The organism is Nostoc sp. PA-18-2419 (assembly GCF_005869855.1).
Classification (GTDB): Bacteria; Cyanobacteriota; Cyanobacteriia; order Cyanobacteriales; family Nostocaceae; genus Nostoc.
In genome coordinates this window covers 173,015-230,685 of sequence record NZ_SZNH01000005.1, presented here as the reverse complement: position 1 = coordinate 230,685, position 57,671 = coordinate 173,015, and the positions used below count along the sequence as shown (strand labels likewise).

Annotated in this window: 42 protein-coding genes, 1 pseudogene and 1 riboswitch (2 of these 44 running past the window's edge); of the genes and pseudogenes, 19 read left to right on the top strand and 24 right to left on the bottom strand. The window is 39.4% G+C overall.

The genetic code is table 11. The features are described from left to right. Positions 1-206: the 5' portion of a CHASE2 domain-containing protein gene (locus FCR06_RS07925; protein WP_138498323.1), read on the bottom strand. The gene continues 1,999 nt to the left of window position 1, outside the view; 206 of the gene's 2,205 nt are visible here — the first part of the coding sequence; its start codon is at positions 204-206; the stop codon falls past the left edge of the window. A 229-nt stretch (positions 207-435) separates the two neighbouring features. Then, positions 436-568: riboswitch (cobalamin riboswitch) on the top strand. A gap of 47 nt (positions 569-615) precedes the next feature. On the opposite strand from FCR06_RS07925, the gene cobG reads away from it, so the two are divergent. The 3 genes from cobG to FCR06_RS07915 all read left to right on the top strand — a co-directional run bounded on the left by cobG (position 616) and on the right by FCR06_RS07915 (position 3,386). Further along, positions 616-1,977 (top strand): precorrin-3B synthase, encoded by a 1,362-nt coding sequence (gene cobG, locus FCR06_RS07920; protein ID WP_223280073.1) that lies wholly within the window; start codon positions 616-618, stop codon positions 1,975-1,977. 78 nt (positions 1,978-2,055) lie between these two features. Beyond that, positions 2,056-2,682, top strand: a complete 627-nt coding sequence (locus FCR06_RS33430) for a precorrin-8X methylmutase (RefSeq protein WP_223280072.1) — start codon at positions 2,056-2,058, stop codon at positions 2,680-2,682. Then, positions 2,682-3,386 carry a precorrin-2 C(20)-methyltransferase gene (locus tag FCR06_RS07915; protein WP_138498321.1) on the top strand — a complete coding sequence of 235 codons (705 nt, stop codon included), beginning with the start codon at positions 2,682-2,684 and terminating at the stop codon, positions 3,384-3,386. Before FCR06_RS33430 ends, FCR06_RS07915 begins: the two co-directional genes overlap by 1 nt. A gap of 568 nt (positions 3,387-3,954) precedes the next feature. On the opposite strand, the gene FCR06_RS07905 is transcribed toward FCR06_RS07915, so the two are convergent. The 5 genes from FCR06_RS07905 to FCR06_RS07885 all read right to left on the bottom strand — a co-directional run bounded on the left by FCR06_RS07905 (position 3,955) and on the right by FCR06_RS07885 (position 7,877). Next, on the bottom strand, positions 3,955-4,641 hold the full coding sequence (locus FCR06_RS07905; RefSeq protein ID WP_138498319.1) for a PHP domain-containing protein: 687 nt from the start codon (positions 4,639-4,641) through the stop codon (positions 3,955-3,957). 449 nt (positions 4,642-5,090) lie between these two features. Further along, on the bottom strand, positions 5,091-6,122 hold the full coding sequence (gene purM / locus FCR06_RS07900) for a phosphoribosylformylglycinamidine cyclo-ligase (protein ID WP_138498317.1): 1,032 nt from the start codon (positions 6,120-6,122) through the stop codon (positions 5,091-5,093). Positions 6,123-6,211: 89 nt separating this feature from the next. Further along, positions 6,212-6,418, bottom strand: a complete 207-nt coding sequence (locus FCR06_RS07895; RefSeq protein WP_138498315.1) for a hypothetical protein — start codon at positions 6,416-6,418, stop codon at positions 6,212-6,214. A 72-nt stretch (positions 6,419-6,490) separates the two neighbouring features. Then, positions 6,491-7,000: a GNAT family N-acetyltransferase gene (locus FCR06_RS07890; RefSeq protein WP_262984657.1), complete on the bottom strand. Its 510-nt coding sequence runs from the start codon at positions 6,998-7,000 to the stop codon at positions 6,491-6,493. Between the two features lie 274 nt (positions 7,001-7,274). After that, positions 7,275-7,877 (bottom strand): superoxide dismutase, encoded by a 603-nt coding sequence (locus FCR06_RS07885; protein ID WP_138498311.1) that lies wholly within the window; start codon positions 7,875-7,877, stop codon positions 7,275-7,277. 1,081 nt (positions 7,878-8,958) lie between these two features. Here FCR06_RS07885 and FCR06_RS34205 point away from each other — a divergent pair. Next, on the top strand, positions 8,959-9,093 hold the full coding sequence (locus tag FCR06_RS34205) for a hypothetical protein (protein WP_262984656.1): 135 nt from the start codon (positions 8,959-8,961) through the stop codon (positions 9,091-9,093). A 126-nt stretch (positions 9,094-9,219) separates the two neighbouring features. Here the strand turns inward: FCR06_RS34205 and FCR06_RS07880 are convergent, their stop codons facing one another. Beyond that, positions 9,220-10,827 carry a bifunctional pantoate--beta-alanine ligase/(d)CMP kinase gene (locus FCR06_RS07880; RefSeq protein ID WP_138498310.1) on the bottom strand — a complete coding sequence of 536 codons (1,608 nt, stop codon included), beginning with the start codon at positions 10,825-10,827 and terminating at the stop codon, positions 9,220-9,222. A 256-nt stretch (positions 10,828-11,083) separates the two neighbouring features. Then, complete coding sequence (locus tag FCR06_RS07875) at positions 11,084-12,193, bottom strand: septal ring lytic transglycosylase RlpA family protein (protein WP_138498308.1); 1,110 nt, start codon at positions 12,191-12,193, stop codon at positions 11,084-11,086. A 926-nt stretch (positions 12,194-13,119) separates the two neighbouring features. Here FCR06_RS07875 and glsA point away from each other — a divergent pair. Further along, on the top strand, positions 13,120-14,109 hold the full coding sequence (gene glsA, locus FCR06_RS07870) for a glutaminase A (RefSeq protein ID WP_138498306.1): 990 nt from the start codon (positions 13,120-13,122) through the stop codon (positions 14,107-14,109). 61 nt (positions 14,110-14,170) lie between these two features. On the opposite strand, the gene FCR06_RS07865 is transcribed toward glsA, so the two are convergent. Further along, a complete protein-coding gene (locus FCR06_RS07865) occupies positions 14,171-14,854 on the bottom strand; it encodes a tetratricopeptide repeat protein (protein WP_138498304.1) in 684 nt (227 codons plus the stop codon). A 694-nt stretch (positions 14,855-15,548) separates the two neighbouring features. Beyond that, positions 15,549-17,252 carry a serine/threonine-protein kinase gene (locus tag FCR06_RS07860; RefSeq protein ID WP_138498302.1) on the bottom strand — a complete coding sequence of 568 codons (1,704 nt, stop codon included), beginning with the start codon at positions 17,250-17,252 and terminating at the stop codon, positions 15,549-15,551. A 40-nt stretch (positions 17,253-17,292) separates the two neighbouring features. On the opposite strand from FCR06_RS07860, the gene FCR06_RS32455 reads away from it, so the two are divergent. Further along, positions 17,293-17,433, top strand: coding sequence for a hypothetical protein (locus tag FCR06_RS32455; RefSeq protein ID WP_189523349.1), 141 nt, complete (start codon positions 17,293-17,295; stop codon positions 17,431-17,433). 194 nt (positions 17,434-17,627) lie between these two features. Here FCR06_RS32455 and FCR06_RS07855 read toward each other — a convergent pair whose 3' ends face one another. Then, on the bottom strand, positions 17,628-18,479 hold the full coding sequence (locus FCR06_RS07855) for an alpha/beta fold hydrolase (RefSeq protein ID WP_189523348.1): 852 nt from the start codon (positions 18,477-18,479) through the stop codon (positions 17,628-17,630). Between the two features lie 408 nt (positions 18,480-18,887). On the opposite strand from FCR06_RS07855, the gene FCR06_RS07850 reads away from it, so the two are divergent. The 3 genes from FCR06_RS07850 to FCR06_RS07840 all read left to right on the top strand — a co-directional run bounded on the left by FCR06_RS07850 (position 18,888) and on the right by FCR06_RS07840 (position 25,275). After that, positions 18,888-20,420: a SagB/ThcOx family dehydrogenase gene (locus FCR06_RS07850; RefSeq protein ID WP_138498431.1), complete on the top strand. Its 1,533-nt coding sequence runs from the start codon at positions 18,888-18,890 to the stop codon at positions 20,418-20,420. Positions 20,421-20,969: 549 nt separating this feature from the next. Further along, complete coding sequence (locus tag FCR06_RS07845) at positions 20,970-23,765, top strand: PAS domain S-box protein (protein ID WP_138498300.1); 2,796 nt, start codon at positions 20,970-20,972, stop codon at positions 23,763-23,765. A gap of 10 nt (positions 23,766-23,775) precedes the next feature. After that, on the top strand, positions 23,776-25,275 hold the full coding sequence (locus FCR06_RS07840; RefSeq protein ID WP_138498298.1) for an ATP-binding protein: 1,500 nt from the start codon (positions 23,776-23,778) through the stop codon (positions 25,273-25,275). 117 nt (positions 25,276-25,392) lie between these two features. On the opposite strand, the gene FCR06_RS07835 is transcribed toward FCR06_RS07840, so the two are convergent. From FCR06_RS07835 to FCR06_RS34200, 4 genes are all read right to left on the bottom strand, one after another. Continuing rightward, positions 25,393-28,095: a DUF3769 domain-containing protein gene (locus FCR06_RS07835; RefSeq protein ID WP_138498296.1), complete on the bottom strand. Its 2,703-nt coding sequence runs from the start codon at positions 28,093-28,095 to the stop codon at positions 25,393-25,395. Between the two features lie 181 nt (positions 28,096-28,276). Then, positions 28,277-28,393, bottom strand: coding sequence for a photosystem II reaction center protein I (locus FCR06_RS07830; RefSeq protein WP_138498429.1), 117 nt, complete (start codon positions 28,391-28,393; stop codon positions 28,277-28,279). A gap of 497 nt (positions 28,394-28,890) precedes the next feature. After that, complete coding sequence (locus FCR06_RS07825) at positions 28,891-29,601, bottom strand: acyltransferase (RefSeq protein ID WP_138498294.1); 711 nt, start codon at positions 29,599-29,601, stop codon at positions 28,891-28,893. Positions 29,602-30,244: 643 nt separating this feature from the next. Next, a complete protein-coding gene (locus FCR06_RS34200; RefSeq protein WP_262984655.1) occupies positions 30,245-30,373 on the bottom strand; it encodes a hypothetical protein in 129 nt (42 codons plus the stop codon). A 596-nt stretch (positions 30,374-30,969) separates the two neighbouring features. On the opposite strand from FCR06_RS34200, the gene FCR06_RS07820 reads away from it, so the two are divergent. Further along, positions 30,970-31,293 carry a hypothetical protein gene (locus FCR06_RS07820; protein WP_138498292.1) on the top strand — a complete coding sequence of 108 codons (324 nt, stop codon included), beginning with the start codon at positions 30,970-30,972 and terminating at the stop codon, positions 31,291-31,293. A 249-nt stretch (positions 31,294-31,542) separates the two neighbouring features. On the opposite strand, the gene FCR06_RS33425 is transcribed toward FCR06_RS07820, so the two are convergent. Then, positions 31,543-31,890 (bottom strand): hypothetical protein, encoded by a 348-nt coding sequence (locus FCR06_RS33425; protein WP_223280071.1) that lies wholly within the window; start codon positions 31,888-31,890, stop codon positions 31,543-31,545. Between FCR06_RS33425 and glgP the strand changes: the two genes are divergently transcribed. Next, positions 31,868-34,432 (top strand): alpha-glucan family phosphorylase, encoded by a 2,565-nt coding sequence (gene glgP / locus FCR06_RS07810; RefSeq protein ID WP_138498289.1) that lies wholly within the window; start codon positions 31,868-31,870, stop codon positions 34,430-34,432. The two genes, FCR06_RS33425 and glgP, sit on opposite strands and share 23 nt — an antisense overlap. 257 nt (positions 34,433-34,689) lie before the next feature. Here glgP and FCR06_RS07805 read toward each other — a convergent pair. Together FCR06_RS07805 and FCR06_RS07800 are read right to left on the bottom strand one after the other, a co-directional pair. Then, a pseudogene (locus FCR06_RS07805) lies at positions 34,690-35,109 on the bottom strand (DUF29 domain-containing protein). A 125-nt stretch (positions 35,110-35,234) separates the two neighbouring features. Further along, positions 35,235-35,966 carry a DUF429 domain-containing protein gene (locus tag FCR06_RS07800; protein ID WP_138498287.1) on the bottom strand — a complete coding sequence of 244 codons (732 nt, stop codon included), beginning with the start codon at positions 35,964-35,966 and terminating at the stop codon, positions 35,235-35,237. Positions 35,967-36,450: 484 nt separating this feature from the next. On the opposite strand from FCR06_RS07800, the gene FCR06_RS07795 reads away from it, so the two are divergent. The 8 genes from FCR06_RS07795 to FCR06_RS32450 all read left to right on the top strand — a co-directional run bounded on the left by FCR06_RS07795 (position 36,451) and on the right by FCR06_RS32450 (position 47,592). After that, on the top strand, positions 36,451-37,719 hold the full coding sequence (locus tag FCR06_RS07795) for a glycosyltransferase family 4 protein (RefSeq protein ID WP_138498285.1): 1,269 nt from the start codon (positions 36,451-36,453) through the stop codon (positions 37,717-37,719). Between the two features lie 2,516 nt (positions 37,720-40,235). Next, positions 40,236-41,114 (top strand): transketolase, encoded by an 879-nt coding sequence (locus FCR06_RS07785; protein ID WP_223280070.1) that lies wholly within the window; start codon positions 40,236-40,238, stop codon positions 41,112-41,114. Then, on the top strand, positions 41,111-42,016 hold the full coding sequence (locus FCR06_RS07780; RefSeq protein WP_138498283.1) for a transketolase family protein: 906 nt from the start codon (positions 41,111-41,113) through the stop codon (positions 42,014-42,016). The genes FCR06_RS07785 and FCR06_RS07780 overlap by 4 nt, the downstream gene beginning before the upstream one ends. A 3-nt stretch (positions 42,017-42,019) precedes the next feature. Next, on the top strand, positions 42,020-43,981 hold the full coding sequence (locus tag FCR06_RS07775) for an NAD-dependent epimerase/dehydratase family protein (RefSeq protein WP_138498281.1): 1,962 nt from the start codon (positions 42,020-42,022) through the stop codon (positions 43,979-43,981). Between the two features lie 19 nt (positions 43,982-44,000). After that, positions 44,001-44,771, top strand: coding sequence for a class I SAM-dependent methyltransferase (locus tag FCR06_RS07770; RefSeq protein WP_138498279.1), 771 nt, complete (start codon positions 44,001-44,003; stop codon positions 44,769-44,771). A gap of 33 nt (positions 44,772-44,804) precedes the next feature. Then, positions 44,805-46,970, top strand: coding sequence for a hypothetical protein (locus FCR06_RS07765; protein ID WP_138498277.1), 2,166 nt, complete (start codon positions 44,805-44,807; stop codon positions 46,968-46,970). A 32-nt stretch (positions 46,971-47,002) separates the two neighbouring features. Then, positions 47,003-47,377, top strand: coding sequence for a GtrA family protein (locus FCR06_RS07760; RefSeq protein ID WP_138498275.1), 375 nt, complete (start codon positions 47,003-47,005; stop codon positions 47,375-47,377). Between the two features lie 50 nt (positions 47,378-47,427). After that, positions 47,428-47,592 (top strand): hypothetical protein, encoded by a 165-nt coding sequence (locus tag FCR06_RS32450; RefSeq protein ID WP_189523347.1) that lies wholly within the window; start codon positions 47,428-47,430, stop codon positions 47,590-47,592. 201 nt (positions 47,593-47,793) lie between these two features. Here the strand turns inward: FCR06_RS32450 and FCR06_RS07755 are convergent, their stop codons facing one another. The 6 genes from FCR06_RS07755 to FCR06_RS07730 form a co-directional block, all read right to left on the bottom strand. Continuing rightward, positions 47,794-48,696, bottom strand: coding sequence for an XDD3 family exosortase-dependent surface protein (locus FCR06_RS07755; RefSeq protein ID WP_138498273.1), 903 nt, complete (start codon positions 48,694-48,696; stop codon positions 47,794-47,796). Positions 48,697-49,160: 464 nt separating this feature from the next. Further along, the gene (locus FCR06_RS07750) at positions 49,161-50,306 is read right to left on the bottom strand and encodes a PepSY-associated TM helix domain-containing protein (protein WP_138498271.1); all 1,146 of its coding nucleotides are present in this window, start codon (positions 50,304-50,306) and stop codon (positions 49,161-49,163) included. 54 nt (positions 50,307-50,360) lie between these two features. Continuing rightward, complete coding sequence (locus tag FCR06_RS07745; RefSeq protein ID WP_138498269.1) at positions 50,361-53,042, bottom strand: TonB-dependent siderophore receptor; 2,682 nt, start codon at positions 53,040-53,042, stop codon at positions 50,361-50,363. Between the two features lie 77 nt (positions 53,043-53,119). Then, positions 53,120-55,699 (bottom strand): TonB-dependent siderophore receptor, encoded by a 2,580-nt coding sequence (locus tag FCR06_RS07740; protein ID WP_317616805.1) that lies wholly within the window; start codon positions 55,697-55,699, stop codon positions 53,120-53,122. A 298-nt stretch (positions 55,700-55,997) separates the two neighbouring features. Continuing rightward, positions 55,998-57,116, bottom strand: a complete 1,119-nt coding sequence (locus FCR06_RS07735) for a PepSY-associated TM helix domain-containing protein (RefSeq protein WP_138498267.1) — start codon at positions 57,114-57,116, stop codon at positions 55,998-56,000. A gap of 49 nt (positions 57,117-57,165) precedes the next feature. Then, positions 57,166-57,671 carry the end of a TonB-dependent siderophore receptor gene (locus FCR06_RS07730; protein ID WP_138498265.1) on the bottom strand. The gene runs 2,071 nt beyond the window's last position, so the window shows 506 of its 2,577 coding nt (coding positions 2,072-2,577); its start codon lies beyond the right edge, outside the window; its stop codon occupies positions 57,166-57,168.

Sequence of the window (57,671 nt, the reverse complement as noted above, 5' to 3'; positions counted from 1 at the left end):
CTCGGACGCGATCGCAACATCTGGTCATAAGCTCTTAACTCCCAAGCCTGCAACCATTTGAGTTCGCGAATTCCCCAGATCAGGGCGGTAACTCCCACACTGCTAACCAAAATAATTTGCAGCCAACTATTGCCCAAAGATGTTTGACGCAAATCCCGATCATTAACAAACGAGACACGCAGTTTTTTTAAAAGTCCACTAATCACGACGTTGCGGCGGTAGCCTGAATAGAGTAAATCGCTCTAAATTTAATGTAGCAATTTACTTGCTGATTCGAGCTGTTGATATAGCCCCACCTTGAAAGCCTTGCCTTGTGCTTACCCTGGCAGGGGGCAGGGAGAGAAAGAGTTTGAGCTTTATTTACTTTTATTCACACAGTTTAGTTTTATTGCACTGATTTATTTAAAAGACACCTTATACAATTAACAGACTCTTGTTTATTGACCGCCTTATCGTGCTAAATTACTAAAGCTTGGGGTTGGGAAACTCCGGTGAAATTCCGGGACTGTGCCGCAACTGTGATGGAATCGCCTAAGTCAGAATGCCAACTCTCAGGATGTCCTCAGGACAGACCACCGTCTACTTTCTGCGTTGCACAAGGAAGGAGTTTTCAGTTTGGTTTCTGGATTTGCTACTTGTCCTGGCTTGTTTTATGCCACACCCGCTGAAGACGGTATCCTATCTCGCATGAGAATTCCAGGTGGGATGATTAATAGCGAACAGTGCCGCGCGATTGCAGAGATAGCAGAACTGCACGGCGGCGGCTATGTAGATGTGACCAATCGAGCTAACTTGCAAATCCGCGAAATCCGCACTCTTATCGATTCTAAAGTTCTCAACCGTCTACAGAATATCGGACTCGGTTGTTGTAATACCGATGTAGACCAGATCCGGAATATTATGACCAGCCCAACTGCTGGTATCGACTCCCAAGAATTAATCGACACTCGTCCTTTTGTCCAAGCTTGGGATAATTATCTGGCGACACATCCAGCCTTATCAGCACTGTCAGCAAAATTTAGCGTTTGCTTTGATGGTGGTGGCATAGTTCAAGTATGCGATCGCCTAAATGATATCCTATTTGCTGCTGTTTTAGTTGACGGTGATGTTTACTTCCGTCTCCATTTGAGTGTAGGCGCGAAGGGACAACCGCCCAGCGATACGAAAATTTTGTTACTACCAAATGATTGTTTACCCATCTTAGCAGCTTTGGCAGATGTCTATCTCAATCATAGTGATATTAATAATCAGCGGCGGCTACGTTTGAGAGACTTATTAAATACTTTGGGTTGCGAAAATTATCTTCAGCAAGTTCAGCAACGTCTAACTTTTCCTCTTAACCGCAGTGAAACATGCCCAACTGCACAGAGAATAGATACTAAATATCAGCATATTGGCATCCATCCCCAACGCCAGAAAGGATTATTTTACATTGGTGTCGTCTTACCTCTGGGACGAATCGAGAGTAGACAGATGCAGGGTTTAGCAGATTTAGCAGCAAAATACGGCAGTGAAATCAGGCTAACCCCCTGGCAGAATTTGCTCCTAACGGATATTCCTCAGCAAAAGCTTATCGATGTTCAAAATGAAATTACTATCTTAGGATTAAATACCTCAGCAACAAACATCAAGAGTGGATTAGTTGCCTGTTCTGGTAATAAAGGTTGTGCCGCTTCTGCCACCGATACCAAAAGTCATGCATTGGCATTGGCAAAATATCTTGAAAGCCTCACTCTCGAACACCCAATTAATATCCACTTTACTGGCTGCCAAAAATCCTGCGCCCAACATAGCCAAAGTGATATCACCCTACTCGGTGTCAACTTTGAGGTAGACAATCAAACAGTCGAAGCCTATCACGTTTATCTTAGTGACAGCAACAGCAGCTATAAATTCGGTCGTCAACTATACCAATATGTCACCTTCCCCGAACTACCCGCATTAATAGAGAAAATCATAAAAATGTATAAAATATAACAACTTTAACCAGCCCAACCCCATCTAAAATCTCTATTTCTCTCTGCGCCTCTGCGTGCAAATTCATTACTCTCCACTATGACCGACTACATCCGAGACGCCAATGAAATTTACCGTAACTCCTTTGCCATTATCCGGTCAGAAGCCAACCTAGATGTAGTGCCGCCAGATGTAGCAAAAATAGCAGTGCGTCTGATTCACGCCTGTGGAATGACGGATATCGTTAATGACTTGGGATATTCACTAACAGCAGTGCAGTCTGCAAGGGCAGCACTAGCAGCAGGAGCGCCAATTCTCTGCGATTGCCGAATGGTTGCTGAAGGCGTTACCAGGCGGCGGTTGTCTGCAAACAATCAAGTTATCTGTACCCTCAACAATCCTGAAGTGCCAGAGATGGCCAAAAGTCTTGATACCACAAGGTCGGCAGCAGCTTTAGAATTATGGCGATCGCACCTCGAAGGAGCAGTAGTAGCAATTGGCAATGCCCCCACCGCCCTATTTAGGCTATTAGAAATGCTCGATGATGGAGCGCCGAAGCCTGCTATAATATTAGGCTTTCCAGTGGGTTTCGTTGGTGCAGCCGAATCGAAAGCGGCATTGGCAGCAGATAGCAGAAATGTACCATTTTTGACATTACACGGTCGGCGCGGTGGCAGTGCGATCGCCGCCGCCGCAGTTAACGCCTTGGCAACGGAGGAAGAATAATGAATACCAAAGGTCGTCTTTATGGAATTGGTGTAGGGCCAGGCGATCCAGAATTATTGACTCTCAAAGCACTGCGGTTATTGCGTGCGGCTCCTGTGGTAGCCTATCAATCAGCCACAGATCGGGAGAGTATTGCCAGAGCGATCGTGGCGCAGTATTTAACTGGGGAGCAAATCGAGGTCTTATTTCACCTCCCCCGTGCTTTGGAACCAGAAAAAGCCAAATCTATTTACGACAAAGAAGTTGAACCAATCGCCGCTCATTTAGCAGCAGGTCGAGATGTCGTAGTGTTATGTGAAGGTGACCCCTTTTTCTACGGCTCCTTCATGTACCTGTTCACCCGATTATGTGACGAGTACCAAACAGAAGTTGTCCCTGGAGTTTCCTCACTGATGGCTTGTCCAGTCGCCTTGGGTATACCTTTTACCTACTACAATGATATTCTCACAGTCCTGCCTGCCCCACTGCCAGCAGAAGAACTGACTACACAATTACTAATGACCGATGCAGCAGCGATTATGAAACTAGGTCGTCACTTTACTAAAGTGCGAGACATTCTGCATAAATTAGGACTAGCATCGCGGGCAAGATATATTGAGCGGGCAACAATGACACAGCAGCGTATTATACCCTTGGATGAAGTTGACCCCGCAGAAGTACCTTATTTTGCAATGATTGTAATTCCGACTAAAAATCGACTATAGAACTCTTATTTCAAAGAAACTCAAAAAAGTTTGGCGCAACCTCACATGAACCTATCCCACTAATCTAAAAATCCCTACTTCTTTTTGGAAAATATGCTTGAAAACCTGAATTTTTAGTTTTCATTTTTGAATAAGCTTAGCTTTGTAGCACAAATATTATTAGTGGGATAGGTTCATATTTCGGACGCTGGGAGCGTAAAGGGGTATGGCAAAAAATTCATTCAGTAAAGACTACGAATATCATCTCCAAACATGTGAAACAATGATATACGCCGCTATAATGCATCTTATGTTACGTCGATTAGCCCGTAATCATAGTCGCTCAACCGCTTAAGAATTATTTTATAAACACCCTCTAAGACCAATCAAGAGATACGAGTCCAAGATACGGCATTTTTGAGTGAAGTTGGAAGCCCATGGTTTAGTGTTAAGTCAGTGTGGGTAATTCACCCCAAAAAACAAGGGCTTTGAAGCCCCGCCTTTAAAGACGAGCGTTTTAGGCAAGTATTTAAACCTTGCCCAAAACCTACTCTGTTCCCTGTTCCTCGTTAAAAGCATAAATTCATCTTCACAAGCGTTGTAGCAAATTCAAACCGTGGGTATCAGTACCACAGGTATTGAAAAGAAGATATTCATTAGCTAATTTTTGCACTTGTTCTGATTCCAAGGCGCTGGGTTTCCAGGGATTGGGATTATTGTAGGCGTAGAAAGCTTCTACACCATCGATACCCTTTTTGGCCGCAGCTGGAATTAAGTCAAAATGCGATCGCTTGTAACGCGCAGGATGAGCCAAAACTGCCAATCCTCCAGCTTCATGAATCGCAGCAATCACATTACTTGCTTGATATTCTTTGCCTGTAGTCGCCCTTCTTTGCAGATAGGGTTTGATGCTAGGGTGTTCTAGCTCGAAAGCATAACCCAAAATGTGAACTTCTATGTCTAAAAGGTTGGCATTGATTTCCACACCACTCCACAATAGAGGAGTACTTGCACCGGGATTATTCCACCTCCAATCCTCTAACCAAGCTTGTGCCGCTTGATAGCCGCTAATACAATGATGATCGGTAATCGCTAACCCTTTTAACCCAATTGCGATCGCCTGCTCCATCAATGCACTTGGCTGCAACCTCCCATCTGAATGGACAGTGTGCATGTGAAAGTTGAATAACCTGGGACAACTGTGTGCATCAATGTTCTGGAATACTTGCTTCAACTGTTCTTTTGAAGCACTAGTGCGGGCCAAATTTACAACCATAACCCTCTCTAAACAAAAATATATATTCCTAACACACTAAAACGCCACACCTACAGATGAGAAATACTCAGGACTGTAAATTAGTGTTGACAGCTAATTTCTCAGCTTTATTAGCAAATTTTTCGATATGTTAAGACTACGTTAGCAAATCTCAACGTTAGTAGTCATCAATAGTTTAAATTACCTGGAAATTTTAAGTAGTAATAAATATTGCATATCAAATTTAGGGAACTCCAAGAAATAAAAAGAATCTTTGAAGTTGCTGAGTGTTGATTGATGGCTATTGACTGATGACTGTTGAGTGTCCGGCAGCAGGATATTTTTTAGAAAGGAAGTCCCTTAATCATCTGCCTATACTAGCTGTGTAAATAATTTAGAGAGTAAATCTTTAGTAGAGAAAATTACTCTGCTAAATTAAAAAGAAAATTTACATTACATATAAAAAATATTTATTTAAATGGTAATCCTACTAATTCTCCCGAACCTGTAATGACTTCCCCGATCGCCAATGCTGGAATTTCATGCGATTGAAAATGGTTAATTGTCTGCTCTACTTCATCGGGTGACACCAGCAATACAAATCCAATTCCCATATTGAATGTATTGTACATGGCTTGGGAGTTGACTTCTCCTACTTCAGCTAACCACTGAAATATAGGGGGAATATTCCAACTGTTGGGGTCAATTTTAATCGCTTGAGCTTTTGCTAAACATCTAGGCAAATTTTCTGGCAAACCACCACCTGTGATGTGAGCCATACCATGAATTGACAAACCTGCTTGCAGTGCTGCTAAAACCGATTTGACATAAATCCGCGTGGGTTTAAGGAAAGTTTCGCCGATAGTTTCGCCACCTAACAATTGTGGAGTATCGCTCCAAGCAAAGTTGCGATCGCTAACAATCTTTCGGACTAAACTCAAACCATTACTGTGTACACCTGTACTAGCGAGAGCGATCGCTACATCTCCTACTTGTACTTGCGAACCGTCCAACATCTGACTTTTTTCGACAATTCCCACACAAAATCCAGCCAAATCATACTCACCCACCTGGTAAAAACCTGGCATTTCTGCCGTTTCTCCCCCCAATAAAGCGCAACCAGCTTGCTTACATCCAGAACTTATACCTGCAACTACATCAATTAATTGCTCTTTGTCCAACTTCCCAGTTGCCAGATAATCTAAAAAAAACAGCGGTTGGGCACCAGATGTCAGCACATCATTCACACACATCGCCACTAAATCAATCCCCACAGTATCATGGCGGTTGAGCATGTGAGCGATTTTCAGCTTAGTACCTACACCATCTGTTCCAGAGACCAAAACAGGTTCCTTAAAACCTCTTGGTAGTTGAAAGCAGCCGCCAAAACCACCTAGTCCACCAATTACTTCTGGTCTGAAAGTACTGTGAACCAAGTTGCGAATTTGATTTACAAAGTCTCGACCAGCCTCGACATCAACTCCTGCATCCCGATAATCCATTCGTGACTACACCTTTATTAATTTCAGTTAGAAATCAGAAATTACCAAAATTCCTAACTCTTGGAAAGACTTGAGTTAATCGCGTTTCTTTAAAATACCTCATCTTCAATGCCCCGCCACCATTCCCCTAAATTCATCAAGTCTTGGTAAATATCTTCTAATTCTTTACTGTAAGCATCGTCTGTAAGTGTAGCTCGACGCTCTTGCAGTTTTTTTAGGCGTAGTTGAACCAATAACCAAGGTTTACTGATACCATTCGTTGCTTCGATGTATTGCGCTAATTCTTTACTATCCATATATTTTGATTTTCATCTTACTGTCTTTAAGATACAGGAGGCAGCCCCTGCGGGGAAGTAATAAGTCAAAAGTCAAAACTTAAAAGTCATATAGTCTCTTTTTAATAAAGAAAATATCTTCAAATCATGGAATTGTCCTTTCCAAAATCCGTATTCTCTTAAAGTTCCTTCTTCTACAAATCTCAAATTGCCTAACAATTTGATAGAGGCAGTATTTTCTAGCATGACAAATGCTTCAATTCGATTTAAATTCAACTGATGAAAACCCCAGTGAATGATAGTTCTTAAAGCTTCTGTCATTAAGCCTTTTCTCCAATATCCTCTTGCCAGTTCATAGCCAATTTCTACCTGAAAGTGGTTTTTAATACTATAGCCACAGGAACCAATAATTATATTGTCTTCTTTCTTTGCTATTCCCCAGCGAATACCTTGTTGATTTTTAAACCTGTCTGCACGGCGCTCAATTATAAACTGAACTTGCTCTAAACTAGTGGCAGTTTCTAAATCATGATACTTCGTTACTTCATCATCTGCAAAAATCTGAAAAATTGCTGGCACATCAGCTAGTTTTGTTTCCCGCAAAATTAAATTTTCAGTTGTCAGTTGGGGAAAGTTATTGAAAGCAGTACTAAGGTTTTGCACATTTTTGAATAAGATATACACAGTTGATAAGAAAGTTTTTGTTCTTAATTTTAAGTGTCAGCTTTTTTGTACCTTTTTCAACCCCTCCTCGAAATAGGATTGCTATATGTGCCCAGCTAATCAAAAACAGCCACGATCCAAAATCGTGACTGTTATTAATTTCTTAATAACTGTTAAAAGCCATTGTCACAGCCAGTTTAAAACTGGTTGTTAATTAAGCCTTGACTAAGTTTTCAGCAACGAAGTCCCAGTTAACTAATTTATCTAGGAAATTCTTGATGAACGCTGGACGAGCATTTCTGTAGTCGATGTAGTAAGCATGTTCCCAAACATCCAAGGTTAAAAGTGCTTTCTGACCATAAGCTAGAGGGTTCTCTGCATTTGGTGTCTTAATCACTTTGAGCGTACCACCATCATCAATTAGCCAAGACCATCCGCTACCGAACTGAGTTGTAGCTGCGTTAGAGAACTCTTCTTTGAATTTGTCGAAGCTACCGAAATCTTTCTCAATCTTGCTTGCCAGGTCACCACTGGGTGTGCCACCACCTGCTGGTTTCAAGGAATTCCAAAAGAAGGTGTGGTTCCAAACTTGGGCAGCATTGTTGAAGATTCCCGTCTTAGAGGAGTCTTTAAAGGAAATTTTGATCACCTCTTCTAAGGGCTTCTCAGCAAGTTCTGTACCTTCAGTTAGCTTGTTGAGGTTGTCTACGTAAGCTTTGTGATGCTTGCCATAATGATACTCGAAAGTTTCGGCTTTCATACCATATGGCTCTAGAGCATTAATCTCGAAGGGTAGGGGGGGCTGTACAAATGCCATTGTGTGAAATCCTCTCTTTAGCGGTTTCCAGTTTTAAGCTATTGCAGAAGCTTAGAAAATTAGCAGCTTTTATTTTTGGTAGTTTTATGTCTTTTTTAATGAAACATAAAACTTAACATCGTCATTCTACTACCAAAGTGAAGCGAAAAACAAAGTCTTCCTCTAATAAGTAAAATAAGTTAAATCGCTCCTATGCAATCACTATAAATAAAAATGGCTAATATTTCATAGCTAAAGGTCTATATTGCAATCTGATTTGAAACACATCAATCGCAAAGTTTATGTTTCGGAATTATCTAATAACTCGCAGACTTCTTCGTTCAGAAATAATTCAGGGTTGCTATGAAAATTGGTATTAAGTAATTAAAAGCAGCAATTAAAGCTTTGAAACTTCTACCTATGGTAAGATTAACTGCTACTTAAACAATCAGTCTAAAGCTGGATGAATTAATTTTAAAATAATTTACTATCTAAAATAATTTTCTAAATTATTTTAAATAAAATAATCAAGAATAAAAATTATCTAATATTTATGTAAATTTTGGCACTGTCTCTGGATGCAAGAAATCTAGAGTTAGGAAAGTAGGGCATGGCAGCCAGATAATGTTCAATAAGGTTATTTAATTGTCAATAAACTCCAAAACCGTCTCATTAATCTCTGCTGATTGACAAAGATTTTAGAGACCGCCTTGAGGCTTAGAAAATCAAATCAAACAGTAAATGCTGTTTTTTTTGTTAATTCTTAACCTTGGTTATGAGAAGTATAATTTGGATGCGTTTGCCTTAGAGTCTGCCCTCTTTACAAAGCACAAAATAGAAACTAATGAAACACTTTACCCTGTTTACTTTTCTATATATAGTAGCGTGAGTTTGCTTAACTGCGATCGCTCTTGGGCATCCTAACATTACTCCAAACCATAAAATAACTCTGCTAATTAATGCTGGACTGTTATACCTTGTCGCTGTCCTTAGTACCTTTCGATTTTGGCGACAACGCTTAATAAGCAGGCAAGCGAGACTGCGTGATAAACCTGCTTGGGATCGTAATTTTTACATAATTTTACTTTTATTTATCATTGGATTGACGCTTTTTATAGCGATCCCTGACTTGGTGAATCACAACTGGGCAATAGAGGCGATCGCCAGAGTATCTGTCGCGCCACTGGTCATCCTGACAAGTACAGAACAACTCTTAATTAGAAGCCAAAATCAGTAATAATCCCGATTACAGATATTTTCATTTATTAGTGACCAGAAGAGTACAACAGAAGTCGGAGACAAGGTGACAGTAGCAGAGATTGATTAAATGGTTATTCCCTTGTCTCCTTGCTCTCTTCGATAACTACCACTCAGATAAACGTTGCTGGTAGTGGTTAACAATTTTTGCACTGACTTCAGATACGTCTAAACCATCAGTTTGAACTTCGATCGCATCGGCCGCTTTTTGCAAAGGGGAAATTTTACGCGTACTATCTTTCCAGTCCCGTTCGGCAATGTCGCGTTCGAGCTGCTCTAAAGTTACTTCGGGTTGACCATGTTTTTGAAAATCTTGCTGACGGCGACGTGCTCGTTCGCTTACAGAAGCGGTTAAGAAGATTTTCACTTCAGCATCGGGAAAGACATGAGTGCCAATGTCCCGACCTTCAGCTACTAAACCACCTTTTTTACCCCAGCTTTGCTGTTGTTTAACTAGTGCTTGACGTACAGCGCTTTGTGCAGCGATCGCCGATACTTGGGATGTCACCTCAATCGTGCGAATCGCTTGGGTAACATCAGTACCGTTAATCCAAACCCGCACGGGAAACTGGAAATCCTGGGTGGGAGTCAGTTCGATTTGACACTGGTTAACTAATTCGGCGATCGCACACTCATCGTCAATGGCAATACCCTTTTGCAGTACTAACCAAGTCACAGCTCGGTACATTGCTCCTGTATCTAAATACACTAAATTCAGCTTTGCTGCCACTTGACGCGCCACAGTGGATTTTCCAGCACCGGCTGGGCCATCAATGGCGATGATGGGTTGACGATCGCGCAAAATGATATTATCAATCAAACGTGTAGAACCCAGACGAGCTGCGATCGCCAGCATTCCTTCCTCCTGAACTTTTTCTAAAGACATTAACGTAGTCGGTTCAACCAATTCAATATATTCCACTAAAAGCGTGCTGACCATTGTCAGTTCTTGCTGTACTATTGCTATCAACTTATTGCGATCGCGAAGTCCTGCCCAAAACGCCGTTTCAGCTCTTTGCAAGCCGCGATACAGCACTGCTGCTTGGTGTTTTTCTGTTGCAGTCAAATACTGATTACGAGAACTCAAGGCAAGACCCGATGCTTCCCGTACAGTTGGACAAGCAACAATTTCGATTGGTAAATTTAAATCAGCTACTAACCGCTTAATAATAGCCAGTTGCTGACCATCCTTTTGACCGAAGTAGGCTCGGTCAGGCTGTACCAAGTTGAAAAGCTTAGTCACAATCGTAGCGACACCCTGAAAGTGACCCAGCCGAGAACGACCACACAAGCCAGATATCATAGCAGATGGGGGGATAACTTGTGTAACCTTTGATTCTTGTATACTTTTCTGAGGTACTACCATCTCTTCTGGAGTCGGCGCAAAAATTGCATCTACCTCAGCTTGGGAGCAAAATTGTTGGTCTTGCTCTAAAGTGCGCGGGTAACGTTGATAATCCTCATTGGGGCCAAATTGCAAGGGATTAACGAAAATACTAACAATCACCGTGGAATTTTCTTGCCGCGCCCGTTTGATCAAGCTTAAATGACCTTGATGCAAATTCCCCATTGTCGGTACCAGACCGACTGCCATCTGATGCCAGCTATTTATCTCATCTAGTGCCAGATTTTCTGTAACCGCAATCAGCTTGTTTTCCAAGCAGCGTCTAGTTAAATAACAGCGTAAAGCTGCAACTGTTGTCAACAGGCGCACAAAAATACCCCTAGTTCTCTCATCCCTCCCCCGTTAGTTTATATCTGAAATAGAGGAGATGGTTGAATTAGGAATTGGGGATTGGGGATTGGGTATGGGGCAAACAGGGAGTGTGGGAGGAAAAGGAGGTGTGGGAAGATGGGGAAGAGGCCAAAAGCCAGAAGTATAAATTTTCTCTCCTCCCACATTCCCTATTGCCCCTAATCCCCACTTCGTGGGGGCCCCGAGTTCCCCATCCCCCCAGTCCCCAGTCCCTTTACTTCTCCAAAACCTCAATATGTACTGGTGCAACGCCACTACCCATCATTCCCAGTATTCGAGCTGCGCCAGCAGACAAGTCAATGATTCGACCGCGAATGTAGGGGCCTCGGTCATTAATCCGCACTACGACGGAACGACCATTACGGGTGTTGGTCACACGAACTTGTGTACCGAAAGGTAAGGTACGATGGGCGGCAGTCATACCTTCTGGGTTGAACCTCTGACCGCTAGCAGTACGATTACCGGAACCGTCATAGCCATAAAAAGAAGCCATCCCTCCGAAGCTGATTCGGACTCCTCCAACGGCAATATCTCGGGGTAGCTTAGGTATTGATACTGGCTGACGCACTGGCATATTTGCAATCTCGCTTAAGGGTGATGCATTGCCTAGTAGTCTCCGCAAGCGATTGGTTGCTTGCAATGCATCTTGCGCCAGGTTGCTGGTGGTATCTGCTAATCGCGTACCTTGATTAATTTCTACTAATTCTTCACCGTTAACTTTGATTGTATAGCGATCGCCAGATCCTCCTTCTACAGGGGAGCTCTTGTTTTGAGCAACATTTGCAACTTTAGATTCGCCCCCTGCTTTCCAACTGACGGTAATCTGACTCGCATCTACATTTTCCCGGTTCAACTGGTTGATTTTAGCTGCTATTACACTAGCCATTTCAACTGGGTCATTGTCAACAGAACTAATCTGATTATTTGCTCCGGCTACATTTCCAATACTCGCCGATGAAAGTGAGTTGCTACTAATAAGGGCGTATGATTGTACGCCCTCCGTTTCGTTTATTGCACCAACTTTTTTAGTCTCAACGCTTGTATCTGATACAGAACTTAAAAAGGTGAGAACAGGAATACTTTTGATATAAAGAGTTGCCGCTTTACGTCCTCCAATGTTGTAAGGATGAATTTGTGTAATCACAGCATCCGAGGTTTGTTCCCCTGCTCCTGATTTGTATTCTCCCACTTTCACCACATCAGAAGCAGGCGATTTTTGAGAAGCTAGCGCATTTCCCTTTGTGGTTTGAGTACAGCCAACTGTGGGTATTCCCAAAACAGCTAGAGACAGAGCAACAACAGTCCAAAAATGTCTTTGATTCATGCGTCCAATTTTAAAGCGACTGTAGAACTTAAGAAAACTTAAGTCTTATAATTCGCGGGATTTTCACCAGTGAATTCCCTTCAGCAAAACTCGAATTCGTTCCGTCTTCACTTTTTTTTTGTAACTGCAACAGACTAGCATGAACCTTTTGGCTTGGGGATCAGGGTTTTAGCGTAATTCTAGACAACTTTATCCAAATCAAATTGCTATTTTCAGGGTGAAACCTTTTTCAAATGAGGATTTGGGCTGTGTAACGTTTTTTTGGGTAAGTAAAAAATTTCTTTAGAAAACTTTGCATTTTTTGTGAATCATACTCACAAAACCTTGTTTACATCAGTTTCCAAGGCTAACAACCATGTTTGTATTTTATAATACACAATTTTTAATAATTTACTGAAAAAAATAAATATGATTTTAATTAAAAGACATCGGCATAAATACTCAAAATTACTTATTTAATTAAATCTTTAGATTTGAGTACAAATAAGTTGTCATCCGAGTTAGATATAAAATAGTCATACAAATCAGTTGAAGTTTACTATCCTTTTTTTAAAGTTTTTTCTAGCTAAATTAACCATGACTTGTATTATCTCTAACTAGGTTAAACTGAGTGATTTATATCACTTGTTCTATAAGTGTTACTGTGTATAAAAAAAAGGATAATACGCAAGCTAACCTTTTTTGTAATTAATATTAAAAAAATTAGAAAAACTTGGCGATCGCTTCTAGATAATTTTTAGTTTGTAACAAAAAGTACACATAGTATTCTCTAGTCTAAGTAGTGAATCGAGTATAAATAGGCAATGGGTAATAGGGAAAGATAAATTGCCTCTTGCCGCTTGCCTTAAGGTGTACAGTATTTTTTCAGGCAATCAAATTCAATTGCGATATATGTACCAGGTATTTCGTAAAATGCTATCAGCCTCATAGTAAACCAAGTAAATTCAGGAGATTTAGAAATAAACTCGTCATTATTAACTGTTATCAACGACTTGCATTCCCAGTACAAGTCATTGAGCGAGGGTGCAGTAGCGAATTACATTCCGGAACTGGCAAAGGTAAACCCAGACTTATTTAGTATTTGCATTGTCAGTGTAGATGGTCAGGATTATAAAGTTGGAGACTGGGAACAGTTCTTTACCATTCAATCGATTTCCAAGGTATTTGCTTATGGACTTGCCTTAGAAGATCATGGACGGAATTACATTTTGACGAGAGTTGGTGTCGAACCGACGGGGGATGCATTCAACGCGATTATTTTGGATGAGCAATCGAAGCGACCTTATAACCCAATGGTAAATGCCGGAGCGATCGCCACTACTAGCTTAATCAAAGGATCTGCTCCCACAGAACGGCTCAACCGGATGCTGGAGATGTTCCGGCGATATATTGGCCGCGATGTGTTCGTTGATATTTCAGTTTTTACCTCAGAGCGCAGTACCGGACATCGCAACCGCGCAATGGCGCACCTGATGCTCAACTTCGGCATGATTGACCAAAATATCGAACAAGCGCTAGATCTTTATTTTCAGCAATGTGCTGTACTGGTGAATTGCCGAGACTTAGCAGTGATGGCTGCTACCCTGGCTAACAGAGGTATTAACCCGATTACTAAAGAACGGGCAATAGATAAGCGTTACATCAAAGATATTTTGAGTGTGATGTACACCTGTGGTATGTACAACTTTGCGGGTGAGTGGGCTTATAAAATTGGTATTCCAGCGAAAAGCGGAATTTGTGGCGGGATTATTGCCGTTGTACCCAATAAGATGGGCATTGGCGTATTTTCGCCGCCACTGGATGCGCGTGGTAATAGTGTGCGGGGAGTAAAGGTGTGTGAAGAACTTTCCCAACGTTTGAGTTTACATTTATTTGATTGTTCTAGTGAAAACGGAAAATTAGGAACTGAGGAATGAAAAGTAGCAAAGATGAAGCGAGCAGGGAGTTGTTAGCCGAGAAGAAATTTGATAATGTTCATTACTTCTGAATCTGCTGAAGAAGGGCTTGCGTTTGCTGATACTTCTGGCTATCTCCTTGCTTTTGAAACAGGCTTGCAGCTTGTTGTAAATCGGTAATAGCGCTTTTGCGATTGCCTAAAGCATATTCAGCAAGTCCTCGGTTACCATAAGCATCAGCTAAATTGGGATTGATTTTTAGTGCTTGGTTAAAATCAGCGATCGCTACTTTGTGATTTCCCTGCCTATAATTTAAAAGCCCCCTATTATAGTAAGCATCTACAGACTTGCGATCAATTCTCAGAACTTGGTTAAAGTCGGTAATTGCAGCTTGAATATTTCCTAATTCTGCATGAGCAGTTCCCCGACTATTGTAAGCATCTATATGGTTAGGATTTAGTCGCAGTGCTTGATTGAAATCAATAATGGCTGCTTTAAAGTCTCTTAATTGAGACTTTGCCAAACCTCTCAAGCAGAAACCTTCGTAGTAGCTGGGATTTAACTCTACTACCCGACTAAAATCTTCTATTGCGCCGGAGAAATTGCCTTGCTCAAGCTTTTGCACACCCTGGTTATAGTATTGTTGAAAATTTACTTGTTGGATGCGCGTTGGTTGTTGCTGTGCAGCATGGACAGCAAAAGGCATTCCACTCAATACACCACTCGTTATTCCCAGGATGACAACAGTTTTTTGAATGTAATTCATAGCTTGACTTTCTCCTTGATAAATATATCAAGACAGATGCACAGGATTATTTTCGATTAAATCTATCCTAAGCGGTTTAGAGCTAGAAACCTAATTAATTAGCGAACAGTCTTCTGGTCGAGTAGAAGCACAAAATGCTTAAGGTTTTTGAAGTTGATGACTGATGACTGTCAACAGTGGGATGTTTTTTTATTTACCAGTCCCTTAGAATACTTGTCAATACCTTTCGATTTATGGGAAAGGGGTAAAGAAAAACCTTTAACCCAAACCCAGTAATACCAATTCAAAATTCAAAATTCATGCATTAAGAATCCAGACAGGACAAGGTTTTGGAGATGTGTATCTGTCCCATTGTTTTTTCAAATTGGTGTAACCTTTTGCCAAAACCTAATTCCAAGTTAGAAATCCACAAAACGAACAGTATTGGAACACTTGCAATATTATTCTTTTGAGCTAAAGACCTGTTTGGGCTAAAAGTAGGTCTAAATGGGCATAACAGACAAAAATGCTGGGTGATGTTCAGGCGATCACTCGCTATTAATCAGAGTTGTTAGACTTATTTTTTTACAGGGCTAAAACCTTTGTTTTTATGTAATTTTTTGAAAGTTTGCTTACTGACTATAGTATTTTATCGCTAAAGGGGAGATGTCTAGAAAGCCTTAAACATAGGCGCTGATGCCGTTTGTTAAAAATATTATAAATTACTTGGTATTGTTTTAAATTTATCCACTGAACCCAAAGAATAATCTTCTAATTTAAAATCAGCAAAAGGCTTCTTTTTTAGTCTATTTTGTAGAGCTTCATCTATGCTTACACCTGTTGATTCTTTTTTGACACCAATAATTATAATACTTCTTTGATATGTAGTTAAATCCTGATTTGCTTGACAATCACTTCGTTGAAATTGACCCAAGTTTAATAAGCGATAGCTTTTAATACTAGGTTGATTAATAAATATTTTTTTTGCTAATAGCTGTGTTTGTACAGCTCGTTCTAAAGCTATACGTTGCTGAAATTCTATATTTCCCTTACAAGAAGTTGTACCTACAGAGATAATCTCACCAGAATCTTCCATTATATTCTGTATACCTTGTTGTTCTAAGTTCAACTTTAATAAGTTAAGGCTAATAATTTCATCATTATGTTTAATTTGAAAATTGCTCCCCACAACCCATTTATATTGTACTGATAAAACAACTATATTAAATTTGGCAATTCTTCCCTGACTATCTCTACCTTCTTTATAGGAAAAATAATCAATGTCACCTTTTTTTTCGGGTAGTTGTCCGTAATTTGGTATTAAAGAATTGTTTGATGTCTGCGTCACTAAAACGATTATACTAAGTAATCCTAAAGCCAATAGCAATGCAGCAAAAAGTCCCAGTAACGGCACTTTTGACGGCTGGCTATTTAAATTGGACAAACTTGGAGTAATTGGTTGTAACTGTTCGGATTCATAATTGTTTACCAAATTAATGTTTGAAGGATTATTTCTTGTTAGTTGATTTTCAATTTCTTCTAATTCCTGTAAAATTTCCTGGGCATTGTGAGGACGCTTTTCTACATCCGCTGCTATGAGCCAATCAATTAAATTTAATAGTAAAGGTGAGATATCGATGGTCTGATTACGCCAGTGCAGCAAATTTTGCTGGACATCATACATATCTAAGGGATGGTTTCCCGTGAGCAAAAACACAAATGTGCGTCCCAAGGCAAAGAAATCTGATTGTGGTATACCTTGACCGTTCATTTGTTCTGGGGCGCTGTAACCAGATGACATAAGTGCTGTCATTCTAGGGCTGTCACTGAGTTCATCTGGGTAGGTTTTGCTGATTTTATAGGCGGTGCCAAAATCAATAATTACTAATTGCCCATCGAGTCTAATCATAATATTAGATGGTTTAATATCTCGATGCAGATATTGTTTACCATGCACTAAATCTAAAATTTCTATCAACTGTTTTAACCAGGCGATCGCTTGTTCTTGGGAAATGGGACAATTCTGCTGCTCAAACCATTCTTCTAAGTTGTACCCGTCGATTTTTTCCATTGCAATGCAATGCAACACTAAACCATTTCGGGTTTGATACTGGAAGTAACTATCTTCCTTAGGAATACCGGGATGGTTCAGTTTTACAAGCACAGTTAGCTCTTGCTGAAATAGTTCTACTGCTTGGGGATCGCTTGATAAATCTTCTTTGAGAATCTTAAGGATTTTGGGGGTATTTTGTTCGTATGCCTCATAAACTTTACTAAAACCTGTTTCGTCATTCAACAGACACTTCACCCGATAACGCCCTAGCAATTCCAGATGAGAACCACAACTTTGACAAAAACGGTTTTGATGATTATTTGGGTGATTTGGTTTCGGGCAAAGGGGATTAATACAAAGGCTCATGACTGGCTAACTGGAGAGTGAGGAGTAAGGAGTGGCAAAAATGAGGGAGATGCTTCGGCTTGGCTCACCAACCGCCAGATGTAGTTCGACTTCTCTACGAGACGCTAGGCGTAGCTTGCTTAAGAGCGGGGGTACGCTCACCAACCGGGAGATGAAGCAGACACAGGGACAAGGAGAATAACTCTTAACTCCTCACTAAACAGGAGCCAGTGCGTTGTCCGGGTTCCCCGGCTTGTTCGCGTAGCGTCTCCCACAGGAGAAGCAACTGGTTCTTATCAGTCAACAGTTATCAGTCAACACTCCCTATTTGCCCAATCCCCCAAGACATCGCTTATCTTAATTCTTCTATTTCTGTGGGATAATCCCGTCTAATAATCATGAGATTTTTGAGCTGTGTTTTGCTAAGAAAGCTGCTACAGTCTGGTTAAATGGCTCTGGTTGTGTCAAAAATGGCCAATGATTGCCAGGAACTTGGCAAATGCGTAAGTTTTTCAAATAGGTTTTATAAGGTTGAATTTGCCAATTTTGACGGTTGAGACCTTGTTCTGGCTGGATGAAGAGGGCAGGGGTGTCAAGGGGTATTGTAAAACCAGGCACTTGCATTACTGCCTCAAAAATTCCGTCGCGGGCGGCAATAGTAAATTTGCTTCCCCAATTACCATCGGGTTTTTGTTCAATTCCTGCTTGAAAAACTTGCTGCTGTAGCGAACTCCATCCTTGATATTGCTTTAATTGCCGTGCTTGTTGTTCGGCTTCTTCATAACTGGCAAAGGGGCCCATACTTTTGAGAAAAGGCAACAAGCGATACAACATTGGAAAAGTTAGCCTGAAAAAGTTAGGCATTTTCCAAATGAAAATTGGATCGATTAAAATCATACTTCGTAAACGCTTTGGATTCTGTCTTGCCCAAATGACAGCTAATTTGCCTGTCCAAGAGTGAGTGATAATATGAGCAAAAGTCCATCCGAGATGATCCATGAGTGCTTCTAGGTCTGTGATCGCACTTTCAAAGCTATAATCTCTCTCTGGCTTACTAGTTTCGCCATGTCCACGCATATCTGGTGCAACTATGTGGTAATCTGCCGCCAAGCGATCTGCTAAATTAGACCACACAAGAGCATGGTCACCTAAACCATGTAACAACAGTAGAGGTTCTCGACCTTGGCTCCACTCTAGATAAGAAAGTTGGATATCAGGTTTTGATAAAGTTTCACGAACAGGTATCATTGCACATCCACCTGTGGAGAGATATCTTTGCGTTTATATCGTACAGCGAAAGGGGGAGTGGCGAGTAGGGGGATGGAGGAAAGTTAAAACTAAAAAGTTTCGAGTTCAAAGGTTCAACGTTCGAGTTCAAAGGTTCAACGTTCGAGTTCAGAGGTTCAACGCTCGAGTTCAGAGGTTCAACGCTCGAGTTCAGAGGTTCAACGTTCGAGTTCAAAGGTTCAACGTTCAAGCTTAAAACCTCAAACTCTTGCTCTCCCTCATTTCCTCATCTCTCCACCTCCCCATCTCCTCAATTCAGTTACCAATTACCACTTTGTAAGTCTGAGGATTGTACTAATTGACACGAAATAATGAGACTGATGAATGCCAAGATCAAAAATAAGGATGTCGAAGGATATTAAAAGTACTATGCCAGAATTACACCAATCAATTGCTCAGCATTATCACGAACGGACTAAATACGATCCTGAGACTCTCGCTTTGAAAAATCAAAGGTTAGACTGGGCTAAGCAGCCAGTACCTTTCAAAGAATACAAAATTGGCTCTACTTACGATCTCAAACCTTATATCCAAGAAAAACCAGAGGCTTTTGCTAATAATTCAGATGCTCAACGGTGGCAAAGACTCTCGCGGTTGCTGTTTCGCAGCTATGGACTAACGGCGAAAATGCCTTCTATGGGAAGTGCGGTATATTTACGTGCGGCTCCCAGTGCTGGCGGGTTGTACCCTGCGGAGGTGTATTTAGTTTCTCGTGGCACGTCGTTATTGCCAGCAGGACTATATAATTACCAGTGCCGGACTCATTCCTTGATGCATTATTGGGAAAATAATGTTTGGCAAACCCTACAAGCAGCTTGTTTCTGGCATCCTTCGTTAGAAAATACCCAACTAGCAATTATTGTCACAGCAGTTTTCTATCGTTCTGCTTGGCGCTATGAAGACCGGGCTTATCGTCGGATTTTTTTAGACGCAGGACACCTTTTGGGTAATATCGAGTTAGCTGGTGCGATTAATGACTATCGCCCGCATTTAATCGGCGGTTTTGTGGATGAATCGATAAATGATTTGCTTTATATAGATCCACAACACGAAGGTGCGATCGCCATTTTACCTCTGGCAGACTTGTTGGATATTAATCAAAATCTGCCATTGGGATGCACTGCCCTACCTTCTGCCACCGAAACCAGTTATCCCCAAATCGCTGATGGAGAACTACTAAAATATTTCCATCAACACACTCAGATTGAACCAGGTATAACTGGCAAGCTCAATCTACCAACTATCAAACAAGAAAAATCTTTGGAGGATAAATATAATTTTCCTTTCTGTTTGAAAATTCCCACCGCCACTACACCTATATATTGGGGAGAAAAGCTTTGTGATTTAGATATCGCTATGTATAAGCGACGTTCTACCCGCGCTTACAATGGTGATGATTTAACTTTCGATGAGCTAAAAAACTTACTCGATTTCACTTATCAACCACAAAATTATATTGACCAAAGTTTAGACATTTCTCCAGATTACTTTGACCTGAATTTAATACAAACATTTATCGCTGTTTGTGGTGTCAAAGGACTGGAGGCTGGCTGTTATTATTACGCGCCCAAAGCTCAAGAATTACGTCAAATTCGGTTTAAAAATTTCCGGCGAGAGTTATATTTTCTCTGCCTGGGGCAAGAATTAGGCCGGGATGCCGCAGCAGTGCTGTTTCATACAGCAGATCTCAAAGCTGCGATCGCTCAGTATGGCGATCGTGTTTACCGTTATTTACATATGGATGCCGGTCATTTAGGACAACGCTTGAATTTAGCGGCAATGCACCTAAATATAGGCGTTAGCGGTATCGGTGGATTCTTTGATGACCAAGTAAATGAAGTTTTGGGTATTCCTGCCGATGAAGCTGTTTTATATATCACTACATTTGGACGCCCAAGATAGAACTAACCCTTTCCAGGCAGAGGACACAGAGATTCCAAAAAATCTCTGTGTCTAGAGTAGTTTAATTTGAGCGCTAAATCTCTGGCGACAATTTTAGTATATAATTTTACTGTCTGTTTGAATTATGTTAATAGACTGTCAATATTTATAGCAAGCGAATTAAAGGTTAAGACATCTTGAAAGCCTTGATGTTAGGAATAGTAATGTTTTACCTCCTGCCTCCTACGTAGCTGCCTCCTGCTATATCTATTTTGTAGTATCAAAATCATATAATACCTACAAAGTAGTGATGAATAATGTTTGTTTTTTAATAAAACCTGTTTAATTAATTGCAAGTGATTATTGAAAATAAAGTTAAATTAATATTTTACAAACCCTACCCTATCAAGTTAAATTATAAATTTTGAACCAATATTAATTTAACTTTATATTTTAGTTGATTTTTGAAAAAATAACTTTTTAATAAAAAATTATTCTCAAATAAATATTGATTTTTAAAAATATAAGTAGATTAAAATTAACTATAAAAAATTTTTTACACAACAACCGATGCTACTTCCCGAAAATGAAAGCCAACGACTAGAAGTACTTAATCAGTATCAAATTTTAGATACACCTCCAGAAGAAGTTTTTGACGGACTAGCTCAATTAGCTGCTAACTTTTGTGAAACACCAATCGCTTTGATTACTTTAGTTGATGCCCAACGGGAGTGGTTCAAGTCAAAAATTGGAATAATTATATCGGAAGTTCCGCGAAATATTGCCTTTGGTAGTTACACGATATTGGAAAGCCAAATACTAATTATCCCTGATATCTTGCAGGATGAACGGTTTGCTGCAAATTTTTTTGTAACATCAAATAATTGTTTCCGCTTCTATGCAGGGGTTCCCCTAATTACCTCTAATGGCTTTGCATTAGGTACTCTTTGTGTAATTGATTTTGCTGTCCGAAATTTAAATCTTAAGGAGCAAATAGCTTTACAACAGTTGGCTCAACAAATAATCAGCCATTTAGAGTTGCATCAGCAAAAAATTATTGATGATAGTCAAAAAAGTTTTAATCTCCTTTTCTCTAAAAATCCTAACCCTATGTGGGTGTTTGATGAAACAAATCTGCAATTTTTAGATGTGAATGAAGCTGCTATTGTTCATTATGGCTACTCACGAGAAGAGTTTTTAAAAATGCAAATAGCTGATATTTGTCGTCCAGAAGATGTCTCCATCTTGTTAGAATATTTAGACAAAAATCATTCTAGCTTACACTTTTGTCGACAATGGCAACATCGTCACAAAGACGGACAGATTATTGATGTAGAAATTGTATCATATCCAATAGATTATGCCAGTTACAAAGCTCAGTTAGTTAACATCAAAGATATTACAGAGTACAAACAAATAGAAAAAAATATTGAAGAAAGTAAAGCTAGATTACGAGCAATTTCTGAAGTAATTCCTGTTCCATTAATGATTTTGCGGGTGTCTGATGGATTAATTTTATATGCTAATCAAGAGTTAATTCAAACGTTTCATTTTTCTCCAGTAAATTTAGTTAAGCAAAAAATATTAAATTCATACTACGATTTAGCAGATTTAAAAGCACTGTTAGAAATTCTGGAACAAGATGGATATATTCGTAATTATGAACTTCAATTAAAAAGGGCGGATGGCAGTCAGTTTTGGGCAAGTGCTTCACTGCAATATTTAAATTTTAACAATGAAGCAGCGATTTTAATAGTAGTTTATGATATTAGTATTTCTAAAAATAACCAGAAAAAGCTTCAAGAACAAAACGAATTTTTAAAATTAATTTTTGAAAATATTCCCTTGATGATTGCACTGGTTAATTCTAATAACAAACTTCAGTGGGTGAACCAAGAATGGGAAAGAGTTTTAGGTTGGAAATTTCAAGATTTAGAAAATTGTGATATTCTAGAAGTTTTATATCCTAATCCCAAATATCGTCAAGATGTGATTAATTTTATTCAGTCTGCACAACGGAACTGGAGAGATTTTAGAATTCAGGTACGAGATGGTCATTTATTAGATACATCTTGGACTAATGTTAAACTTGCAAATGGTCAAATTATCGGTATTGGGCAAGATATTACAGAACGTAAGCGAACTGAACTTGCGATTATTGCTCAAGCCGAGCGAGAGCAATTGATGCGAACCATTGCTCAACGAATTCGTCAATCTTTAAATCTTCTAGATATTCTTAATATTACAGTCCAAGAAGTGCGAGATTTGCTGAAGGTTGAACGAGTGGTAGTTTATCAGTTTGACCGAGAGATGATTGGCACAATTATGGCAGAATCGGTAGAGCCTGGATGGAGAGTTTCTTTAGGTGCAGAAATTCATGATACTTGTTTTCAAACAGGCGGAGGAGTGGAGTATTATCAAGGACGCAAACATGCGCTCGCTAATATTTATCAAGGTGGACTAAGTGATTGCCATATTCGCTTATTAGAACGGTTTGAGGTGAAAGCGAATTTAGTTGTACCTATTTTACTAGAAGTAAGCTCTCAAAACTCTGGTTCTCACCTTTGGGGTTTACTAATTGCTCACCAATGTTCCCGTTTTCGGGAGTGGGAAGAAAATCAATTAGATTTGCTCGATCAAGTTACAGTGCAATTGGCGATCGCCATTCAACAATCTAGCATGTTTGAACAAGCTCAAACTGAACTTGTGCAAAGACAAAAAATGGAAGTTAAGTTAAGAAGTGCATTGGCAGAAAAAGAAGTTCTCTTAAAGGAAGTACATCATCGAGTTAAAAATAATTTGCAGATTGTCTCTAGTTTATTGCAACTTCAGTCTCACACACTTAAAGATCCAGAAGTTATTAAAGTTCTTAGAGAAAGTCAGAACCGCATTGAGTCAATATCTCTCATTCATAAAAATTTATATATTTCCGCTAATATTGGACAAATTGATGTTGGTGATTATATCCATAATTTGGCAACCAGCTTGTTAATTTCCTATCAAATTGTTCCAGGAAGAATTGCTTTAGAAACTGATATAGATTCAGTTAGTTTGAATATTGACCAAGCCATTGCCTGTGGATTAGTAATCAACGAATTAATCTCTAATGCTCTAAAGCACGCTTTTCCCAACCAACAAGTAGGCACAATTCGTATTGCCTTACAAAATATTGATCATCGGATCGAGATGACTATTCAAGACAATGGTATTGGTTTACCAGATAATTTAGATTGGAGAAATACTGCTTCTTTGGGTCTCTCTTTGGTGTATGACTTAGTTACAGAACAACTCGAAGGTGAGATTACTCTAGAACGCGATCGGGGAACAGTATTCAAAATCCAATTCACGCAGTTAACTTTGGATTAGTAAATATCAAATGGGTCAAGCTAGGATTTTAGTCGTTGAAGATGAAGTGATTGTGGCTAGAACTATTGCCAGACAACTCAGTCAACTAGGGTACACTGTCACCGGTACAGCTTCCTCTGGGAAAGTTGCCATTGCTAAGGTATGGGAAACTCAACCAGAATTAGTACTAATGGATATTATCCTTAAAGGTGAGATGGACGGTATTGCTACTGCCACTCATATTCGTGAACAGCTAGATGTTCCTATAATTTTTTTAACTGCGTATGGTGATGAAAATACTTTAGAACGAGCTAAAATTACCCAACCTTTTGGATACATTGTTAAACCATTTACTACAAAAGATTTAAGAATAGCTATTGAAATCGGTTTATTAAAACACCAGTTAGAACGTGAACTGCGGGAGAATCGAGATCAGTTAGCAACTCTTCTCAACTCGATGAGTGATGCTGTGATTGCCACCAATGAGGAAGGAATGGTGACATTTATGAATCCGGCAGCTGAGGCGATAACCGGATGGCAGCAAAAAGATGCTTTAGGCAATGAAGTATCAAAGATTTTTCATATTGTTGATGAAGTTACAGAAGCTACATTAGAAAACCCAGTCACAAAAGTGTTGCGGGAGCAACAGGTTGTTTATTTAGGGGAATTTACATCTCTAATTACTAAAGATGGAAAAAGAGTTCCCATTGGGGATAGTGCTTCACCATTGAGACGGCGACCTGACCAGATTAATGGTGTAGTAGTTGTTTTTTGGGATCTTAGCGAACGGCGTCAAGCAAAATTGTTAGAGCAAGCATTGCAAAAGGAGCAAGAACTTAACCGTCTCAAATCTTTATTTATCTCGACTGTATCTCATGAATTCCGTAATCCCTTAACAGTTATTCAAACGTCAGTAGAACTTATAGAAATCCAGGGAAGACATTTGACCGATGTTAAAAGACGCACCTATATAAAGCGGATTCAAGGAGCCGTACAATCCATGAACAAACTCATGGAAGAGGTACTATTTATGGGTCATGCGGAGGCAGGAAAACTAGTATGTAATCCTGCTCCAATTAACTTAGAACAATTCTGTAAAGAACTAATCGAAGATTTTTCTACTGTTGTAAATAGTGTGAGTCAAATTATTTTTACTTGTCATAGTGATGATACGAACGCTGTTATGGATGAACGGCTCTTGGATTACATGTTTAGTAATCTCCTCTCAAATGCAGTTAAATATTCACCCAGAGGTGGCAATATTCAATTCGATTTAATATGCGATCCTCCCCAGAAAGTAGCAATTTTTTATATTCAAGACCGAGGAATTGGTATTCCGGAAGCAGACCAAGCCAGACTTTTTGAATCATTCTACCGAGCCTCAAATGTCCAATCAATTCAGGGCACCGGATTGGGGTTAGTCATCGTTAAAAGGTGCGTTGATGCTCACAACGGTCAAATCAGTGTCACAAGCCAAGTTGGTATCGGTACCACATTTACAGTAATTTTGCCTTTAAATCCCGAATCATAAGAATAAAGGTATTAGGTGTATGGGGCATAGAAAAATGAGGGAGATAAAAGAGCAAGTCTTTCCCCTTTATCCCTTTGCTTGTTCTGCCCAATGCTCCTTTCCTCATTGCCATTTTGATTAATAATTCTGTTGCACGCCGTTCACTACTGGCTTAACTTCAGAAAATGGATTGGCACCGCCATTCCAGTTAAAATCACTAATTCGGATGCTGAAGCCACCTAGCTCTAGCACTGGATTGTAACGCAAGGTGATGCCATAGGTGCGGCGGCTATATTCCAAAATGTAGTCTGTGCTAGATTGTTGACCTGTATCCAAGTTAACTGATGTTTGAAAGCCTAAGCGGAAAGGACCATAGATTTGCTGTATAATTCCAGCACTCAATACTCTGTTATCGACGGAGCGATCGAATAAAAAGGGCGATAATCCGCTGTTTAAACCTTGAGAGTAACTAATATTAAAAGCAGTGTAGTCTAAAAAGGCTCGAGAAAAATGACCAATTTGCCCTTGTAAGCCAATTGTACCAGTTAAGGTGCTTTGGTTATCCCCATTGGTATAATAACTACTAGTGCCCGTAACGCCAGCGATCGCTAGCAAGTAAGGAACTACAGGGGTAGCTGTGTATCGTAATCCCCCACTGGCGGTGGCTGATAATGGTTTTCCCTGCCACAGTCGTAACCCAGTACTCAGGGATGCACTAGCTTGTAGGCGACCTAGTGAAATGCGATCGTTATCCCGCACTGGTTCTAGTAAGTCTAGGCGATCAGTGTTGGCATCAATATACTGGGCACTTCCTTGATAGCTGAGGTTAATACCACTTTTGCCTAAAGGAATCACAGGAGAGGTAATCAAAGCACCAAGACTACTCTGGACAGTTTGAAAGCCAAGGGTGCCGTTGTAGAGACGATCGCGGTAATTATATTGTAGAGTCAAGATATGGGGAAGGCGATCGCCTAATATTTGGCGCAATGCCAAATTCGCCCGGAAACTTTCTTCCACATTGTTGAAGTTAAAACTCGTTAATTCTCCAGTCCCCTGAACTACAGTTCGTGGACTCAAAACAGAATTGACCCTTGTTTTTACACCAAACAGTGCGCCTAAGTCACCCACTCCTTCTTGTACACCCCTTTGCACTAATAACTGGGGTGTGATTGTCCAGCGTGTCTGCTCAGTCTCGATGAGTGGAAAGCCGCGCTCAACATAGAAACCACCACGGTCTTTTCCATCATAGCCAGGAGAGACTATAAACGGTGAAACATCCCGCTCCCGACGGTCAATTGTCTGTTGATTCACCGGAATTGGTAAAGAGAACCCTTGATCTAATACCAAACGCTGTCGCTGGGTGCGGATGCGGTCTACCAAGGGTGACTCTCGCGTCAAAGTGACTTTATCTGCACGTAACTCTAGTTCTGGCGGTGAAAAAGGGTCATTAGTGATCCGGACATTGTTTGCTTGCCAACCTTGGGGATAGAAGTCAATCTGTTGGGCTTCAAATCTCAGGCGCTTGACTGCACCGCCAGTTTTCGGGGGCGGGATGTTGCTAGCATCTGCCTGACCACCAATTGTGACATCAATTCCTCCAGGACTGCTGACACCTGAAAACGGCTGACTGGCTGTAATACGTTCGCTTGGTGAGCGTTTTGGTACTCCACCAGCAGTTACATCTGTGGATGAAAAAGCTAAATCTGTATCAGCTGAGGGTACGTAAATTTCTCCTCCGCCATTTTGCAGTTCTCCACTATCTTGAACAAAGTTATACGTAAAGCGTTGTCCCCGCAATATTTGATCGCCCCGTGTTAAAGTTACGTTGCCTTCCCCCGCAGCAATCAAGTTGTTCAAACTGACTTGCAAGCGATCGGCATCCACTACCGCTCCATCAAATCGCACAACTACATTACCAACAGCTGTAATAATTCGCCGTTGTTCGTCATACTCTTGCCGATCTGAAGTTACTTCCACAATTCTCGGTGCGGCTGGTAGCGTGCTTGCTGGCGGTTGTGGCTGATTGGTAGTGTCTACTTGCGGCGTGCTCGCTGGCGGTTGAGGTTGATTGGTGGTGTCTACTTGCGGCGTATTTGCTGGCAGTTGAGGCTGATTGGTGGTGTCTACTTGTGGTGTTGGCGTTGGTGCTTGGGCTTGGGAATAAAATTCTACGGTGATGGGCGCAGACAGTTGGTTTGTCGGCTTGCGAGACTTAAACTGTATTAAATTCTGTATTGATTGAGAATTTGATGCAGAAATAGCAGGGGGAGACGCTCTGAGACTTTGAGGCTCTGAGGCAGTGGAGTTAAAAGAGTCTAATAAGGTTTGTTTTTCTTTACTATTAGAGTCAGGATTTAGCGATCGCTGTTGGAGTTGTTTAAAAACTTCTGGCTCTTGCTGTTTGTATCCCTGCGTCTGTTCGTCAGAGCGTTCCGATACCTGCGTATTTTCTTTCTCATCTACATTAGAGATTTTAACTTGCTGCGTGGGATAACCAATTTCTAAAGATTGCCCTAGAAGCGCTGCACTTTGGGGGGTGGTGAGTGAGGAAAATTCTGCTGGCAGAGTTTTTGGTCGATTAGCTAGGGATGGAGTTTCGGCGACTTCCAATTTCTGACTAGTTAACTTGAGCAAACTTGGCGAACGTGGTGAACTTCTGCTATCAACTGCGATCGCCAACTGAGCCAAATCTTGATCATGCTTGAATTTTTTCAGGTTTGGGCGTATCCCAGTGTTGATACCTGAACCAGATTTTCTATTGCTAGCAGATGAGACAGAATTGGCAGGTTGTAAAGGTTCGAGGATAGGAGGCGGATCGGGCGGCAGAACTGGATGAAGCATATTTGAGCAAAACTGAGCTAACAAACAGCCAAATGACGAACAAAAGGATGAATATACATTTTGCCTTCCGACTGTCGCCTTGTGCTACCTAGAGCAGGAAACTTACTAACTTTAGGGCAGTAAGTTTCCGTGGCGTTGAGTATCTTCCGCCTTCCAAAGTCGTGGATGATTTGTCGCCCTATTACTCCAAGTCCCGACGGCCAGGGTTACGAGCTGGATCGTTTGACAAAAATCCGAAGACGAAGATAGTTACGAAGAAGGCAACAACAATATAAACAATGATTTTTAAAGTCACCATACAAATATCTCCAAGGGGTATGACAAAGAGAGCTTTTCTTTGAGTATCTGCCATGCAGAAAAGGTAGCTACTTTATATTACCCACATCTCGTCCCTTTTTGAGACCATATTCTATTGACTGTTGAGAGCCAGTTGCTTCTCCTAACGGAGACGCTGCGCGAACAACGGGGGGAACCCCCACAATCCACTGGCTCCTGTTGACTGAGCAATGCAAAAAGATTAGGGGCACAGAAGATAATAGTAACTCCTAACTTAGCACTCCCTGTTTGGCCAAGTTTACTGGAAATGGTGCATGTCTAACTTGATAGATGCCCCGAAAAAATAACTTAGAGAGTCGCTATTCTTGTGACGTTTACTCACAGCATAAGTTTCCTCAAAAAGTAGAGGTGACACAGAACACTTACCAGGCCCCACTCAACAGGAGCCAGTGTGTTGTGGGGGTTCTCCCGATTGTTAGTGCAGCCTCTTTGTCACCAGAAGCAGCTGGCACTCAACACTTAACACCCTGATTTCTCCTGAAGTTTTACTAAATCCTTCTTGCAAATTCGCTTTTTGATCACTCGTGCAGGTATGCCTACAGCAACCGAGAAAGGTGGAATATCTTTATTGACAACTGCTCCTGCACCAATTACACAGCCTCTACCAATGGTAACGCCATCTAATACTGTTACTCCATGTCCTAGCCAGCAGTCATCTTCAATCACAATTCCCTTGCGAGTCACACCTTGGTATTTCATCGGCTCCATTGGATCGGCAAAATTATGATTATTGGCATATATCCCTGAATGAGCTGCAATCATACAGTGTTTGCCAATTTTAATATCTCCTGGTCCTTCAATACACACATTGGGCCCAATGAAAGTGTCTTCATCTATATGTATATACGTATCTGACAAACACCCTATGTCAGCGTAACGTTCAATAGCGACTCTATTTCCTAGACGAATTCTATTATTTTTGTCTCCTCTAGCATCCATCCGCACGCCTTGGAAAATATATACTTCATTGCCAATTTCAATACAAGAACTACCGTTAAATTCAACACCATTTTGAATATAAACTGGGCTGCCTATTTGGGCAAAAATAGTACGATATCCTAAATTACGCAACTTTGGTCCCAAAATTACTGTTGGAATATCTCCTAATACCGTAGTTACCAAAAGTTCTTGCGCGCGTTGCAATTTTGAGGAATATTGCTCGTTATGCATGGTTACATATCTCTTCAATCGAGTTTTATTGACAGTTTTGAAGCTTTTTTTGGGTTGTATCCTAATCACCTGCTCATGCTAGGAAATTAGTATGTATTAATACCTTTTATTTAGGTATTACTTAATATTTTCCCAGATTTTTTAGATGGTTTTTCAATTTGAAAAAACCAGAGTCTGGATTTGACTCTATGAGCAATTCTTTTACTTAAGTGTGTAGAGTCACTCAAACGATATGCAAAATCATGTTAGTTACTATAAGCTTATATATCAATCTTATGTAACAATTTTGCTTGTTTTTCACGAGAGTGAAGAAACAAAACAATATCAGTGCATTGCAGAGTCAAAGCTTAGATAATTAAATTGTCTAATGGAAATATTTGCTAGTTAAGATAGGCTACTTTTTTGGTTATCAGGAAATTTGAAAAGCTTGCTGACGCGACTATTGATAGAGTCATTTATCCAAAAGCTACTTATTGGCAGACGTTTTAGTGTTTTAAAACAACTCAGTCCTACAAGCTATCTTGCAACAAAAATACATTTAACTAGACTCTCTCAAAAAATAGAGACAATTTCTGTCTAGCAGGATTATGTGATTATTGTTGGATTTTGATTGGCACTTATACCCGAATAAAATCCAATTTAATTAAGGTGGATTATCTCCCACATCAGCCATCACATTGAAGTTAACCATCGGTGCAAACAAGTAAGCGCTTCCCCGACTGCTATGACGGCTTTCTGGCAACGAATTTCTAGGGTATGCTGCTCCAATCATGTTGCACACGGATGATTTACGGACTAACAAATTCACCTTTGTAATCAGATGAATGGCTTTTAATCAGAATTGTTTTTAACGATAACACATTTTATTTTTAGTGGAGCAATCTTATTAAATTAGTTGTTTTCTAGGCTATTTACTGATGAAAATGATGAAAAGCAGCTAATTTTTTGACGGAAGCGATCGCTACTTAAGCAATGGGGAGATGAAACAGAAGAATTAATCACTTATTCCCTGTTTTTCCAATACTCAATATCACTTTCTCCGTTTGGTGTCGATATTTATACCGTTACTTATCCCCAAACAGATTTCTGATTGGATGTTAAATTCAGAATGATATCTACTATACTTAATTACACCCTCTTTTTGATAAAAGTAAAAATCTAAAAATTATCTTCTTCCCTATTACTTATGTCTTCAAATTTGTAAATCACCCATTTGGGTGAACCAAGCGGGTGATGCGTGCTTGCTATTGCTTGTTATAAATTTTATTCAAAGCTAAAACGGATCTCAGTTTCGGGTCAAAGTTGACAAAGCAAGAAGCAATGCCCAGGCTGAGGTATCGTATTTAACTCACACACTTGGTTTAAACTATGGCTTTAATTAAAGAAATTGTAGAAGAAGCTCTTGCCACTGGTTATCTGAGTATTGTAGCTGAAGACAAAATACGATCGCTGATTCAAAGTGACTATGATTCCGAAGATCTAGATGCATGGATTTTATTACAGCGAGCGGTTGTTGCGGGTGATGTCAAGCAAGAATCCCGCCGTCAAAAAGTTTCCCCTCCTGCAAAAACTAAGGACGCTTCATCAAGCATTAAACTTGCTTATCAAATGGCAGCGGAGATTGCTTATGCAGCAGCTGTAGCTCTCTCGATGTCAAAAAATACTAAGGATCAGCCTTCATTAGGTGCATAAAATAATATATTAAGTTGTTTTATGGTTGTAGTATCAATGTTTGATACCAAGGAATTTGTGTGGGCGTAGCCCGTTGTAGACATCGCTTTTTCTAGCTAACTATTTCCTGTAATTTTCGTCAGCGATGGTTTCCGGCTGGTTGAGATAATCTCGTGCGATTGCATAAACTATAGGTTAACCTTAATCTATTCATCATCGCGACTCTAGAGCAGCACGAATTTATTAAAAAATAATTAAAAATTTCCCAGGCTATAATAAATATTTAGCCTCAGCAAAGGCGCGGGAATTGATCCCCTGAATGAATACTAAAAAAAAGCTAAATAATTTATTCAAAACTAAATTATTTTCCAGAATACATCCCAGTAAATGATTAAATTTTAATATACCAAGTACATGGCTTATCGTAACGCATAGAATAAAAAATACCTTGGCGTCAACTGTACCAACGAGGTTAAGAAAATTTTCAATGCTTACCAAAGTCATCGCTTTTTCACAAACTACACTATAAAGAATTGGCAACATTGGTAAATAAAGTAAACAATAACCATAGCTAAACTTGGAGTTTTGCCAACCTATGCAGCCAATTCGCACATTCAACGTTTCTCCTTCACTACCGCCGCGACTCGAATCGCTGCGGCGGCTGGCATACAACTTGCACTGGGATTGGAACGTTGAGACTAAAGATTTATTTCGTCGCTTAGATTCTGACCTGTGGGAGTCTAGCCATCATAACCCGGTGTTGATGCTGGGTACTATTTCTCAAGCGCGGCTTTTGGAAGTTGTCGAAGATGAAGGCTTCCTAGCGCAAATGGATCGAGCTAACCGTCAATTAGAAGATTATTTCCAAGAGCGCACTTGGTATCAAAAACAACGCGAACATCAGCCAAAAGAATGTTACGCCTATTTTTCGGCGGAATTTGGACTTGTAGATTGTTTGCCCGTTTATTCTGGAGGCTTGGGCGTTCTGGCGGGGGATCACCTGAAATCAGCCAGTGATTTGGGGCTACCACTTGTAGGTGTAGGTTTACTCTACCAGCAAGGTTACTTTGCCCAGTATCTCAATGCTGATGGTTGGCAGCAAGAACGCTACCCCATCAACGATTTTTACAATATGCCCTTGCACCCAGAACGCAATCCAGATGGTTCAGAACTGCGAATTGCAGTAGACTATCCAGGGCGCAAGGTGTACGCCAGAGTTTGGCGCGTACAAGTGGGAATGGTGCCTTTATATCTGCTAGACACCAACATTGAACCCAACAACGTTTACGACCACGACATCACTGACCAACTCTATGGCGGTGATATCGATATGCGTATCCACCAGGAAATTATGCTGGGGATCGGTGGTGTGCAAATGCTCAAAGCCCTGGGGTTGAAAGTAACCGCGTATCACATGAACGAAGGTCACGCCGCCTTCTCTGCCCTAGAACGTATCCGACTGCTGATTCAAGAAGAAGGATTGGATTATGCCCAAGCCAAACAAGTAGTGGCTTCCAGCAATATCTTTACCACTCACACGCCAGTACCAGCAGGGATTGACTTGTTTGCTCCCGACAAAGTTTTGTACTACTTGGGTTACTATGCAGAAATCTTTGGCTTGCCCAAAGAACAATTTTTAGGATTGGGACGCGAAAATACAGGCGATTTATCTGGCCCTTTCAGTATGGCAGTGCTGGCGTTAAAAATGGCAACATTTTCTAACGGTGTAGCACAACTACACGGTGTAGTATCGCGGCAGATGTTCCAAGGCTTGTGGAAGAAAGTGCCAGTGGAGGAAGTGCCAATTGCTGCCATTACCAACGGTGTTCACGCTCGCAGTTGTGTTGCTAAATCAACTCAAGAGTTATACGATCGCTACCTGGGGCCGAATTGGTCATCAGCACCAGTAGATAGCCCACTGTGGGAGCGGATGGACGCCATACCCGATGAAGAATTGTGGCGGAATCACGAACGCTGTCGGCTAGACATGATATTGTTCGTGCGGGATCATTTGGTGAAGCATTTACGCGATCGCGGCGCTTCGCCCTCAGAAATTGTTCAAGCCCAAGAAGTTTTAGATCCTTACGCTTTCACCATTGGCTTTGCTCGTCGCTTTGCCACCTACAAACGTGCTACGCTTTGGATGCGCGATGTAGAACGCATCAAGCAGATTTTATTAACCAATAAAGACCGAAAAGTGCAATTTGTGATTGCTGGGAAAGCACATCCTAAAGATATTCCTGGTAAAGAACTAATCCGCGACATCAATCACTTCATCCGCGAACAGCATCTAGAAAAGCAAGTAGTGTTTGTTCCCAATTACGACATTCACATCTCCCGGTTGATGGTAGCAGGTTGTGATATCTGGTTAAATACACCGCGTCGTCCGCGAGAAGCCTCTGGTACTAGTGGCATGAAAGCCTCAATGAATGGATTGCCGAATTTAAGTGTCCTAGATGGTTGGTGGGATGAAGCCGATTACGTCCGCACAGGCTGGGCAATTGGACATGGAGAAAATTACGACGATCCTAACTATCAAGATGAAGTAGAAGCAAACGCCCTCTACGATTTGCTAGAGAAGGAAGTTGTACCGCTATTTTATGAACATCGTGATAGTGATGGCTTACCGCGTCCGTGGGTTGCCAAAATGAAAGATGCAATTCGCTTGAATTGTCCATTCTTTAATACAGCCCGGATGGTAGGAGAATATGCTCTTAGGGCTTATTTTCCAGCTAGCGATCGCTATCATACCCTAACAGTTGATAACTATGCCCCAGCCAAAGAACTAGCCGCTTGGAAAGCAAAACTTGGCGAACACTGGTTCAACATCAAAATCAAAGATATCGATGTATCCACACCTGCGGATATTGAAGTTAACCAAACTGTCGCGGTGAAAGCTAAAGTTGACTTGGCAACTTTGGTTAATAATGATGTGCAGGTAGAGTTATATCAAGGTGCGATCGATGCCAATGGTGATATTGTCAACGCCGTACCAGTGGTAATGGATTACCAAGGTGAAGATAGCCAAGGATTGAGTAGTTACACGGCTAATATTACCTACACTCACTCTGGTTTGCAAGGCTTGTCTTTACGGGTATTGCCAAAAAATGAACACCTGGCTAATCCCTATGAGCCAAGGTTGATTGCTTGGGCAGAGTAAGACTAATAAATAATTTTTGAATACTCAAAATTAGGCGTTGCTGATTTAATAGCAACGCCTTTTATTAAAGTAAATCCTGGGAGGATGTCTCTTGCAGTATAATCATTAGTAAAATATCAGAAATTGTTGAGCAAAAAATACGATTTAACTGGGACAATCGCAAAAATTAGCTTTTTAAACAAAAAGCTAAGCGTCTCGTCTGTTATTCTACATAAATTTTAGGTAGATAATTAATATCTAATAGCTGTTCTAAGGTATTAAGTGCAAGATTGAGGTAAATCATTTAGTTTGCCTTCAGTTTTCTCAATAACATATCCTAAAGCATCATCATAAATTGATGGTAATTCTTTTTCTAAAAATTGATATATATTCGTTGTCAAATTACGTTTTAATTCAGTCCTAAAACTTCTAATTTCTGCTCTCAAATTTCCAGAATTATATTGAGATTCTTCCGTCCAATATTGCAATAATAAAAGATGTCTAATCAGTTATTATAGTAAACTATTAACCCTGGCTTTGTCTCTCCGACCCAAATTTTCTAATTCCTCAATTAAATTTTCTAAATCTAATTCTTCTAAATGATTAGCTTTCAATAATTTTATTGTTTCCTCTAACCACAGATGCTCATCAATTTCATAAAGCTCTTTTAAACTCAAATTAGAATTAACTCCTTGCATAAAACCTCGGTAAAAAGAACTGGAGAGTAGGTTTACGGCTTTATTACCTAATAATCTAACACTTCTGTTGTGCGGACTCTGTTGCCTCTGGGTGAAATAAAATTCCAATTTCTGCAACGCCCATTTTAAGCTAAAATCCTTTGAGGAATCACAATATAGCCAGTAGTGCGATCGCCAAGTACCAAATTATGTTGTTCTCCCCAATACCACCAGTATGCAGCAACGTAAGCGCAAATTAGACCATCTAGTTTATCTTCAGTTGCTTTCAGGGCTGCGCCTGTGGTTGGAATTTCCAAAAAAAATGAATCGCCCAGACGCACAGCAGGAGAAAGAGAGGGGAGGATATTGAGAAGATAATTTTGAAGTTTGATTAATTCTAAGCGACGTTGGCTGAGGCGTCCTTTTTTGTATTTGAGGATGCGTTCTAAGTTAAATAGATGAACAATTGCTGGATGGGGAAAGACTTCTATTTGATATCTGCCAAGTTTTTGCGGTTCGATGGTGGGTGCGTGTACATAGCTGCGAGATTCTAATTCTAAACCAAAATTGATAGTGCGATCGGCGAAGGGTAGGTTTTTATTAGCTGGGTAGCATCCGGCGTGATATTTACCAAAGTATTTGTGAGTGAGTTTGTCTGGAAGGCGACTTCCACCCTCGTTGGGTATGAGGGTAGGTGCATCTACAGCAATAATAGCTGGTTCCTCTGGTTGAACGCACTCATCAATCCACTTCAGGATATCTGCAATAGCTTCTTTGCGGTCTAAATCGAGTAGTTGCAATTGTCCATTTATCCATTTTAAGTAGCAAAGTCCACTTGGTTGCGATTTCCAACCTAAATCAATACCAATAAATTTCATGGTCATCACCCAAATTTGTAATTATTTTCGCATTTTCGGGTATCAGTTCGCTAAAATAGCACTTGGTTGCGAGTACTGATACCAAATTGCATTCGATGAGGGGGATTAAGGAGATGTACTTCATTTCTAAATACTATTTATGAACATAATTTAGTATGGGTATTCAATAATAATTTAAGTAAACTAATATTTAATTATAAAAAAATGTTGTCAATTATATTAATAATATAAAAAACTTTGTGACAATTTAGCAGTTAGAATCTTTGAAGACTTGAGAGAAATTATAATAAATCAAAATAGCTATAATTAATTTTTAACAAGAGAAAATATACCTAAATTATTTAAGACTTGAGAAATATATTAGTTTTAATTTTCGTAAATCAAATATAATTGCTAGATACTATTAGATTAAAATAATTACAAATTTTCAATTGTAAATTCTGACTAATACTTTATTTTAAATTAAAAAATTCAAATTATTTCCATGCAGATTTTATTTTTACATCCCAATTTTCCCGCGCAATTTCGCAATCTGGCAATATTTTTGGGTAAGGATAATAATTGCAAAGTTGTCTTTGGCACAAATCGCCGAGAAGGAGAAATATCTGGTGTTTATAAAGCTATTTATACTCCTTCTCGTGAAGCTGCTCCCCAAACCCACCACTACGTTCGCAGCCTGGAAAATGCTGTACTCACTGGTCAAGCTGTTTATCGGATTGGAGAAAAATTAAAAGCTGAGGGTTTCGTTCCTGATATCGTTTACGGTCATTCTGGTTGGGGGCCGACTTTATTTATGAAAGATGTGTTTCCGAAAGCAGAATTGTTGTGTTATTTCGAGTGGTTTTACCATGCTCGCGGTTCTGATGCAGATTTTGATCCTAGAGACCCATTAAATGTTGACGATATATGTCGAATTCGCGTGAAAAATGCACCAATTTTAACTGATTTATACAGCTGCGATCGCGGACTTTCTCCTACTCATTGGCAGCGGCAACAATTCCCTAAAGAATTTCAGGATAAAATCACAGTATGTCATGATGGCGTTGATACAAAATTTTTTGCTCCTAAACCAGGTGCGAAATTAGTTTTACCGAGAATAAATCTCGACCTTTCCCATGTAGAAGAGTTAGTAACTTATGTGGGACGAGGAATGGAACCTTACAGAGGTTTTCCTCAGTTTATGGAAGCTGTAGCGTTAATTCAACAGCGGCGACCTAAGTGCCATGTAGTAGTTGTGGGAGAAGATAGAGTTGCTTATGGAAAAAATCTCCCTGATGGCAAAACTTATAAACAATTAATGCTAGAAAAATTATCTTTAGATTTATCAAGGCTGCACTTTACAGACAGCCTACCTTACCATGAATATCTTCAGGTACTACAAGCTTCTTCTGCACATATTTATTTAACTCGTCCTTTTGTTTTATCCTGGTCCATGTTAGAAGCAATGTCTGTGGGATGTGTGCTAGTAACTTCCAAGACTGCACCAGTGTTAGAGGTTGTACAAGATGGAGTTAATGGACTGCTGGTAGATTTCTTTTCTCCTCAAAATATTGCTAATCGGGTTGAAGAAGCTCTAAATTATCCTCAAGAAATGAATGCAATTCGTGCCAACGCGCGAGCAACAATTCTCAAGCATTACGATCTGGCAAAACTGTTACCACAGCATTTGCAATGGATTTTCGCTACTAAAAATTCTGAAAGTATTAAAAAGCGCCAAACTCCTAAAATTTCTAAAGGATTCGCCGGAAATTAGGCATTAAAAATGTTGCATGGATTATTGAGCATTCACAAATGACCAATGCTTCTCTACGAGAGGCTACACGTAGCTTGCTTCTCCGTGGGAGTACGCTCAGCACAAGTGACCAATGACAAATAGCTAAAAAAACTAATATTTAAAATGCGAATTCTTATTACCATTGCTCACTTTTTTAAATTTAGTAATGAAGCTCGTCATGCTTCCCAACGCAAAGATCCACAACCCCGCTTTCAAGCTTTAAGTGAAAGTCTTGCTACTTTGCACCAATTATTTGGTAAATCTCAAAGTATTATTAATATTGCTCAGCGATTAGCTTTTCCTGCTAATCAACCCCTATCTCACAAATTAGATATTGTTATTTGTACAGCCCAAAATAATCATCTTTTGAATCAGCTTTCTGTACCATCCCATTTATATAGGCATCATTCTACTAATGTAGAACCTATGCTCTTAGGATTTGAATGCCAAGTTGTTCTGCAAAGTTGTCTTGGTCAATATGATTACTACTGCTTTCTAGAAGATGATTTAATCATTCATGACCCTTGGTTTTTTATCAAATTAAGCTGGTTTACCCAACAAGCAGGTGACTCAAACTTGCTCCAGCCAAATCGTTATGAAATCTCACCTCATGGTTTAGTTCATAAAGCTTACATTGATGGAGATTTGGCTTTGCGAGTAACTGCTCCGTTTCAAAATGTACAAGAGCAACAAGAACTCAAGGGTACAATTATGAATACACCAATTATCTTGCATCGTGCACTGAATCCTCATGCAGGCTGTTATTTTTTAAATGCAAATCAGATGGCTATATGGGCTAATAAACCTTATTTTATTGACCGAGATACAAGCTTTGTTGGACCTCTAGAAAGTGCTGCTAGTTTGGGAATTATGAAAACATTCCGAATTTACAAAACCTCACCAGAACAAGCAAGTTTTTTGGAAATTCAGCATTTTGGAACAGGATTTCTAGGATTAATTGGAAAACAGGTGGGTTTGGTGCAAAAGTAATGCCTCATTTAAATTTAATTTGAATTTCTCAAATGCTTGCCACACTTAGCAGCAAAGTCTTGAAAAGATTTTAATACAATGTCATACCCGGCTGTGAAAGTTTAGCTCGATTGCTATCCCACCAAATAAAGGGACATTTAAATATGCTTCAGTACCACTCAAGACGTGTAGCCCCCGTCTAATTGCAACTATGTCTATGACAGCTACGCCTGATTAATTATTTTGATTCACCAACGCCAAAAATCTAGTCCTGCAGCATAAAGCAGTAAACTTGGTTTCCCAGACAAACTTAATACTTGCAATTGAGCAGCTATTCAATGTCTATTTTGTTGCAAATAATTTTTGTTTAATTTAAATTACCTTATCAGGAACAAGTTGCTTTAACAATAACTCAAGTTATAATAATTTAATATTGATTAAAAGCTTTTTATAATTTTTCTTTATTAAATTTTTAGATAGATCATATATATTGCAATTTTTCTATTATTCTCTTCAAAGAGTAATAAAAGATAATTAAGTAAGCCAGTGCAAAAAAAACTAAAATATCTAAAAATATACTAAGCTACATTTACTGATATATCGACTTTGCAGACGATAAGGCTAATTAAATTAACAACTATGGAAAATAATAACCTTAATTAATAATTGTGATATTCTATACCTTATGTCTTTTGCTCAAAATTTATCCATTTGAATCCTTACTTTAATATTTATTAAAAGTAGAAATGATTTAAAGCACTTAAAAACATAGTTTCTCAAATTATTGATAAGAATTCTCTATTATTATTTACTTGCCAAATTATATAGATTGCCATTATAGTTAAGTACGTACGTGAGAAAAAACCAAATAAGAAAAATTGCTCGTAGTCAGCGCTGAAGCACTTCAACACTTACTACAGGCTTTTAATTATTTATACTTGCTTACTTAGGCATTAAGAAGTGCTAAAACCTTGCCATAATTCGTAAGAATTTAAATTTAGCATTGAATTAAATAAAAATAGTGTTTTTTAGGAATCACTAATAGTCCTTTAATAGGTTAGTTAAATTGGCTCTTAAGCTGATTTAAAAAATAGGCTAAAAAGAGTAGTAAAACATGCTTGTTTTTTACTCAAAATAGATTTTTAATACACATTATAAATAATTTAACAGAGGTTAAAAAATGTTGTAATTCTCCAGAAATGCATTTTTGAATTTGTATATACTAAGGCTTTTATAAAGTCAAATAATAAAGGTTTGGAGTTTAATAAAAGCTAATTGTAATATAACAGATTAGATGTCAAGGATACATAAGATTGAGATATGAAGTATAGCCTCATTAAGTGCGATCGCAACAGGTATACTCTCAACAAGCAAAAAGATTTCAGCAAATAAGGCATATATTTTCAGAAATACTTCTTTGAGAACAAGAAGTAACTTTGATTACCTTAATAAAAACTAATTAATATTAAATATAACTTTTACTATTAATTATACACAGTTTTTTAATTTAAAACCAACTGGCTTATTTGGAATTTGCTACAAATTTCTTGGAAGATGATGTTATTCATAAACTTAACAAAATGATGAATATATTGAATTTCAATAAAGTTTTGCATACAGGAACTGAAAATTTAAAAAAAACACCTAGAGAGATTATTAGGCAAGCTAAGATACGGTTACTTAGGATGCATTTTGAAAGTAGTGTTGGTCATATTGGCGGTAACTTATCATCACTGGACTTACTAATAGTTCTGTACCATAAAGTTTTGAACGAAGGTGATGCATTTGTTCTCTCTAAAGGTCATGCTGCTGGAGCACTCTATGTTACTTTATGGTCTTTGGGGCGCTTGAGTGATCAAGACCTACAAAAGTTTCATCAAGATGGTACAAAGCTGAGTGGACATCCTCCTGTCGGTTGGATGCCTGAAATTCTTTTTGCTACAGGAAGTTTGGGTCATGGCTTGTCTTTATCCAATGGATTAGCTTTAGCAAAGAAGTTAAAGAGTGAATCAGGAAGGATCTTTTGCTTGCTGTCGGATGGTGAATGGAATGAGGGTTCTAACTGGGAAGCTCTGATTTTTGCCGTGCATCAAAAGCTGGATCAATTAACAATGATTATTGACTGTAATGGGTTACAAGGTTTTGGGACTACACAAGAAGTAGCTAATTTAGAACCATTAGCTGAAAAGTTTCGTGCTTTTGGTTGTGCTGTAACGGAGATCAATGGTCACGATGTAGATGCGATTGTAGAAGCTCTTTCATCTACTCATAAGAAGCCTCACGTTATTATTGCCCATACCAAGAAGGGGAATGGTGTCTCCTTCATGGAGAACAAAATGGAGTGGCACTATCTACCAATGACTCCAGCTCACTATCAACAGGCGTTAAAAGAGGTGGGGATATGAGAAATATCTTTTGTGAAACCCTTGTCAAGTGTGCGACTAATCCAAAGTTGGTATTTCTCAGTGGTGACTTGGGATACAAAGCTCTAGAACCTCTGCAAGAGAGTTTAGGCAAACGTTTTATCAATGCAGGTGTAGCAGAACAGAATATGGTATCTGTGGCTGCGGGTTTAGCTCAAGCAGGTTTTCAACCTTGGGTTTATAGTATTGCTCCCTTTGTTTATGCCCGACCCTTTGAGCAAATCCGCAATGATGTGTGTATGCATGATTTCCCTGTACGGCTAGTTGGGAATGGAGGTGGTTATGGCTATGGAGTGATGGGAGCAACGCATCATGCACTTGAAGACTATGGCACTATGCTGTGTCTGAGCAATATGCATGTCTTCGTACCTGCTTTTGCCGCAGACGTTCCAGAGATTATCAATCAGCTTCCTAAGTTGGAGCATCCTGCTTATCTGCGCCTTGGAAGGTGTGAAAAGCCAAAGGATTTAGAGCTTCCTAATTATTCTTCTTGGCGACGATTGATGAAGGGTGAAGGAGCTACAATCTTAGCCGTTGGACCTTTGGCTGGAAGTATCCTTGAGGCGGCAAAGCATTTAAGTGAGTGCGATCGTCCAGACATTTGGGTTTTAACTGAATTGCCAATTGAGGTGGCTAAAATTCCAAAAGATTTCCTTGATGACCTAGACAAATCACGTCATTTGTTCGTAATTGAAGAACATGTGGCTCAGGGAAGTGTTGGTCAAATAATTGCCCGTTGTCTTTTGGAGATGAATTGTACACCACCACAGTTCACACACCGCCATGCTTTGGGATATGTATCTGGACTTTATGGCTCTCAGAATTTTCATCGTCAAGAATGTGGCTTAGATGCTGTGAACCTTGTTAAAGAGTTGAAGAGGTGATTTGTGAATTTAGAACAGAAAATCAGGCAGGTACAAGGCCCAATTTTAGTTCTTGGTGGTAGTGGATTTATCGGTGCCAATTTACTTAGACAATTACTCAAGGTTAGGGAAGATGTCTTTGGAACAACTTCTCGCTTTCCTGCTTGGCGATTGGAAGGGCTGAGTGACAAGAATGTTATTGTTGTTGATTTGCTAGTAGATTCCAACCTATATTTTTTAATAGATAAAATTAAGCCGGGAACAATATTTAACTGCGTAGCTTTTGGAGCTTATTCTTTTGAAAAGGATAGCCAATTGATCTATCAAACCAACTTTAACCTAACTGCCAAACTTTTAGAGCAACTAGTCTCTCACCAAATATCTTGTTACGTTCATGCTGGAAGTTCTTCTGAATATGGAGAAAAATCTGCTGCGCCTAGTGAAACTGAGCTACCTGCCCCTAATAGTGATTATGCTGTCTCTAAGATTGCTTGTGCTAATCTGTTGTATTTCTATGGCAAGAAAAAACAACTACCTTGCGCGAATTTAAGATTGTATTCTGTCTATGGTCCCCTAGAAGATTCGTCGAGGCTGATTCCAAATTTAATTCGCTGCGGGCTTAAGGGTAAATATCCTAATTTTGTCAGTCCTGATATTTCTAGAGATTTTATCTATATTGATGACGCTTGTGAAGCATTTATTGATACTGCCTTGAACTTAAAAAAAGAAGATTACGGTGAATCATTTAATATTGGTAGTGGTCAAAAAATGACTATTAGTGACGTGGCAGTTTTTGCTAGTAAGATATTTAACATTAGTAAAGAGCCAACTTATAATTCTATGAAAAATCGCCATTGGGATGTTATTGATTGGTATGCTGATGTAACGAAAGCCCAAGAGCTTTTGCTTTGGAAACCTCAGATAAGCTTTAAAGAAGGTTTGTTAAAGACCACAGAGTGGTATAAGGAATTAGAAGATAAAGAAAGATATCATCAAAGTTCTAAAAAGTTTGGCTTAGATACGATATATAGTGTAACAGCTATTATCGCTTGTTATAAGGATAATAAAGCGATTCCTATTATGTATAAACGTCTGAAGGAGACGTTTATAAAACTTAAAATAGACTATGAAATTATCTTTGTTAATGATTGTAGTCCTGATAATACTGAAGAAGTCGTTCAGAAAATTTCCCGGCTCGACAAACGAGTAATTGGAATTTCTCATTCTCGTAATTTTGGCTCTCAAGCTGCTTTCAAAAGTGGCATGGAAATAGCAACTAAAAATGCCTGTGTTTTACTTGATGGAGACCTTCAAGATTTACCAGAATTAATTGAACAGTTTGTTGAAAAATGGCGTGAAGGATATGATGTCGTTTATGGCCGTCGTAAGAAACGCAAAGCTCCTGTTTTTATGCAGCTTGCCTATAAAGCTTTCTATAGAATTTTTGATTATTTTTCATATCTTTCAATTCCTCATGATGCCGGAGATTTTTCTTTGATGGATAAAAAAGTAGTTCAGGCAATTTTGCAGTTTCCTGAGCGAGATTTATTCCTTCGAGGAGTTAGGGCATTTGTGGGCTTTAAACAGATTGGGATAGATTATGTAAGACCAGAAAGAATGTTTGGAGTGACTACTAATAATTTAGCAAAAAATATTGCTTGGGCTAAGAAAGGAATTTTGTCTTTCAGCTATACTCCTTTAAATATCCTCAGTTTTCTAGGAACAGTATTGTTACTAGTTACAATATTGTTAGCAATTATACAAATTATCAGCCGAATTTTGTTTCCTAGTTTGGTTCCTAGAGGTATAACTACTGTTTTACTTACTATTTTATTCTTTGGGTCAGTGAATCTATTCGGCATTGGTATTATTGCAGAGTATATTGCCAAGATATTTGAAGAAGTTAAGCACAGACCCCATTTTATTCGCCGCACGATTATTAAAAATGGTGAAATTAGATCAGCTTACACTAGCGTAAAAAATTAACTAAGTTGAAGACTTAATTATGTATGATAAACAGGCTCAAAGAAAAGAAGGGTTGAAACCAGTTAGCAATACGCCTCCTGATACGTTTATTAATAACTTAAAATTTCAAGCAAGACTGTTGTTAGATTTCCAGACAAACACTGTATATCGGCACTTGCAAGAGTATCTACCTAAAATGAAAGGTAAAGTGGTCGATATTGGTTGTGGGCAAAGTCCCTACAAACATCTTCTGAATAGTTATAAAACTCAATATTACGGACTTGATATCGAAGATGCAGCTAAAAATTTTGACTATGACAATTCTCAAATTATCCACTTTGATGGCCAACATATTCCGTTAGCTGATAGTTCAATGGATTGTTTCGTCTGTACAGAAGTTCTTGAACATGTAAAAGAGCCAGAAAAATTTATTGCTGAAATTTATCGAGTTTTGAAGATAGGAGGGTTAGGTATAGTTACAGTACCTTGGTCAGCTAGATATCACTATATTCCTTATGACTATTATAGATTTACACCCTCCGCACTCACTATTCTATTTCAAGATTTTTCATCAATTAAAGTCATATCTAGAGGCACAGATATTACTGTGATCGTCTCTAAAATTATCGTTGCCTATTTTCGAGGTTTATCATCCCCAAAAAGAATTCTATTATGGCTTTTAAAAATTATATTAAGCTTGGCTATTTTTCCATTTCTCATTTTGTGTATTGTCATTGGACATATTTCGTTAGCTTTAAGCTTAGGTTCTAAAGATGATCCACTTGGTTATACCATTTGGCTTCACAAGTAATTAATAAGCAATTTATTGAACAATAAATAAAAAATGTTTGAAATATCACAAAAAACAACTCATAGAAAATTAAGTTTTATTACTATAATTTTAGCTACTATAACTTTGTTGACTTTGGTCTATTACTTAGGTAAAACGGAATGGAATATCATTGAATTACTGCGGTTTTGTATAGGAATAATTTTTCTTTGGATGCCTCTGGGTGCTTTGTTTTATCTGTTGTTAAAGCGACAAGTGCAAGAGACTATAGTTCGTTTTACGTTCAGTGCAATCGCCAGCTATACACTAACAACTTTAATTTATTTTGCTTTAGCTGTATTTCATCTGCAACTATTGTTTTATATTGAAGCGATTGTAATTTTTATCGGGTTAATAATTTACTCAATTCACAAAAAAATTTGGTTGAATATTCAGATTTATTATTTAAGTTGGCGGCAGTTTGATTGGGTACTCGCTCTATTGATTGCACTGAGTTTAGTAGTCAATATTCCCTACCAAAAAATCTGGGAGCATAATCCCACAACTAACACCTATAAATCGCTACTCGATACTGATTATCATTACTTTATAGGTCTAGCTTACGAGTTAGCTAGACACGTACCGCCTTTACAACAACCTAGCACAGCAGGAATACCTGAACGCGCCTATCACATGTTTCCTCATCTAACAACCATGTTGCTCTCGCGCTTCACAGGTCAGACGGATATGTTGCGAGTACAAATCATTTATCATAACATCATTATTGCAATTGGGATGTGTCTGGCACTCTACAGCATCGTCAAAATATTGACCAGCAGTAAAGTCGCTGGATATTTGGCAACAGCAACAATGTATATTACAGCTATCTCATATCCACCTTTAATAGCAACTGAGTTTCAATTTTGTTATTTTACTTTGTTTCCCCATGTTTCTAGTGGAACAGAGCCAGCTATTGTAATTTCTCCACAAATGTATAGTGGGATTTTAGTCGCTTATGGAATTCTTTTGGGAATTTTGCTAATTTCTGTTCGTTGTTATAGAAAACAACCTGTTGATATAGTTCTGATTATTACCGCAATCATGGTGGTAGCAACAAGCCGTTTTCGAATTCATATATTTTTGCCAATGCTACCAGGTTTTGTGTTACTGACAGCCTACGGCTGGAAACGCACTAATCAAAGAGTATACCTTGTTGCTGCTGCTCTTACTTTGGCTTTAAGTTTCTTAATTTATTTGGAGATGCAATCTCATATTTATCTAAGTTCTACTGCAAGTTTAAGTTTAGGCTTGAATAGTTTAAGTAATCCTCAAGAATGGCCGTATAGGCTAATTAATGAGTGGCCATTTTCTACAAAAATTCATGACTTTATAAATAACTTAATTCATAATTTGACAGCATTTAAATGGATTTGGCAAATACTATCTATATATACTTATGTTGCATTGAATATGATAGGTATTCCTTTGCTCATTATTACTAGTATTTATCTATTTTGGCAACCAGTACGTCAAGAATTTCTTCTTTTTACGAGCTTGATTGTGTGGATGACAGTTGTATCAACTTTAGGTGTAACTTGTCTAAAATTTAGTTATGATGATTTCTCACTTGCAGGGGAACTGCTTTTGCTAACAAGATGGTATCCATTTTTATTAATGATTCCTGGACTTTATCAACTTTACCAGTTTTTTCAACCTCATCTATCGTTAACCAAACTAACACAAATTAGTTTTATAATCGCTTTTATCGTAATATCTGTAATTGTTCAACAACTCGCTAGACCAAGTATTTTAATGACTGATGTCTATTCTTCTGCAATTAATCTAAGTGGTAGCGCACGAATGGCTTTTGCTTACATGCATGATAATACGCCACAAAACTCTGTAATTTTAACTGATAAGTATATTGAGAAACGCATAGTTAGTAGTATTACTGGTAGAGCAATTTATTTAGAAGATATAGATACTCCTGTACACATGAAATTATTAAAAGCTTATTCCTCAGAGAATCGAGAGCAAGTTATTAAAGACTTATGGGCAACATCTCAATCAGAGCAATTTTGCAGACTCCTGATAGCAACTCCAGCGACTCATCTGATTGAGAATTCAACTCATCACTTGCTTGTAAATAACCCACCCTGTATACAGCCTATTTGGGAAAGTGCTAATCAAAGTATTCCAGTTTCATCAGAACAGGTAACTATCTGGAAAATTAATCATTAACTATCAAGATGAATTGTTATTGAATTAAACTGATGCATTATCCTTCAAAAAGATTTATAAAATTTATGATAGTAGGGGTGATTAATACACTTTTCGGTTATTCTTTATTTAGTTTGCTGATATTACTAAGTTTTCGCTATGAAATTGCAGCTTTAATATCAACTGTTTGTGGAGTGTTATTTAACTTTAAAACTATCGGAATTATTGTGTTTCAAAATAAAAATAATTATCTGATTTTTAAATTTATAGTAGTTTATATTATTATATATTTATTGCAAATATTGCTTTTAAAACAATTAGTAGCTTACAAAATTAATATTTTTGTAGCAGGAGCTTTAATTTTACCTCCTCTCGCCTTAGTCTCCTATACATTAAATAAAATATTTGTTTTTCCTAAATATCAATAAAAAGGTGAATTATCAAAATTTCATCTACAAAAATTACAGAGGATTAAATATTGGCTTATATTTCTGTTGTCATTCACGTTTACAAAGCTGAAGATTATCTACATGAGCTTTATCAAAGGTTAAAAACCTCTCTTGAAATTATTTCTAAAGATTTTAAAATAATTTTAGTTGAGGATTGTGGAGGCGATCGCTCTTGTCAAATAATAGTACTGTAAAGGATGTTCTGTTATCGATTTTTTTGAGCAACCGATAAAAGCAGTAGTCAATCCTGATTTACAGGCTCCATCTTTGATATCTCAATTTTCGGGCTGAATCCTTACAAATTATTGAAAAGTATTTTGATATTAATAAACAGTAGGGCGAGCATTGTATTGCCCACCCTACTATTAGTGATAAACTTACTTAGACAAACTTATTTAAGCGTGCTGCTTTTTCTTGCGAAGCTGTGGAAGTTGGCTGGCCATAAAACTCAAACCTGTCAAGAGTAAACCAATTGTCCCGGCAGATTCTGGTACAGATTTAAGATCGCCCTTGAGAGCTATTCCATCATTGCCGCACTCAAGGAAGATATTAGTAACATAATTACCTTCGCCGATTAAAGACTTATCAAACGAAAAACCAATCGTGTAATCGCCACTGGCAGAAAAGTTAGCAAAATTTAGTCCAGCAATATTGAGTTGCTGAGCGTTGAGCATGGAGATATTTCCAACTTTCGTGCCTGACCCAATGGCGTTGAGAATCGGTGTATTATTCCAAGTAGGATTCTGAGCGACATCAGATTTGTAGTAGTAGTTGTAAACGTCTTGTGTGGTGGCTAGGTCTGTGCCTTGAGTATTATTCTGACCCCAACCCCAGTCGTAATACCATTTCAAGTTGCTGTAGCCTCCATGTTGTGTAGTGATACTCTTTGCTTGGACTCCTTGATAAACTCCTGTTGCCAAGCTATTGTCATAATCGGCAAATCTCACACCATATAGCTGACCACTTTGACTAGCTGTTTGGAAGTCTTGACCGGAGAAATTGAAGAATAAATCGCTCCAACCAATATGGACTGAATGACCTGGATTCCAGTAGTCATCGGCATCGGTTGTGCCACTCAAAGGCATCCCGCCTGTAAGAGCAACATAAACTTTGTCACCTGAGTCTTTGACCGCCATACCTTTGATATCAAAAACAGAACCTCCAGAACCATCTTGGAAGGAATCGATACTATAATTCCAACCATCGTATAGTTGTCCAGCATTTGCTTGCTGATTAGATAGACTCAAGAGGCTAATACTGACGGCTGTAGTGGCAAGAAGAACTTTAAGATTTTTCATATTTATGACAATATCTCCGATTAGGGAATGACTTTTTCTCTGTGAAAAGCCTAACCAAACTTATGTAAATTCTGTAGAGTTAAAAATGATTTGTTTTGAAAAAATATCGTAAATTATTTTGCTTATTTATCTATAAAAACTCAGTACTATACTTAGTTATTTCTATAATGCTAATTAATTATTTTATGAGATAATTTGATATCTGGTTGACAACGTGCAAACAAGTAATGTCATGACGTAAACAATATATGTTTTTAATGAAGCATTAATTATTTGATTGTTATATCCCTAATTTCAAGTAAGTATGTATATTTTATCAGTAGTATTTTGTGATTTTATACGTAGATAGAATTGCCGTCACCCTGGCTATAAGGGAAACAGATGAAAATCTGGAATCAGAACTGAGTATAATAATTTATTCAGCGATTGCCTAGAGTACTCAACAAGGCAATCTCAGTTGTCAGTTAATCGCGGCGTGAATGTGACAGTTCTGATGAGCGATCGCTTATCCTAATTTTTCCTTGATAACGATACCGCCACATTACAAAGCCAGTGATAAATAGAATTAACGGTGCAAGCCCAACAAATACATACAAAATACGGGATGGAAGCCCCCAAAAGGTTCCATAGTGGAGAGGAACAAAGGAGTTGAGGACGCGATCGCCCAATGGTAACTTTAAAGCATTATCAACTCGTAAAACCTTACCGCTGTACTGGTCAAGATAAACATTACTATTACCATACTCTACATTTTCCTGTGGTAACTTCATGCGAATTTGTAGAGCTTCTTCTGGTTTACTAGGAAAATAAATGCTTTTAGTAATAGCACCAGGTAAGGCAGTATCGGCAATTTTCAGTTGTTGGGTTAGGTTTAAAGTCGATTTACCAGGAACTGGCTTCGATACTGGCTCAGATAATTTTGGAGTGAATGTTACAGCGTAAATAATCGGCTCAGTCAAATCATAGAAGTTCCAGCAAAAGCCAGTGAAGCCAGTAAAAAATAAAAAAACCACAGTGATAATACCAGCCACTTTGTGAATATCAAAGTTGGCGCGTTTAGGATGAGCATCAAGTTTAATTTTGAAGCCTGCAATCAATCTGCGCCAACCAGGCCAAAGAATTAAACCTGTGATGGTGAGGACACACATAAAAAAGGCAATGATGCCAACAATTTTAGTACCAGTTTCGCCTGCCATTAGGCTGTAGTGCAGACTAAGCATCATACCTATTAAGGTGTTATCTGATATCCGCTCACCAATAACTTTGCCTGTATAAGGATTGAGAAAAACTTCTGTCCTTTGATCCTTAGTTGTTGACAACTGTCCTATATAGGGAGAAGTAGGAGTATCTGGCAAATAAATCCGAAAAAGATGCAGATCGCTTCGTGCAGCATACTTCGTCTCAATTGTATTCATCACAGACTCTGGAGATACTTGCACCTTTTGAGGCGTAATCTGTCCATACTGTTGAGTAATCATGAAGCGGTCAAAATCTTGCTCAAACACCAACAAGCTACCTGTTAAGCCAACAATAACCAGCAGCAGTCCTACTGCTAAACCAAGATAGCGGTGCAGAATAAATGTTAGCTCGCGTATTTTTTTAGAGTTCATAGTAAAAGCTCCGTCATACCATACAGCACTTAATCAGTTCAGAAATTGAAGCAATCAAAATTCAACTGAAACTGTTCCCAGCACAGTCAAAGGCGCACCAGGACGCAGATAGTAACCCTGAGAATCGTAATATGTAGTACCCAAAAGATTCTTAAAGTTCAATCCAACCCGCCAGCGATCGCGTTTGTAGAAAATTGAGGCATCAGCGCGCACATAGGAGGGGATTTTGAAAGTGTTGGGAAGTGTGGCTTCGCGATCGCCTGTATAAAATACTCCCCCACCAAAACCTAATCCTTTCCAATTTCCGTCTTGAATTTCATAAGTTGTCCACAAACTCCCCCCAACACCAGGAGCATTTACCAAAGAGTCGCCCACTGGTAGAGTATTATCTTTACTGACAAAAGCATCGTTGTGGAATAAGGACGCAATCACATTCCAGCCTGGTAAAATCTGCCCAGAAACATCAAATTCCAAACCGCGACTTTTGACTTCTCCAGCCGCAATCGAATAATCAAGATTGTTTAGATCGGTTGTAGCGACATTTTCTTTGGTGATATCATAGGCGGCAAAAGTAGCAGATAGCCTGTCTTTAATCAGTTCGGCTTTGACTCCTACTTCGTACTGAGTGCCGCGTTCTGGTGGCAATTGAGTTCCATCTACTGTCCGCGAGTCACTGGGATTAAACGAGCGGCTGTAGCTGGCGTAAATTGAAATCGGTTCAATCGGCTGATAAACAATGCCAACGCGAGGTGAAAAAGCTTCATTGTAAAGCCGATCAATGCTCTCATCACCAATCAGATTATTACCCAAAGCATCCAGTGGGTGAATGGTATTTTTACGATTAATAAAGTCATATCTGCCACCTACTAATAGCTTCAGGTTTGGTAGCAGTGTGACTTGATCTTGCAGATAAAAGGCGATCGTGTCGCGACCGTAGCGCTCGCGCTCTGAGCCTTCATCAAACTCTGGTGGCGGGGAAGCACCATACACGGGATTAAACAAATCAATACTTGGAGTCACCGAAGTGCTACTGCGGAGATAATCGAAGCCCAGGAGGTCTTTATTCCACTCCAACCCCAGCAAAACTTGATGTTGGACAGGCCCTGTATTGAAGTTGCCAATCAGATCCGTTTGCAGGGAGTAGTTGCGGTAAAGGTTTCTATCTACCGCATACCGCCGTAACACAGTACGACCGTCTGCATCAAGAGAGTCTGGTCGAAACGCTAAGTCATCACCATCGGTCAGCTTAACGGAAAAGGCACTGCGAATTCGCAGGTTTTTGTTAAAACTGTGATTAACAGTTAAATTTATGAAATGCGATTGAGCCGAGTAATAATCTCCTGGCTCTCCCAAGAAGCGATTAATCGGCACGTTGAAAACGTTAGGATCGGGTAATAAACCGTCGTAGAAAGTGCGATCGGCGTTGAGGTATTCATATTGAAACGTTAACGTGGTTGCCTTCCCAAGTTTGAACGTGAGTGCGGGAGCGATGCTAAGGACTTTTTCATTCAAAAAGTCAACGAAGCTACCGGAATTTTCATAGGCAACATTCAAGCGATACAGAATGCTTTTGTCTGAGTTAAGCGGTCCAGAAAAATCGAGCGAAGGACGATAGGTGCTAAAGCTCCCAGTTGTGAACTCAGCAGAGTAATAGGGATAATCAAGTGGTTTTTTGGTGACATAATTCACCACCCCTCCTGGCTCAAACTGCCCATACAGCACGGAAGCTGGACCCTTAAGCACTTCAATCCGCTCAATATTTGTTGGATTTACAAAGTTACCAATGGCATAGAAACCATCTCTCAAAGTGGCGTAGGTGGTAAAGCCGCGAATGTTGTAAGTATCTGACAAATTGGCAAAGTCTCCCTGAATAGTCACACCGCTGACATTCCTCACAGCATCGCTAATCCGTGTAATTTGTTGATCCTTGATGACTTGTTGAGGAATAACTTGAATTGACTGGGGAATGTCACGTTGAGGAGTATCAGTTTTAGTTGCAGTTGTGCTATCTGGTACACTATATCCGTCTTGTTCACCCGTGACTACCAACTCAATCGGTTCATCACCTTGTGTTGATGGTTTTGGCTGTGTTTGACTTTCTGGCTGCTGTTGGGGAGTTGGTTGGGTTTGAGGTTGTTGTGCTGTGGATGCAGCAGTCGCCACACTAAAAATTAAACCCTCATCCGCACTGTCAAATAACTCGACAGTTGGAACACCTGTTTCCCCTGTCGCACTCACCCGGATAGTATTGGCATCAAAGTTAGTAACTGTAATTTCACTAACACCCACAATTGGCTTTTCCGAGCGGAATGTAAATGCCTCACCACTAGGTAAACGCAACTGTGCATTGGGAATATCAGCAATGAAGTTATTATTAACACTGCGATTCACGATCTGCAACTGTTCGCCTTTAGATGTCTGTAAAATCAGCTCCACACCTTTAGCAGTCGGATTTGCTTTAACTCCCGTCACCTGCACAACTTCTGTTTGTGGCGTGTTTGCTGGTGGTGACGACTGCACCAACATTTTGGCGCTGGTAACAACAGGTTCTAGCTCACTTAATTGCCTAATTTTCCCAGTTGCTTGAGGTGGCTTGACCTGTGGTAGTGTTTTCGCTAGATTGAACCGATTATTAGATTTGGGAATATCTTGGGCTTTGGCTGGCTGAACCAGCAAAATCAAAAGTATTAACAACCACTCTATTCTGTAACTGAATTTAGATACTTGCTGATTCATTTTCTCTCCACACACCATACTATTCCAGATAAAAAACTCACTCCATGCGTTGCTTTGATGCAGATGCTTATTGAGTCTTAGAACGTGAAAGAAACAGAGCCAATCACTGTAAACGGCGCACCTGGGTAAACAACGTCGCGTCCCTGAGTTTCCAGGTAGTAGTTAATATCAAAAAGATTTTTGAAATTGAGACCAACCCTCCAGTTATCTTGCTTGTAAAACAGCGCTGCATCTGTGCGAAAATAACTTGGCAGAATAAGGGATTTGTCAATTTCTCCAGGGCGATCGCCCACATAATAAAGACCTAAACCAAAGCCCAACCCTTTAAAATTACCTTGTTGAAGTTCGTAAGTTGTCCATAAACTGGCAGTATTTTCTGCTACGTTTTGCAGGCGATTGCCTACAGGTAAGTCATTATCGCGGGTAACTCTGGCATCTGTATAACCATAGGTAGCAATTACATTCCAACCTGGTGTTAATTGCCCAACAATATCAAGTTCAATCCCCTTGCTAGTCTGTTCGCCCACTTGAATCGAATAATTTGAATCGATGGGATCGGTAGTTAAAACGTTGGATTTTGTTAGGTGGTAAGCTGCCAATGTTGCTGAAAGTCTGCCATCAAACAACTCTCCTTTAACGCCTACCTCATACTGTTTGCTGCGTTCGGGAACAAAAGCTGAATTGTCCCTAGACCGTCCATACTGTGGTACAAAAGATTCTGCATAACTTGCATACAGAGAAACAGGAGGGGTGGGTTGATAGACAATGCCAACACGCGGGGTAAAAGCAGAATTATTGTCGTTGGTTGAACTTTGAGCTACTAAATCCTTCTGTAAAATATTCACCGTATCAAAACGACCGCCCAGCAGTAGCTTGAGGTTGTCAGCAATAGTTATTTGGTCTTGCAAATAAAAGCCTAATGTATCTGTGAAATTTTGAACTATGTAAGGTGTAGTGGGACGAGTAATCGGAACAAAGTAAACAGGATTAAAAACATCAATGGATGCAAAAGGTCCGTTAGAAAAGCCATCAGAAACTTCAGTGTAACGGTTCAGGTCTACGCCAAACAGCAGTTTATGGGATATTGTTCCTGTTTTGAAGTTACCAATAACATCTGTCTGGAGTCTGTAGTCCTCGTTGGTGGTTCCACCAAAATTAGCGATATCTCTAGTTGCTGTGCGTCCATCTGCTTGCAGTTCGTCTATCTGAACGCGGATTTCATCACTCTTGAAGATATTGGTAGAAAAAGCCTGACGCAGTTGCCAATTTTGACTGAAGCGGTGTTCGAGATTGTACCCGAACTTGTAGTTTGTGGTAGTACCCTCGTTAATCGATGGTTCGCCAAAAAATCGGTTGATGGGAACCGAACCAGGGCGATCGCCAATTGCAAGCACTCCGCGATCGGGTTTATAATCTCTGTTATTGTATTCCAAAAATAGATTTAAATCAGTATTTTTACTAAGTTTCCAAGCGATAACTGGTGCAACAAATATGTTCTTGGAACTAATAAAATCTCTGAAACTACCAGCATTCTCATAGGCAACATTCAGGCGATACAGTAAGGTTTTGTCTGTATTCAGAGGCCCTGATAAATCCAAAGCTGAACGATAGAAAGCATAATTTCCAACATCTAAATCGAGATTGTAATAAGGGTCACTTAGAGGTTGTTTCGTCACCAGATTGATAATTCCACCTGGTTCGGTTTGTCCGAACAGCACAGAAGCAGGCCCCTTGAGTACCTCAACCCGTTCTACATTGGCAAAGTCTGTAGATGGAAAGTTGTCACGAATTCCATCTCGAAAAGTTGTTTCTTGCGTAAATCCCCGAATTCTCACTCTATCAAAGGAGTTTTGATAGCCTGCACCTGGTGTTACGCCACTGACATTTTGCAGAATATCTCGCAATCTAATCGTTTTTTGATCGTCAATTATTTGTCGTGGAATCACCTGAATCGATTGGGGAATGTCGCGCAAAGGTGTATCAGTTTTAGTTGCGGTTGTTGCATCTGGTACGCGATATCCATCTTGTTCACCAGTTACCACTAATTCAATCGGTTCATCACCTTGTGTTGATGGTTTTGGCTGTGTTTGACTTTCAGGCGGCTGTTGTTCGGGAGTTGGTTGGGTTTGAGGTTGTTGTGCTGTGGATGCAGCAGTTGCCACACTAAAAATTAAACCTTCGTCTGGACTGTCAAATAACTCGACAGTTGGTATACCTACCTCACCTATCACTGTCACCCGGATAGTATTGGCATCAAAGTTAGTAACTGTAATCTCACTAACACCAGCTATTGGCTTTTCTGAGCGGAATGTGAATGCTTCGCCCGATGGTAGACGCAATTGAGCATTAGGAATATCAGTAATAAAATTGCTACCAGTACTACGATTTACTAGTTGCAACTGTTGTCCTTTCGAGGTTTGTAAAATTACCTCCACACCTTTATTAGTGGGATTTGCCTTGACTTGCGTCACTTGTACAACTTCTGTTTGTGGCGTTTGTTGTTGTTCTATCTGAGCCAGCCATTCTTTGACTGTTCTGGCAAAGTGATTTGGCTCTTGGATAGGAGAAATTTTAATTACTTCTTTTGCTTGCCCAGGTTTGACAATGACAGCAACTAGAAAACAGGAAATAAAAAGCGATCGCGACAGTTTCATCATTCCACACACCCAACCGGATTTCTCAAAACAGAGCTTGCTAGTTGCAAGTTACTTTTAATTAACTCTATTCAGGAGAATACGAAAAATTGGGCGATCGCATATATCTGAAACCGGATTTTTTTTATCGGAATCGGGATCTACCTTTTGCTATCAGCCTTTGCGGTGACGATAGTCTATAAGAGTCATGCAAATTGCTGTTTAAACAGGTAGCCAAAATGACTTGTGTTTTCATACCCCACTTGAGAGGCAATTTCTACAAAAGCGGAATAAGGGATTTCCAAAGTAAAAAATTAAAGCTTTAAATTGAAGTTTTATAAATACTATTTTTTGTAGTTGGTTTTGCCTGATAGCGATATCGCCACATCACAAAGCCAGTAAAAAATAAAATTAAGGGTGCAAATCCGATAAAGACGTAGAAAATTCGAGAAGGTAATCCCCAGAAAGTGCCGTAGTGCAAATCGTTAAAGGAATTGAGGACGCGATCGCCTAATGATGCAGTTGCGATCGTAGATACCTGTAAAACCTTGCCGCTATACTGGTCAAGAGAAACATCGCCAAGATTAAAGTTAAACCAAAAAGTCTCTTCTGGTTTACTTGGAAAGCCAATTAGACTAAGTGATGCATTGGGCAAAGCAGCTTGAGCGATTTTTAACTGCTCCTGTAGTCCAAGTGGAGACTGACCGGAAATAGGTACAGAAACCAAATTGGGTTGAGGTTTGGAGAAGGTGAATGCGTAGATTATCGGGTTGACAAATTCAGAAAAGTTCCAGCAAAAGCCAGTGAAAAAGGTAAAGACTAGAAATGTGGCTGTAATGACACCAGCAACTTTATGAATATCAAAATTTACTCGCTTAGGATGAGCATTCCATTTAATTTTGAAGCCAGCAATCAACTTGCGCCAACCAGGCCATAAGATAATGCCTGTAATACTCAAGATTGTGAACAGTAATCCCACAATGCCCACAAACTTAAGACCAATGTCACCACTTAAAAGGTTGTAGTGGAGTGKATAGATAATGTCAAAAAATATCTTTTGGATCGAGCTTGGTTTGGAGTTAGGGTTGAGGATTACTCCGGTGTAGGGGTTGACGTAGATTGGTAGCCAGTCAATTTCTTTTGTTTTGAGGATAACCTTTGTTGACCGATCTGGCTTTGGGGGCGGGTAATACCGTTGAATAGTTGTATCTGGCTGGTTGGCGTAGGCTTTTTTGACGGTGTTGAGGACAGCTTCGATTGGTAGTTGTTCTCTTTGAGGGATGATAGTGCCACTTTGAAGATGCTCATCAAAGTTGTCAATTTCTGTGTGGAAAACCAATAAACTACCCGTCAAGCCGATGATGATTGCAATCAATCCTAGCGTTAGACCCAAGTAACGGTGTAGGGTGAATATCAAGTTACGTACTTTTTTAGAATTCAAGGTAGATCCTCCTCTGCATAATGTCAAAATACGAGATTGATTTTCTCAATTAAAATCGCACGGTTAGTGACCCGATAATCGTAAAAGGCGCACCTGGAGAATTTGCAGAAGAATAGCGCGAATTTGTGTAGTATTCCACATCAAACAAGTTCTCAGCATTAATTGCTACCTCCCAGTTGTTGCGTCGATAGAACAGAGCCGCATCAAATCGCGTGTAGGCGGGTAGCTTGAAGTTTGGCGGATCGAATTGATCGCCCTGGCGATCGCTAACAAAATATGTGCCAAACCCAAAGCCCAAGCCTTGCAAATCGCCGCTTTGAATCCTATAGGTTGTCCATAAATTTGCAGAATTATTTGGCGTAATTCTCAGCCGACTGCCCACCTTATACGTATTATCTTCAGTGATGATCGCATCAATGTAAGAATACCCTGCTGTCACATTCCAACCAGGCAAGATTTCACCAGTCACGCTCAAGTCAATGCCGCGACTGCGCTGTTCTCCAATCTGAATCGAATACTTACCAGGATCAGGCTCGTTGAGATCAGCCGTCAAAA

What these genes read in the sequence shown, in the direction of transcription:
- FCR06_RS07820 (WP_138498292.1), top strand. Translation starts at nt 30,970, where the DNA reads ATGGCTTTAATTAAAGAAATTGTAGAAGAAGCTCTTGCCACTGGTTAT.
- FCR06_RS32455 (WP_189523349.1), top strand. Translation starts at nt 17,293, where the DNA reads ATGAGGGAGATGCTTCGGCTTGGCTCACCAACCGCCAGATGTAGTTCG.
- FCR06_RS07840 (WP_138498298.1), top strand. Translation starts at nt 23,776, where the DNA reads ATGGGTCAAGCTAGGATTTTAGTCGTTGAAGATGAAGTGATTGTGGCT.
- FCR06_RS07800 (WP_138498287.1), bottom strand. Translation starts at nt 35,966, where the DNA reads ATGAAATTTATTGGTATTGATTTAGGTTGGAAATCGCAACCAAGTGGA.
- FCR06_RS07780 (WP_138498283.1), top strand. Translation starts at nt 41,111, where the DNA reads ATGAGAAATATCTTTTGTGAAACCCTTGTCAAGTGTGCGACTAATCCA.
- FCR06_RS07825 (WP_138498294.1), bottom strand. Translation starts at nt 29,601, where the DNA reads ATGCATAACGAGCAATATTCCTCAAAATTGCAACGCGCGCAAGAACTT.
- FCR06_RS07750 (WP_138498271.1), bottom strand. Translation starts at nt 50,306, where the DNA reads ATGAACTCTAAAAAAATACGCGAGCTAACATTTATTCTGCACCGCTAT.
- purM (WP_138498317.1), bottom strand. Translation starts at nt 6,122, where the DNA reads ATGGATTATCGGGATGCAGGAGTTGATGTCGAGGCTGGTCGAGACTTT.
- FCR06_RS07845 (WP_138498300.1), top strand. Translation starts at nt 20,970, where the DNA reads ATGCTACTTCCCGAAAATGAAAGCCAACGACTAGAAGTACTTAATCAG.
- FCR06_RS07875 (WP_138498308.1), bottom strand. Translation starts at nt 12,193, where the DNA reads ATGAATCAAAGACATTTTTGGACTGTTGTTGCTCTGTCTCTAGCTGTT.
- FCR06_RS07830 (WP_138498429.1), bottom strand. Translation starts at nt 28,393, where the DNA reads ATGGTGACTTTAAAAATCATTGTTTATATTGTTGTTGCCTTCTTCGTA.
- FCR06_RS07895 (WP_138498315.1), bottom strand. Translation starts at nt 6,418, where the DNA reads ATGGATAGTAAAGAATTAGCGCAATACATCGAAGCAACGAATGGTATC.
- glgP (WP_138498289.1), top strand. Translation starts at nt 31,868, where the DNA reads ATGCAGCCAATTCGCACATTCAACGTTTCTCCTTCACTACCGCCGCGA.
- FCR06_RS07905 (WP_138498319.1), bottom strand. Translation starts at nt 4,641, where the DNA reads ATGGTTGTAAATTTGGCCCGCACTAGTGCTTCAAAAGAACAGTTGAAG.
- FCR06_RS07770 (WP_138498279.1), top strand. Translation starts at nt 44,001, where the DNA reads ATGTATGATAAACAGGCTCAAAGAAAAGAAGGGTTGAAACCAGTTAGC.
- FCR06_RS07860 (WP_138498302.1), bottom strand. Translation starts at nt 17,252, where the DNA reads ATGAGCCTTTGTATTAATCCCCTTTGCCCGAAACCAAATCACCCAAAT.
- FCR06_RS07865 (WP_138498304.1), bottom strand. Translation starts at nt 14,854, where the DNA reads ATGAATTACATTCAAAAAACTGTTGTCATCCTGGGAATAACGAGTGGT.
- FCR06_RS07855 (WP_189523348.1), bottom strand. Translation starts at nt 18,479, where the DNA reads ATGATACCTGTTCGTGAAACTTTATCAAAACCTGATATCCAACTTTCT.
- FCR06_RS07745 (WP_138498269.1), bottom strand. Translation starts at nt 53,042, where the DNA reads ATGAATCAGCAAGTATCTAAATTCAGTTACAGAATAGAGTGGTTGTTA.
- FCR06_RS07835 (WP_138498296.1), bottom strand. Translation starts at nt 28,095, where the DNA reads ATGCTTCATCCAGTTCTGCCGCCCGATCCGCCTCCTATCCTCGAACCT.
- FCR06_RS07760 (WP_138498275.1), top strand. Translation starts at nt 47,003, where the DNA reads ATGCATTATCCTTCAAAAAGATTTATAAAATTTATGATAGTAGGGGTG.
- FCR06_RS07795 (WP_138498285.1), top strand. Translation starts at nt 36,451, where the DNA reads ATGCAGATTTTATTTTTACATCCCAATTTTCCCGCGCAATTTCGCAAT.
- FCR06_RS07765 (WP_138498277.1), top strand. Translation starts at nt 44,805, where the DNA reads ATGTTTGAAATATCACAAAAAACAACTCATAGAAAATTAAGTTTTATT.
- FCR06_RS33430 (WP_223280072.1), top strand. Translation starts at nt 2,056, where the DNA reads ATGACCGACTACATCCGAGACGCCAATGAAATTTACCGTAACTCCTTT.
- FCR06_RS07755 (WP_138498273.1), bottom strand. Translation starts at nt 48,696, where the DNA reads ATGAAAAATCTTAAAGTTCTTCTTGCCACTACAGCCGTCAGTATTAGC.
- FCR06_RS07850 (WP_138498431.1), top strand. Translation starts at nt 18,888, where the DNA reads ATGCCAGAATTACACCAATCAATTGCTCAGCATTATCACGAACGGACT.
- FCR06_RS07915 (WP_138498321.1), top strand. Translation starts at nt 2,682, where the DNA reads ATGAATACCAAAGGTCGTCTTTATGGAATTGGTGTAGGGCCAGGCGAT.
- FCR06_RS34200 (WP_262984655.1), bottom strand. Translation starts at nt 30,373, where the DNA reads ATGATTGGAGCAGCATACCCTAGAAATTCGTTGCCAGAAAGCCGTCAT.
- FCR06_RS07740 (WP_317616805.1), bottom strand. Translation starts at nt 55,699, where the DNA reads ATGATGAAACTGTCGCGATCGCTTTTTATTTCCTGTTTTCTAGTTGCT.
- FCR06_RS07885 (WP_138498311.1), bottom strand. Translation starts at nt 7,877, where the DNA reads ATGGCATTTGTACAGCCCCCCCTACCCTTCGAGATTAATGCTCTAGAG.